This is a genomic window from Blautia hansenii, from assembly GCF_013304445.1.
Classification (GTDB): domain Bacteria; phylum Bacillota; class Clostridia; order Lachnospirales; family Lachnospiraceae; genus Blautia.
The window spans coordinates 229,668-279,072 of sequence record NZ_JAAITA010000002.1; the positions used below are offsets into that span (position 1 = coordinate 229,668).

Sequence of the window (49,405 nt, forward strand, 5' to 3'; positions counted from 1 at the left end):
CTCTGGCCTTAGCATCGGCGGTAGCAGCAAACAAATCACGAATCTGGTCAAAAACTCCGGTATAAGTGGCTGGATTAGACCTCGGAGTCCTTCCAATCGGAGACTGGTCTATATCAATGACCTTATCTAACTGTTCTACGCCCTCAATACACTTATGTTTGCCCGGAATAATTCTGGCTCTATTCAGTTTTCTTGCCAGACTTTTATATAAAATTTCATTTACCAGGGAACTTTTACCGGAACCGGAAACTCCGGTCACACAGGTCATAATCCCCAGAGGTATCTTCACATCAATATTTTTCAGATTATTTTCCGCTGCTTTCCGAATCGTTAAAAACCCTGCGGGTTTTCTCCGCACAGAAGGCACCGGTATCTGCAGTTTCCCGCTTAAATACTGTCCGGTAATGGATTTAGGATTTTGCATGATTTCCTCAGCCGTTCCCATGGCTACCAGTTGTCCGCCGTGTTCGCCTGCTCCCGGTCCGATATCCACCACGCAGTCAGCCGCCCGCATGGTATCCTCATCATGCTCTACCACAATCAGTGTATTTCCCAAATCTCTTAAATGCTTTAATGTAGCCAGCAGTTTATCATTGTCCCTCTGGTGCAGACCAATACTGGGCTCATCAAGAATATACGCCACTCCCACAAGGCCGGAACCTATCTGGGTAGCCAGACGGATTCTCTGAGCTTCTCCGCCGGAAAGAGTTCCTGTGGCTCTTGCCAGTGTCAGATAATCCAGTCCTACATTCACCAGAAATCCGACTCTGGCCCGGATTTCTTTCAGCACCTGCTCTCCGATTATCTGTTGGGTAGGGGTCAGTTCCAGATGATTGAGGAATTCCTGCAGGCATTCGATGGACATAGAAGTAACCTCATGAATATTTTTATCTCCCACAGTCACAGCCAGGGCTTCCGGTTTCAGACGCTGTCCCTTACAGGAAGGACACGGCGTAATCCGCATAAAACTTTCATATTCCTGCTTCATCGTATCGGAACCGGTCTCACGGTAACGCCGCCCCACATTCTTTACAATTCCCTCGAAAGCCACATCATAAACGCCTTCTCCTCTCTGGCCTTTATAATATACTTTCACCTCTTTTCCATTGGTTCCGTGAATCAGCACATCCTGGATGTGCTGAGGATAGTCTTCAAAAGGCGTATCCAAATCAAAACCATATTCTTTTGCCAGCGCGTCTAAAATGGCCCTTGTAAAACTGCCTTTGTCCGTGCAGGACTGCCACCCCATAACCGCAATTGCCCCCTGGGAAATGCTGAGGCTCCTGTCCGGTATCATTAAATCCACATCAAATTCCATACGGTACCCCAAGCCAAAACAGGAGGGACACGCACCAAAGGGATTATTAAAAGAAAAGCTTCTGGGCTCTATTTCATCAATACTGATACCACAGTCCGGACATGCGAAACTCTGGCTGAAATTTATCTGTTTTCCATCCATGGTATCCACTACAAGCCTTCCCTCTGCCAGATTCAAAACGGTTTCTATGGAATCCGTCAGCCTTTTTTCAATGCCTTCCTTTACAATCAGACGGTCCACTACAATCTCTATATTATGCTTGATATTTTTATCCAGCTTGATTTCTTCGCTGAGTTCGTACAGATTTCCGTCAATCTGTACACGCACATAACCACTTTTTCCAGCCTGCTCCAAAAGTTTGGCATGGGTTCCTTTTCGCCCTCTTACCACAGGTGCCAGAAGCTGAATTTTCGTTCTTTCCGGCAGCCCCATAATATGATCTACCATCTGGTCTACAGTCTGTTTCCGAATTTCCCGCCCGCACTTGGGACAATGGGGAATCCCCACACGGGCGTAGAGAAGTCGAAAATAATCGTAGATTTCCGTAACCGTTCCCACGGTAGAACGAGGATTTCGGTTGGTAGATTTCTGGTCAATGGAAATGGCAGGAGAAAGTCCCTCAATACTCTCCACATCCGGCTTCTCCATCTGCCCCAGGAACTGTCGGGCATAAGAAGAAAGTGATTCCATATAACGTCTCTGTCCCTCTGCATAAATAGTATCAAAGGCCAGAGAACTTTTACCGGAACCACTGAGGCCGGTAAGCACTACCAACTCATTTCTGGGAATATCCACGTCCAGATTCTTCAGATTGTTTTCATTCGCGCCTCTTATTTTAATAAATTGTCTTGCCTGCATTTTAACTGCCATAGTCTTTTCTCTCCAATAATATTTATCTTTATCTGCTTCCATCCGTTTTATTCGTAAAATAACTATATCATATTTCGAGGTCTTTTACAAACATTTGTTCTGTTTTTTAATTCACAAAAATCCGGACAGAAAACAGCGAAAAACTGTGTACTTTTTAATCCCGCATATGAAAAGAAACTGCCGCATTAAGGGCAGGTCGGGAACGGAAATACCTCTTCCTGACTGCTGTTAATACGACAGCTTTCTATTTTATACTTTTTGCTGCTCTTTCGTTCCTGAAGAACAGATATACTGCATAATATCTCTTCTCGTCACAATTCCAATAAAATTTTTCTGGTCATCGATTACCGGTACAAAATTCTGACGCATGGCCTTATCCAGCAAATCCTCCATGTCCGAATCCACCCGCACCGGCGTATAGTCTGCCCTTCTCTTAAAAGAAGTAATCGGCACTTCCTCTGCACCTTTCAAATTCAAATCTCCGCGTTTTTTTAATCCCCACAATAAATCGCCTTCTGTAATCGTCCCCACATATTTGCCTTTTTCGTTAATAACGGGTATGCAGGAATATTTATGGTATTCCATTTTTTCAAGCACCTGTCTCAAGCTGAAAGTATCATAAATATAAGCTACATCTACTTTGGGGGTAAGAAAAAATAAAATATTCATGGTGTTCCTCCCCTGTTTTCTCCCTTTATTCTGCCACACTGCCACAGAGAAATCCAGAACAAAAGCATTAAACTTTATTAAAATTCTATAAAGTTGTATTACATGTTAATTTGTCAGTCAAAGAGAAATTCTAACAGGACTGCATTGCTTAAAAGAACACCTTCTTCTGAAAGATACACCCTGTCCTTATGTTCCTTCAACATCCCGTTTTCCAGACATTTGTGCAGAGCCTTTTCATAAACCATATCCATTTCCTGACCGAAAATGCGGCGAAATTCTTTTCTGGATACGCCTCTTGTCTTTCTGAGCCCCAGAAACATAAATTCTTCCATCTGCCGGGCTTCCTCCAGAAACTGCACGTCCTCCCGCATGGTTTTGGGTTGTCCACAGCGTTCCAGGTACGTTTTCATATCTTTTGTATTACTCACGCGAATATTTCGCACCATAGATGCTGCTCCAAGTCCCAGCCCCAGATAGTCGCCCCGTTCCCAGTATTTCAGATTGTGGCGGGATTCTTTCCCCGGTTTTGCGTAATTGGAAATTTCGTATTGCTCATAGCCCTGTTCCTTTAAGAAGCTTCCGGTCCACAGATAAATTTCCCGGCTTTCCTCTTCATCGGGAAGAAGTTCCTCATGTTCTGCATATTTTTCATAGAAAGGAGTTTCCGCTTCTATAATAAGCTGGTATACGGAAATATGCTCCGGAGACAAAGCAGACAACGCAGCCAGTTCTTCTTTCCACTCCTCCAGTTTCTGCCCCGGTATAGAAGAAATCAGGTCCACACTAATGTTGGTAAATCCTGCCTTTCGAGCCAGTTCATAGCTTTCCAGAAATTCTTCGTAGGAATGGATTCGCCCAAGGACCTCCAGTTTTTCATTCTTCACAGACTGCAACCCTATACTGAGACGGTTTACACCATTTTCTTTGTAACACTGCAGCTTTTCTTCCGTTACTGTTCCCGGATTCATCTCCAGTGTAATTTCCGGTTTCTTTTCCAATTCAAAAACTTCCTGAATGTTTCCAAGAACTCCTTCCATCTGTCCGGCTTCCAGCACAGAAGGGGTTCCGCCTCCCACAAAGACGGTAGATACCCGATAGCCTCTGGCAAATTCCCGGTAGCTTTCGATTTCCTTTAACAAGGCCTGCACATAGGTTTCCTTTTCCTCTGATGTTCCGCACCAGGATAAAAAGTCACAGTAACCGCATTTTTTTACACAAAAAGGAATATGCACATACAACCCTAACTCTTTCTTCATAAATACCTTCCCCGATTTCTTATTTATCGTCCAGCTTCAGCACACTCATAAAGGCCTTCTGCGGAATTTCTACGTTTCCAATCTGGCGCATACGTTTCTTTCCTTCCTTCTGTTTTTCCAGAAGTTTTCTCTTACGGGAAATATCGCCGCCGTAACATTTTGCCAGTACATCTTTTCGCATGGCTTTTACCGTTTCTCTGGCAATAATTTTACTTCCCACAGCCGCCTGAATGGGGATTTCAAAGAGCTGTCTCGGGATTTCCTCTTTCAGCTTTTCACACATTTTTCTGCCTCTTTCATAAGCAGAATCTGCAAATACAATAAAGGACAATGCGTCTACTTCTTCTTTGTTTACCAGAATATCCAGTTTTACCAGATTGCTCTGCTCATATCCCAGCATTTCATAATCAAAGGATGCATAACCTCTGGAACGAGATTTCAAAGCGTCAAAAAAATCATAAATAATTTCATTTAAAGGCAGGTGATAATGCAGCAGCGCTCTGGTGGTTTCCATGTATTCCATGCCCTGATACTGCCCTCTTCTCTCCTGACACAAATCCATAATCGGTCCAATGAACTCTGTAGTTACCATAATTTCCGCCTTTACCATAGGCTCTTCCATGTATTCGATTTCTGACGGGTCGGGAAGATTGGACGGGTTGGTCAAGTCAATAACTTCTCCGTTGGTCTTATGCACTTTATACACAACGCCAGGAGCCGTTGTCACCAAGTCCAGATTATATTCTCTTTCCAGTCTCTCCTGAATAATTTCCAAATGTAACAGTCCCAAAAAGCCGCAGCGGAATCCAAATCCCAGGGCGATAGAGGTCTCAGGTTCAAAAAACAGCGACGCATCGTTTAGCTGCAATTTTTCCAGGGCGTCACGCAAATCCTGATATTTCGCTCCGTCTGCCGGATAAACACCACAGAATACCATGGGATTCACTTTTTTGTATCCCGGCAGAGGTTCTGCACAGGGACGGTCAAAATCTGTGATGGTATCGCCTACCCGTGTATCCGTTACGTTTTTAATGCTGGCTGTAATGTATCCTACCATACCTGCGGAAAGTTCTTCGCATGGAATAAACTGTCCAGCTCCGAAATACCCTACTTCCACAACCTCTTCCACAGCTCCGGTTGCCATCATACGGATTTTAGTACCTTTTTTCACAGTTCCTTCTTTGATACGGCAGAACACAATAACACCTTTGTAGGAATCATAAATAGAATCAAAAATCAATGCCTGCAGCGGATTTTCAGGACTTCCTGACGGCGCTGGAATTTTCGTTACAATCTGTTCTAAAACCTCTTCCACATTCAAGCCTGTCTTGGCTGAAATCAAAGGTGCGTCCTGTGCTTCAATGCCGATAACGTCTTCAATTTCATTCATAACACGTTCTGGTTCCGCACTGGGCAAGTCAATTTTGTTAATAACGGGAAATACATCCAAGTCATGGTCCAGGGCCAGATAAACATTGGCAAGGGTCTGAGCCTCAATCCCCTGGGCTGCGTCCACTACCAGAATGGCTCCGTCACAGGCTGCCAGGCTCCTGGATACCTCATAGTTAAAATCCACGTGTCCCGGTGTATCAATCAGATTGAAAATGTATTCTTCTCCGTCCTTGGCTTTGTATACAATACGCACAGCCTGGGACTTAATGGTAATTCCTCTTTCTCTCTCCAAATCCATATTGTCCAGAACCTGGGCCTGCATTTCCCGGTTTGTCAGAAGCCCTGTCTTTTCAATAATCCTGTCTGCCAGGGTAGATTTTCCATGGTCAATATGGGCAATAATACAAAAATTACGAATTTTGCTCTGGTCTATTGATGGCATATAAATTCCTCCTATGCTCTTTTCTCCTATATCTCAAACATACAGTCTGAGTATATCATGATACTCAGTGGTTATCAAACAAATTTCTGTACTGGATTTTCTCATATTCCTGAATTTCTTCAAATTGCAGGGCTTCGTCCCAGGTGAACCATTCTCCCTGACTGTTTTTCACACCGTAAACATTGACAACCGGGTAGCTTTCGTAAAGGTTTTCCAGGTATTTCTGATAATCTGTCAGCGGAATGCCTGCCGCTTCACATAGCAAAGAGGACAAATAGTTCAGACTGATATTTTCATATTCTTTCTCTGTAATATCATAATTTGCGTAAATCATAAAAGGAACCTGATATTCCAGAGCTGTTTTTTCCGCCGGATTTCCTGTGGCAGTCTCTGACAAAGCCTCATACAGCTCTTCCTCTATCTTAGGATAATGGTCGCCGAACATACAGACTACCACAGGTTCTTCCTCCTGTTCAAAATACTGTAGCAATTCTTCCAATGCCCTGTCAGATTCTTCTATAAGAGTTAAATATTCCTCTGCCCATACAAAATTTTCTCCGGGACTTGTAATCTGTATAGGATTCGGCATACCTGCGCCTGTGTATCCACCGTGATTCTGCATGGTCACATTGAAAAGAAAGACCGGTCCTTCCTCCTTACGTTTCTCAAATTCTTCTATCAGTATGCTGTAATCTCCTCTGTCAGAAACCAGATTCCGCAGTGTTTCCGGATTTTTCATATTCTCTAGATAGAGGGACGCATCAAAATCCAAAAACTGATATACATTTTTCCGATTCCATCCACTACTGTCCATAGGATGTATAAACACCGAGGTGTAACCCTCATCCTTTAACTGACTATTGAGGCTGGGAGTTCCCTGTTTGACATAATTCTGATAAGGAATGGTTCCGCTTGGAAAAAACGCATTGGAAAAGCCTGTTAAAAACTCAAATTCCGAGTTCGCTGTCCAACCCCCGAAAACAGGTACGCTGGCAAATCCCTTTATGACATTTTCCTGCCTTGCATCCCAGTTTGGCATAATCTCTCTACTGGTTTGTATCGCTCCCAGCTTTCTGAAATCGGAAAAGGATTCATTCATAATAGCAATGATATGGGGATTCTCAACATTTTCGGTTTTTTCCACTTTTAGACTCGTCCCTCCCAAAGACCCTTTTTCCAATTCCAAATCCGCAGCCGCTTTCTGCTGATATCCGTCAGGCTTCTGCACTTTCAGAAAAGGAAGTCCTGCTGCAAAATCCAACAAGGCCCCATGGTCTTTCTCGCTAGCCTCCAGTTCCCACAAATAAGGTTTTACAGAATAAGTTTCCAAAAAAGTTTCATTGGATATCAAAAAAGATAAAACCAGAACAAAGCAAAGGCTAACTGCTCCAGTTGCTATGCGGTCTCTTCTGTGATTTTCATAAGAAAGATAAAAGGCTGCAATAATGAGCAGGATTGCCCAAAGAATAACCGCTACTCTCTTTTCCGTAAAATCCAGTGTATATCCTCCTGCCACATTTGCGGCAGTCTGAATTGCATAAACATCTGCAGCCCGAAGTCCGTTTCCCCGGAACTCTTTTACAAAACTGTATAAAAGTCCGTAAAATGTAAAAATTCCGGTTCCCACAGCTATTGTCCATGCAAAGCGATTAATGAAAAAATATAAAATCACAAAAACTGTCAAGATTAAAAAATAATTCAGAAATACAAATAAAAATTTCATCTGTGCCACGGAATTATCGTGCAGTGTCTCTATGGCACCCAAAGCAAATGCCGGAGCTGCTAAAAATAAGACAACAGACAGACATTCTCTCACCTTATCTGATACTCTTATTTTTCCCAAAAGTCCCAAAAGCAGAACTCCATCCAGGCAAAACAAACCGCGCAGTTTTTCCGTCTCGGCATTCAGTCCCTTCTCCAGGAACACCCAGAAACATATGTACATCAAAAAGGCTGCTGCTGTACCTGTACTCCTCAGCCTGCTACTTTCCTTAAACATGTATTCATACAGCCTTTTCCCACTTTCCAGTATTTTTCCATTTCTTACTTTTGTGTTTGCATTTATCTTTTTCATGCTTGTAAATTCCTCATAATTTCAAAATTTCCGTATCTATACACAAGGAGGCTTTTGCAGGAAAAACATTTGGAATCATGCCCTTCCTGCGAAAGCCTCATTCTCGCGTTATCACATCATAAATTCTGTAATTCCCCACCTGATTTTTCAGTTTAAACTTCACATTGTCTGATTCAAATTCGCTTAAATCACGATTCGTTAAAATATGCTTCACATTCAAAGTTTTCAGTTCTTTTGCAGGCAATGTAATATTTAAATGGTCCGGAGCAGTCTGGGGATTCTCAAAAACAGTTTCTCCGTCTTCTTTCAGCTGCATGAAAATATGTACATACCTGTTGTAAGTATCCTCATAGATTCCTGTCGAATCCAGCTTTTTCCAGCGTTCCAGTACCGGATAGGTATTGGTGCAGTTTATGGTTGGCGCCCCTGTCATAATCGGAATGTTAATACAGGGGAATCCTATATTCTCCACTATCCAAAGCCCTTGTTTATCATCACTGTCTGCCTCGGCAGCAACTGCCTGTACTAATGGATTGGTATAAATAACATCTACGCCTTTGTGAATAGGATTGACAAACGCTCCGTTTAAAACCGCCAGAACGATACAGCCCCAGGCAAAAACTGTGCTTTTCCATTTGTACCACAGTATTCCCACAAGAATTAGGGAAACTGTAAGAATTACACAGACTGCTGCTACCTGCCTCTTTGCCACATACAGTTCCGGCAGACTTTTATATAGAAATACCATCGTTCCTCCGGCAAAGAAAACTCCAACAATTCCCACAGCTGCTTTTCCCGGCGCCTTTTCTGAAATTACAGACGCATACAAAAGCAATATCAGACTGATAAAGCCCACTGCCAAAACAACTCTGTCTGGCTGACAATTACTAAGCAGAGTTGCTTTTGCCAGAATCTCCGGCCATGGCAAAACACAATAAGCAGTCAAAAAGACTGTTCCTGTCAAAAGAGAAATCAGCATGGCATCCCTTTTCTTTTCCTTTATAAGAACCCATAATCCCACAAGGATTCCCAATGGAAAAAAGGAAATCACACTGGCCTCTTCACACACATTTGTTCCGCCAAAAGCAGGCTCCATAAAAGGATACAAAATCCCCTGTGCCCAGTTAAAAAGTTTTCTGAGTGCTCCTCCTCCCGCAAAACTCCTTGTTCCGGGATAAGCAGTATTCATCACGGTCTGTATGGTATTCCATGATTTGCAGACAATGGCTCCCATTGCAATTCCCAGAATCAGCAGAGCGCCTAAAATAACAGGAATATCTTTCTTCCAACACCACAAGTCTTTTTTATATTCTTTTGCTGTGATTCCTATAAGTAAAAACAGGAATACATATCCCAGCGGAATCTGCCATGGCGGATAAAATACCAGAATATAGCAACCTCCGCACCAAGCCAGTCCCAAAGCCAGAAGTATCTTTTTCCAATACTGCCTCTGGTTAAAATAAGCAGACACAATCAGCAAAACTGCCTGCCCAAACACCAACATCTCTACAAGTCCGTTAATGGCAAACCACCACTGCACAACAGGCGACAGACTGAGAAGTGCAGAATATGCCACAGCATAAGATTTTCTTCTGTTAAAAAGATACATACCAAGTTCAAAAGAAATCATAAGTAACGCAAGAAACCGCCCGCACCAGAAAAAGGAAAGGCCTCTGGCTGGTGCAAACAGCAGATATCCCCACTGAAAGGGCCGAAAAATCACTTCCCAGCTCAGAACCGGTTGTCCATACACAATAAACGCGTCTGTTTTCGCGCCTCTTAGAGTCTCTGAAAAGTAGGGAAAGCTCCCGTCCTTTGCAAAATACTGTGAAAATGCCATAGGTGTGTTCACAGCCCATTCATCGCTCCGAATCATTCTTGCTTGTCCAAACAAGTCTCCGTCTCCGCTTTGAGATTGTATTCCTATAAAATCCTCCCACATAGATATGGAAGAACCGCTTAATTCCAAAAATCCACTGACTGCAAAAACAACTACAATAATCAGATATCGAAAGCGATACAGAATTTCTCCTATTCCTGTACTTCTCTTTTTGCTATTTTCCATAAATTTCTCCTTAGCTGAATCGTCTCACTTACTGACAATATTTCAGAAAATACGGCGTATAAAAAGCTCCGTGAGCGATAAATAGTATGATCCAGAATACAGCCGTTGTATAAGATGTATCTTTCCATTTCCCTTCCATTTTATCTGTATAAAACAGCAGATACAGTGGAAAGAGCAGCGGAATATAGTACCTTGCCTGCACGCCGGCAATCTCTGTGCTTCCTACCGGTGTAAAAGATACATAGAGCGCAGACCAGAGCAGACCTATAATCATAGCCAGCACAAAAGCCAGAATTACTCTGTATGCAACAGCGGTTTTTTTAGAAAAAACAAAGCGCTTTTTCTTCTCTGTAAACGCCACGGCAAAACAGAATACTGCTGCCATAGCATGGAGCTGATGCTTGCCTGCATAGGCCAGATTGGCCACCGCATCACCTCCGAATATATAGGAATTCAGACTTCCATAAAAGTTTTTCCAGAACACGGCCAGATAACCGAGTGGGTGCTGCATAACCAGAGCCAGCTGTTTTCCCACATCGGTTGCCCCACCTCTGGAATCTCCTTCCACACTTCCACTTGCCGCAGGCAGCAACAGTGTCATAATCATAGCCACGCAAATAATCACTGCAATGCCTTTACACAAGACCATTTCCCATTTTGTCCGAAACTTTTCTTCAGGCAATGCCAACAACAACGCTAGAATCGGAATATAGACTGGTTTCGGACAGCTTCCTAAAATAAAGACGAAAGCAATCAGAATTTGCTTTTGCCAGGTCAGCTTTCTGTCTATATAGAAAAATTCCTCTATTATCAGCACAAACCCCAGTGTTACAAACGCAATCACAGAGACATCATAAGTATAGGAAACCGCCTGCAAAAGCGCTGTAGGCATCAGAGCTATTGCCGTCAGAAACATTTTTCCTACAGGTACAATTTTAATAGCCAAAAACATTACCAGCACATATAGAAGCAGATTTGCGGCCTTACCCAGCAAAAACTGCACATAAAAAGGCAGGCCAAGAGCCTCTGCTGCTTTTACAGCAAGCGCCATATGAAGTTCACCTATGGCATTTAAAGGATTTGCGGCTTTTTCGTAGTCCTGTGCCTGTATATCCGTATTCTCATTGAGATACTCTATCTGCAGCTGCTTTTCCTCTTCTGATAAAAAAGCAGAGCCGTCTATGGTTTCCGGATACTGGGTGATATAGGCTTCTGCTACGCTTTGCGGCACTTGTCCCTCTTCAAACCAATGAAACGTCTTGTTAAAATGTATATGTTCATCCCAGCTTACACACTCCGGCGGCTGCAGGGCTATCAGCAAAAGCCCAAGGCCGATACCATATACAAGAAAACCGTATTCCGGCTTCTTTCCAATCTGTTTTCTCCAACAAAAGGCTGACAGAACCAGTAAAACAAAAACAAACGCATACGCAGTTCTATACCAGTTCCAATTCCAGCTGTTTTCTATGGTAAAATTATACAGACGTACTCCCTGAGGTACTTTTATTTCTATCTCTGTAACATAATCTTTCAGATTCACCACGGATTCTTCCAGATTCTTTCTGCATACATCCCGGATTTCCCTTACTTCCGAATTTTTATAAATATCCTTTGTATGAATTTTTATAATAGGGACAAAGTCCTCTCTTGCGGTATAAGAATACTGAAATTTATTTATATAACGTTCAGGAAAAATAATCTTTATTCTGTAGAAGCCTTCTTCCGCTCCATTTTCGTTTACTCCTGCCTCAGGTTCGGATAATTTGATATACTGTTTTTCAATCTGTTCCTTCTCGGCCTGGTGTCCGCCTTTCAGAGAGCGCCTGTAAGTATTCATCTCATACAGCCCTTCAAAAAGCACTCCTGCCAGCAGGCTGATTCCTAAGAGCAAGAATAATTGGAGAATCCACTTTCTCCCCGCTGTCTGTTTTTTCTTTTTCTTCATTTCTGCAGTTCCTCACTCTCTTCTTCTGCTTTTCTTTTCTGCTCCTCCAGCAGCGCCATCTCCTGTGTCAGTCTCTTCACCTTGTTTGACAGCCTGGACACAGATACTGACAGCGAAAAAATAATAGGCAGCATAAAGCAAAATCCTGCAAAGAACAGCATATTCATCGGCTGGCTGATTCCCAGTACATGGGCCAGCCATGTAGTAAGTTTCGGAAAGCAGGTAAAAATAATAATCCCTGTCCCCAAAGCCAGCCATACCAGACTGTATTTCAGTTCAATTCCCTTATTTCTGATTTTATTTATCACATAAAACATAGCCAGAAGGGTAATTACAACAATTAAAATCTGAATGCGAATATTCATCCTTTCCCTCCTCTGATTTTCTCAATGGCAATGGCCAGGGAAACCTTTATCATATAATACACAGATTTCTTCATGGAAATAGACGATACTCCACCCATGCGCTTCCGCATAACCACAGGGATTTCCTTCACCTTACAGTTTCTCTCCAGAATCGCAACAACACTTTCCGGCTCCGGATAATCCTTGGGATAATTGTGCGCAAATTCTTTCATAACCTTCCGATTCACCAGCCGCAGTCCTGAAGTAGGGTCCGTAATCCGCACCCCTGTTAAAATTTTAATCAAGGCGCTGAAGTAGCGAATCCCTACTCTTCTCATACTCGAGGATTGAAAGCCTTTTTTCTCAATAAACCGGGAGCCAATCACCATATCCAGTTTTTCCTTCTCCAGGGTTTCTGCCATTTCATTTAAGAAAGCAGGGTTATGTTGTCCATCTCCATCCACCTGCACAGCCATATCATAACCATTTCTGTATCCATACAGATATCCGGTCTGCACAGCACCCCCAATTCCCAGATTCACAGGCAGATTTATCAGGTGAAATCCATGCTGTTCACAAATTTCCCTTGTATTATCTGTAGAACAGTCATTAATTACAATATAATCAAATTCCGGTGCATACTTCTGAATGTCCTTTACCGTTTTTTCTATACAGGCACTTTCGTTATAAGCAGGAATAATTATCAGTTTCCGTTTTTTCATTCCAGTACTCCTTCTTCTGCCAGCTGATGAACCTTATGTGCAGTCTTCTCCCAGGTAAAAAGCTGATGTACTCTTTTCTGTGCTTTTGCCGCTGCACGCTTGCGTTCCTCCTCATTTGCCAGTACACGCTCCAACTCTTCTTTTAAGCCTTCTACGGTAACCTGTTCCAGAATGGTTCCATAGCTTCTGTCCACCAGCAGTTCCCCAGAACCGCCCCGGTTGGTAGTTATCACATAGCAGCCCGCCGCTGCTGCCTCCAACACGGAAGTAGGAAAACCCTCGGGATATTCCGTGGGAAGGCAGTAAATCTCTGCCTGACCTAAAAGAGAGGCTATATTTTTAAAATCCAACCTTCCAAGCGGCTTGATTCTATGGCTTTCACAGGCTTTTACCCCTTCCATTTCTTCCCCGTCCCCCGCAATAAAAAGACAGACCTCCCTGGAAGTTTCCATTTGCTCCACAGCTTTTATCAATTTAAAAATCCCTTTTTCCTTCAGCAGCCGTCCCGTGTAAACAATCAAAGCCGTATCTGCCTCCAGACCGTATTTTTTCCTGAAATCTTCTGTAGGATTTTGGGCAATTCTTGTAATATTTTCTGCATTTACCGCATTATACAGCACACCTTCTGCCTGAATATGAAAATGCCGAAGCCATTTGCAACAGGCTTTTGAAACGCCGAAATACTCCCTGCAAAGCCGCCTGTCTCCCCAGGTTATCACATGCTCTACAGCCGCAAAAACCAAATCAGGAAATTTTTTTCCTACTGTCATGTGGCTGGTTCCATGGTCTAAAATTAAACAGCGGATACCTCTCCTTTTAGCAAACCAGGCTCCTAAAAGTGTGTGTGGATAAAACCGGGCATTTATCAGAACCAAATCAAATTCTTTTCCCCACAGTTTTTTCCATGCTTCCCAAAACTCTTTATTCGGCTTTGTCACCGGATATCTGCCGCTCATAAGATTATAGCAGGGCAGACGCAGAACACCGATACCGTCCATAACTTCAAAACTCTTTTCCTTTACATCATTGTTTGTAACAATCAAAACCTCATCTCCCATAGCCATCAGAGCCTTTGAAAGGTTATAGGTATATCTCTCAATTCCTCCCAGATAGGGAAAATAGTGAGAGGCAAAAATACATATTCGTCTCATAATGTTCCTCTTATCCTCTGTCCTCTATTTTCTTTTTGTCTCTCTGTAAATGATAGACAAAAAATCCCAGAAACATAGCCGACATAAATCCTATAGAAATTGTATAACTGGCCGATGCCCCCATGACTGCATACCGCTTTGTCAAAATCGGTGTAAGCACATAGGTCAGCACCACGGTAAGCCCACAGCACACAAAAGTACTGTACTGATGCCGCATAATGATAATTCCATACTGCAAAAGCTGATAAAGCGCCGTAAAGCCGCCGCTGATTAATACCACACAAAGTGCCCCTTTATAATGCGTCAAATCCACGCCAAACAAAAATCCCAATACCGGCACTCCCAGGAGCCAGGCGCCTCCGATACATACCAGCGTCACTGTCAGAATCACTGCAACCTGTCTGAGTACCAGCTTTACAAAACCGGAGATATCTCTTTTCACATATTTTTCTGCCAGCACAGAAATAATAGGCTTCAACACAAAAGAGGCAAACATATTCACTACAAACGCCATCATATACAGTACATTGAAAATCCCAAGAGTTTCCGAATCATAATATTTATCCAGAGCATACTTAGACGCGTTGATAATATAGGCATTTAAAAAGGCATTGACAAACAACGGAAGTCCCTCTAAAAGCAGTCCCTTCTGTCTCATCCAGGTGGTCTGAAAAGAAATCCCTCCAAATCTGCCAATCAGCCGGCTGTCAATGACGCACAACATAATCAGATAAGTCACGGCAAGTGCTCCCAGGGCAGCCGCAATATTTTTTGTAAGAAACAGCGTAACTAGAAATGCTGCCAGATAAGACAAAACTTTTACAAATACGCCCTTACAGGCTACATCATATCTTCCTTTCTGCTGATATCTTCCCTCCAGCAAATCCGATACTGCCTCAATGGCTCTGAATAAAATGGCAAATCCAATGGCTGCCAACTTCACGCCCTGATGAGAATCCTTCAAAACCCAAATCACCCCCACCAGGAGCATGGCGGAAACCGTCAGCACTCTTAACACACAATAATCGCTGAAGGTGTATTTTTCTGTCACATCCGATACCTGAAAGGTTCGGATATTATAAAGTCCGATTGTCACCAGCTGATTTCCGATTGTCAGAGCCAAAGCCAGTATACCAGCCTGTGCCACTCCGATATACTTGGAAGTAAACATGGACATCAGAAAAGAACTTCCGGCATATACCGAACCTGCCAAAACCGTCCAGATATACGTCTTCTTCATATTGTGATTGGAAGGCATAAAAAATTTTTCAATCATAAGTCAGCAAACTCCCTGCCAAAGTCCAGTTCTTCCGGCGCATGGTTATGGCGCTTATCTTCCGGCGGCAGTTCCATATAATTGCTACCGTAGCGTCTCTCCAGATATTTTTCCACATGACATGGAAAATTCAGTTCAATAGTTTCAAATTTACGTCTTGCTGTGGGATAAATGTCCCTTTTATCGATGACGCTGGTATACGGAGTGGGGTCAAAGAGATATGCTACCCTTTTCGTATGTACATCTTTATACTGTGTTGCTGCTTTCATTGCTCTTCCATAGAGAAACTTCGGAGAAAAATGCAGCGCTTTTAATCCCCAGTGTGCCAGTTTTGCCACCAGCAGGGTAAGTTTTGCCTTCCAGCCCTCTACATAAATATTAGGTTCTCCTACCTGCCGCAGCACCATCAGTTTTCCCCATGTCCATGCCCGCATAGCCTGACGCCGGAACTTCGGCAGTTCATCCGCTACATTATCAAAGCAGAAAATATCAATGGCAATGCCGATATGCAATCCCAAATCAATCATTTCTTCATTTCTGAAAACGGTACCGGTCCTGTACCATTTCGTCAGTGTCACGGGAAAATCCGGATTGGTATCTGCATTCATAATTTTATAACGTTCTCCGTATTCCTGTTCTGCTACTTCCAGAAAATGTTCATAATGTTCTCTTGTCATTCCCAGGTCAATGTCATCATCCCAGGGAATAAACCCCTGATGGCGGACACCGCCGATAGCCGTTCCCCCACAAACAAAATAATCAATGTTGTGTTTTTGGCACAGCGCGTCAAAATCTTTCAGTATTTCCACCTCTGCCCGCTGCAGTTTTTTCAGTACCTCAGGCTCGTATTCTTTATATAACATATTTTCCCCATTCTAAAAAATCTAATCTACGTGTATTACAAATTCCCTTTTCTTTTGCTGCGTACAGTCCAGGATAACACAGAAGTTTCTGTTTTTCCAGAACTCGTGCACTGTTTCACTCACATTTCTTTCATTATCTGCAGTGTGTGGGCAATTCCGGTTTCAATATCAAAAGCCGGCGTAAAGCCCAAACCTTCCAGTTTCGTACTGTCCAGCACCTGTCTGGTTATGGGCGTACGCTGTGCCATCTGTACATCATCGGGATTTTTGAAAATGACCTGACGGCCTGTCTGTCTGGCTGTTTTCCGGGCAAATTCCGCAATGGTCAGTCTGGACTGCCTGTTGGCAATATTGTAGGCCGCTCCGCATATTCCAGACAACAGGACAGATAAAACAGCGGCTCCGCAGTCCGCCACATAAGTATACGAACGCATTTGACTGCCAGCGCTGTTTAAAACAATGTCCTTTCCTTCCATGGCATTTTCCATAAACTGTACGGTTGCACGATTGTCCCTTTCTGTAATATTAGGTCCATATACATGACTTGGCCGCACAATAACCGTCTCCAATCCATACTGGGCAGTATAGGCACAGCACAAAGTCTCTGCCGCCCGCTTACCTGCCGGATAACAGGAACGCCAGGACAGATTGTCCACATAACCGCTGTATTCTTCTTTATAAGCTTCCAGACTGCTGTCCCCTTGGCCGTACACTTCTCCGGAAGACACAAACAGAAGGCGCTCTGCCCCCTGTTCCTTCCCGTAGTCCAGAAGATTCTTCGTCCCTGCAATATTTCCCATAACCGTTCCCACCGGATCCTTCAAAAAAGCAGCCGGATAGGCATTGCTGGCTGCATGAATCAAATAATCCACAGGAAACTTTTGCTTCATGGGCTTCTCCACATCCTGCTCTACATAAACCAGAGCTTCTGTTTTCACATCTGCAAAACGGGCTTCCAGTCTTTCGCGGCTTCGCCCAACTGCATATATGGTGACATGCAAATCCTGCATACGATTAGCCGTAAGCAGCATATCCACCAGATAGGAACCGATAAGTCCGCCGGCTCCTGTAATCAATAGAGATTTTCCTCGCAGTTTTTCTATTTCTCTGACACCGGAAACTGCTTTTTCCAAATCCTCCGTATACACCCTGCTGCTATACAATTTCATCCGCTTCTCCTCTCAATCCTTAAGCCAGTCTGCTCTCTTTGCCAGAAGAAGTGCTTTGAAAATATCCAAATCCTCCACGGTAGTCAGTTTAATGTTCTTTTCAGAGCCCAGAGAAAAATACACCTGTTCTCCCATCTCTATCATCAGGGTACAAGATGCTACCGAATTGGTAATCCCCCTTTCCAGGGCTCTTCTGTGTAAATCACAAATTTTTCCAAGCGGAAATCCCTGGGGTGTCTGTGTCCGTTTCAGATTATCCCTGGGATAGCTTCCGGTAGAACACATGCCGTCTTCGGTCTGCAGCATAGCCTCCGCACAGGGAATCGTGGCAATGGCACAGCCATATTGTTTTGTCTTTACGATACAATCTGAAATCACATCCGCAGAAACCATAGGACGTATAGAATCGTGAATGAGTACAATATCATCTTTTTGGAACTGTTTTTCCAGTTCAAAAACGCCGTTTCGGATAGAACTCTGACCGTTCTCCCCTCCCGGTATCACATATTTTAACTTTGTAATATTAAACTGCTTTGCATAAGCCCACAAAACCTGCTCCCAGCCATTGATACACACTACCGCAATTGCATCAATATCCGCATGTTTCTGAAATGCTTCCAGTGTATAAAGAATCACCGGACGTTCATTTACAGACAAAAACTGCTTTGGTATACTCTGGTGCATACGAGCCCCGGAGCCGCCTGCAATAATCAATGCCACATTTGCCATTTCGCTTTCCTTCCTTTGTACCTCTCCATGTAGGATCCATTTAAACTTTCTTTAACATTTATATAACATTGTACGAAAAAAATTAAAGAATTTCAAGCTATCCTTTAACTTCCTGTCAAAACTTTATTTAAAATGTCAGCAAGAGGCTCCATGGCATTCATTTCCTCCTGCACTGTATTGGTCTGCGCTCCACATTCCACCAAAAGAGTTTTCGGTCTTAAATGCAGATTGTAGCGGTATCCTCTCAGATAAATCGTTCTGGCCAAATCCGGATAGTATTTCTTAGATTCCAACATCATCTGCAGAGAAAAAGCCAGATTTTCTTTGATGTAGGGGTTTGGAAGATAAGAAATCTCCCCGTTTTGATTCGTTCTGCTCAATCCGTTAAAAAACATAATTTTTGCCGTTTCTTTTCCATTAATATTCGTAACCAGCCGTTTATCATCCGGAACTCCATCCCTGTGCAGGTCAATGACCACTTCCACACTGGGATTTTCCTCCAGAATAGCTTCCACTCTCTCCTGCGCATAAGTATATGCCTGATTACGGTCCAGCTTTCCGTTTACAATATCAAAGGTATCTGTCACATGAATAACCTGATAGCCATAGGTATCCCGCAGAAGAGAAGCCAGATACTCCCCCACTCCTACAATGGTGGTAGAGGCCTCTCCCGGAATGGAATCAATAAATTCTTCCTGGGAATGGCTATGATAAATCAATATCTGCGGCTGACTGTTGTCTGTCTTCATCCGCATATCCATCTGTACCAGTGCGGGAGCGTCTAACTGCTCACTGCTCATACTGGTTGTTTTATCCACTGTATAGAAATTACTCATAACAAACTCAAAATCCTGAAATTTTTCCAGTGGGATATCTGTGACCGGCTGTTTTATCTGATTTTCCGCAACTCCTCCTGTTGTACTTGCCTGCTCTGCCTGGGTGCTCTGGGCATCCACACCTCCTGTATTTTCATATCCCGATTCCGGAGGCCCTGCTTCCTGATTTTCTTCTAACAGCTTTGCCTCCAGAAATTCTGTGTTCTCCTCCATAATCTTAGAACTTGTTGCCTGGTCTGTCTCTTCCTGCCCTTCCCGCTGTATATCTGCCGAGGCTGGCAGCAGCCGGGATTCTATCTTCTCCCAAAGCCAACCTGTCATGGTTTCCCCATATTCCCGTGTCACGCCTGGAAGATACATTTCTATTGCCTGCTGCTGTACCTGATACAGCATATGCTCTAAAGTACTCTTTTCCAAAGCCAGCCCTTTTATAACAATATAAACGGCCAGCGCAGCCATTCCCACCCATATCCCGGCGGTCACCACCGTTTCTGCTTTTCTTTTCTTCACCCTATCACCTCATATCTATATATGAGACAATCCTTTTTAATTATTCCTCGGGTTTGGCAAAAGCCAGATTTAATCCTTCAGAAATTGTAAAGGCCAGACGCTTAATGGTTTCGTCCACATCTTTCGGGGTCATAAACATACTGTGCAGGGACGGCGCAATCATTTCCTCCAAAAATTCCTTCTTCTCCGCTTCTTCCAGGGTATCCAGCAAATGCGCCATAGAATCCCTAACAATGGTTGCTCCATCCACTACCGTAGGAACCCCGATTCCAATTACGCGTATTCCCAAAGTCTCCTGATTCAATCCGGTTCTGTGATTTCCCACGCCGGAACCGGGACTGATTCCTGTATCCGTTATCTGAATGGTTCGGTTCAGCCGTTTAACACTTCTGGCCGCCAAAGCGTCGATAGCAATAATAACGTCCGGTCTTGTCTCCTCCGCTACACCTCGCACAATTTCCAGGGTTTCCATACCCGTCTGCCCCATGACTCCCGGAACCAGACCGCTGATACTGTGGAGTTTCTCCTCCCCTGTGCCCTGCACGCCATATTCCCTGATAATATGTCTGGTAATATGCAGATTGGATACCACATCCGGCCCCAGCGCGTCCGGCGTAATATCTCTGTTTCCCAGCCCCACCACCAGAATATTCAGTTCCTGTTTTTCAGGGAGCAGTCCCTTCATATGTTCTGCCAGTTCTTTTGAAATTTCCCTGTGGTAATCCTCATCCGGCACAGACATATTGGGGGCTTCTAATGTAATATAGACACCCTGGGGTCTTCCCATGGTTTTCGCCCCGTTCTCCGTCTCAATGATGACCGTTGTAGTCCTTATGTCTTTTTCTTCATTGTAATCTTCTTTTACCACTACTCCTCTGACTTCTGCATGTTCTTCCTCAAATTTTTCTTTTGCCTCCAGTGCCAAATCTGTACGGATTCTTCCCAATGCCATGCTCTTTTTCCTTTCTGCCCTTCTTCAGACTTTCTGCCGTCCTTTTCTGTTTTCCCGAAAAAACTCAGGATACCTATATTTTTTGCATTTTAAAGGATTTTATGTATTGACATTTTTCTCTAAATCAACTAGAATGAAAAAGCATGTTATATCGGAGAGTTCCGTGTCTTTCTCTGATAAAAAGATAAATTATAAACCAGTAAATCATATTTGGAGGTGTACGCTTTGGCTAACATTAAATCTGCAAAGAAAAGAGTATTAGTAAACAGAAAAAAAGCTGAGAGAAACAAATCTATCAAATCAGCTGTTAAAACTTCTATTAAGAAAGTAGAAGTAGCGATTGAAGCAAAAGATAAAGAAGCAGCAGTTGCAGCATTACAGAACGCAATTTCTACTATTGATAAAGCAGCTACTAAAGGTGTTTATCACAAAAATACAGCTGCAAGAAAAGTTTCCCGCTTATCTAAAGCTGTAAACACACTTGCATAATTATTGCTGATAGATTTTGAATAGAAATTTTACCGCCTGGCTGGCCGTCATCAGCCAGGCGGTTTTTGTTTCCTCTGCTTCTACTTACTGCTGAACTTCACCAGCAAAAGTTCCACGCTCATACTGTCCGTCATATACCCTGTCTTAACCTTTGTTTCCGTACTGACACATTCCTCCACTGCACTTCGCAAATCTTCTTCACTGTATTTTCGCGCATAAGTCATATAATTGCGTACTACGAAAGGCTGCAATCCGGCTTTTTTCCCTATCTGCCCCTGGTCATATCCTTCTTTCACCAGTTCTTTCACCTGCAGAATCAGATTAAATTGCCGGGCCAGAAGAAAGAGAATTCTCATAGGCGGCTCTTTTAAAGCCAGCAAATCATAATATAAATCCAAAGCTTTCTTTTGATTTTTGTCCGTAACCGCCCGGAGCATATCAAAAATATGGTTGGTAATCTGTGTGGTACAAACCGCCTCAATGTCGGCTTTTGTAATCACATCTCGTCCCATGGTATAACAGAGCAACTTTTCTAACTCTCTTTCTATATTCCCCATATCCGTGCCTGTCTTCTGCAGAAACAACTCCATATCTCTCTGGGTAATCTGTTTTCCCTCTTTTTTCATCATTCCCAGTACCCAGCGCATGAGAGTATTGCTGTCCTGAGTGGTAAATTCCACCACTCTTCCCTGCTTTTTCACCGCTTTATACATGCGGCTTCTCTTATCCACTTCGCTCTCCACGAAAATCATACAGAGATAGTCCGGCAATTCTCCCAGATACTCTGGCAAGCCCTGGCACTGATTTTTAAAAAACCCCGTATCTTCCAGAAGAAGCACCCTCCTGTCCGAAAAAAAAGGCATCGTGTCCGCCAGACTTATGACTTCTCCCGGTTCCGTCTTTCTTCCCTCAAAATAGGCAAAATTCATAGTATCTCCATCCGGCAGGAGTGCTTGCTGCATCTTTTTCTTATACTGCTGTTTCAGATAATCCTCTTCTCCACAAAATAAATACACATGCTTAAAATCCTGATTTTTGATATCTTCCTGTAAACTTTTCATTACATTCTCCTCTATTTTCGCCAAACGGACACTCCCATTGTTCCCGCTCGCTAACGCTCATTATATCATGAATCCCCGGTTCTGTAACAGGAAATCTTGATTTTCTCCTTTTTCACCTGCAAACGCACAGCGCCGCACTCTGCCGTATTATAAATTTTTCCGGTATATCTTTTCAGTCTTTCCACCAATTCCTTATGAGGATGTCCATAGCGGTTTCCCGCCCCGCAGGAAATAATAGCAATTTCCGGCTGAACTTCCTGCAAAAACACTTCCGGAGTGGAATTTTTCGAGCCATGATGAGCCACTTTTAACACCTGGCAGTTTCCGGTTTCCTTGAAAAGACTTTCTTCTCCCCTCTCCTGCGTATCTCCGGTAAACAGGAGTACAAACTTCTCTTTTTGAAATTTCCACACCTGTGAGGCCTCGTTGCTTTCCCATTCTTCCCAATTTTCTCCTGAAGGGGACAGACAATCCATCTCCATTTTGTCCTCCTGCAGTTTTGTCCCTTTTTCCGCATAAATAATTTCGCACCCGGCTGCCTTCCCCAATTTTTCCAGTTCCAGCCTCTGCTCTTCAGTTTCCCTGCATGCAGACAGAAAGAGCCGTTCTACCCTTACCATGGTTTCGCCTTTTGCTATAGTTTCCAATAATTCCTGAATACCATTTATATGATCCGCATCCATATGGGAAACAAAAACACCCTTTATCCGAGAAATTCCGGAGGCTTTCAGAAACGGAAGAATCCGGTATTTCCCCACTCCGGACACACTGCTGCTGCCCCCGTCCACCAGATATCCGCTTCTTATGCCCGTCTGAATACAGGCACAGTCTCCCTGTCCCACATCCAAAAAAGTCACCTCTACTGCATTTTGAGGGAGCCGCACAAGTAACACGGTCATGGCTCCTGCCAAAAGTAAGCTGAAATGAAGTCCCCTTTTTCTCAGCCAGAGTACCAGAACCAGTAAAACATAATACAGGGCACATTTCCACAGCTTTGGCTGGCCGGTTATCCACAAAGCCCCCGGAAGTCCGGCTGTAATCTTCCCTGTCTGCAGATACAGTTCCAAAATTCCTGCTGCGGGAAAGGCTGCAATTTTTCCCAAAACCGGAAACCAGACTCCCAAAACACAGCCTAAAATCCCCGAAGCCAGTAAAATGCCCGCTGTAGGTAAAATCAGCAGATTCATAAAAATTCCCCATAATGGAATTTCATAGAAAAAATACATGGTGACAGGCAGCAGGACCAGCCACACGGATATCCCTGACTGTATTCCCGCTAAAATTCCATGATACAGCTTTTCTGCCCTGCTTTCTCTTCTTCTCCCCGCTTTTTTTCCGGGAAATAAGACCGGATATACCGCCCCCAGTCCCAAAATTGCTCCAAAGGACAGGAGAAAACTGCTGTCATAGAGATACAGCGGACTTTCTGCCAGAAGCAGCATAGAGGCCAGCGCCATAGCAGAAAGGAAATCGTAAGTACGCCTGACCCAAAACGCCCCCATGGAAACTGCAAACATCACGACAGCCCGCAGTACAGCCGCCCCGTTCCCCGTAAGACTGCCGTAAAAAAACATGGCAGCCACAGTAATCCCTCCTGCGGCCTTGTAGGGAATTCTGAGTTTTCTCAGCAGCCAGAAGAACACACCGCCTATAACGGAAAGATGGGTTCCTGAAACCGACAGAATATGAGAACACCCCATAAGCTGAAATAAAAACTGCTGTTCTGTATCTATCTGCGCCTTCTCTCCTAAAAGCATGGCCTCCATAATACCCGCCTGTTCTTTTGTCATTACATGGTAAATTCCATTCTGCAGTTTCTGTTTGATTTTCTCCTGCAAACATAAAAACCTGTTTTTCTCCGGCTGTATCACCTGTATATAAGAAACTTTCTGATACCATTTTATCTTTCTGGGATAATAATAGGCCCGCTCATGAAACTGCCCTGGATTTGAAGGCAGGGGAATTTCCTGTAGTTCTCCCTGCAGCAAAACTTCACTTCCCGGTTTCGCTGTTTCTTTCATATGTTCCGTTGTAACGGTTGCTTTAATTCCATCTATGGGATATTTTTTAGAATTTAAAATCAGATTTGCTTTTCTCAAATATAGACTTGTACTGCGGGTATGGACATCCGCTCTGTATACCTCTCCTGTAACGGCTGCCTTCCCGGCAAAAGCCCCGGAAGGCAGCTCAGGCGGGGCATAGGTAAAATATTTTATCCCTGCCCCTCCCAAAAGGTACAACAGAACTGCCCAGAAAACCGCAGCCGCACATAAAGGTCGTTTACTCATGATTTTCTTCTGCCTCTTCACTGTCTATCAGGCTGTAATCCGCATGATATATCTCATCCAGCTTCATACTTTCCCGGAAAGTCACCTTCGTTTCTCCTTCCACAGATATCTGCACGCCCCGCAGGTTACATGCATCTGTAAGGGAATTGACAATAGAATATATAGGCAGCTTTTCCTGTACATTCATAGTATCACTGAGAAAACTCTTATCCAGATTTACATAACAGATTCCCTCTGCAATGGATACACCCAGAATCTTCGTATTCGGTGACAGTGTAGGCTGCAGTTCAGAACTGTTCGGTCCCTTCAAAAGCCTCTCCACCACTTCCCTTTCAATGGGAACATTGCTGCTATAATACACAGAAACTCTTTCCTTTACCAGATTTTCTCCGTCTTTGCTGGCAAAATAAAGATTTAAATCATTTTGTACATAAGAATTGATATTTTCCCCTTCATTTTCCACAAAAGTGGAGGCGTCCATTTTGCCGATATTCTGTCCATCTGCGTCTGTCATAGCCTCTTGCCCCTGATAAAATTCCACATAACTGACTCCGGGAATCTGGGTCAGCGCCTTGACAATTCCTGCTCTCGCCAGAATTTCTCTGGTGTTTTTCATCTTTTTATACTCTTCATTAAAGGTCAGCGTTACGGTCTGTCCCTCATAAGTACAGGTTTCTATCGTTACTCCTTTGGGCAGCAGAGAAAGATATTCTTCATTCTCTGGCTCTTTTCCCAGCATCCCTACAATTTCATTTACCATAGCCTCCGAAGTCCGCTGGGAAGGCACATAGTCCGTTTCTTCCAAAGCAGTTTCCGTAAGGGAAAGATAATACATATGGTATTCTGTCTTACTTTCCTGCTTTTCCTCTTCTTTGCATCCGGACAAATTCAGCAAAATTCCTGCTGTCAGAAGAAGCAAAACAGTCTTCATCATTTTTTTCACTTCATGCCCTCCTTATGCAATATAGTTCAGAGGAATCCTTACAGAAAAAGTAGTCCCCTTATGTTCTTCACTCTTGACCTTAATGGCGCCCCGGTGCATGACAATGGCATTTCTTGTAATGGCCAGACCCAGTCCCGTTCCCCCTATTTCTCTGGAATGAGACTTATCCACCCGGTAGAAACGCTCAAAAATACGGTCAAGGGATTCCTGGGGAATTCCGATTCCCGAATCTGCTACAGATACATAAAAGTATTTGTGATCTGCATTCAAAGTCACATGTACCCAGCCGTCCTGTATGTTGTATTTAATTCCGTTTTCCACCAGATTAGTAAGTGCCAGGCTCATCTTCACCTCGTCGATTTCTGCCACAATAGGACGATAGCTTTCCAGCACCAGTTCCACATTTTTCTTGTCTGCAATGGGCTTCAGCCTCTTGAGAATGTTTTCCATCATTTCATTGATATTCACCTTCTCAACATTCAGCTCTGAAGCCTTTTTATCCATTTTCACCAGAGACAGCAGGTCTGTAATAATCTGATTTTCTCTGTCAATTTCCACAGCAATATCCTGCATAAATTCCTGATACAGTTCCACTGGCACATTTTCCTGCCCTGCAAGCGAATCAGCCAGCACCTTAATGGACGTCATAGGTGTTTTCAGTTCATGGGATACGTTGGCTACAAACTCCTGCCTGGAATCATCCAATACCTTCATGCGCTTCAGCATTTTATTAAACACACTGCTTATCATCTGTGTTTCCGTGTAATCCGGCACAGAAATCTCTTCATCCAGATAACCGTCTGTCAGTTCTTCAATAGCCTTTCCCACTCTGGCAAAGGGCTTCACCAGAACCTTTGACAACACAAAGCCCAGTACCACCACAAGCAGACAAATAGCCAGCATCAGCAGACTTCCCCTGTGCTCCAAAAACGCAATACTGTCCACAATCTCTCCGGTAGAGGTGCTTACCAGCATTACACCTTCAATGTGCTTGCTCTTTGGGTCCGTCAATGGAATGGTCTGTTCAATATACGAATTTTTCTTATCATAGCTGCTGGTGTCTTCTCCTTCAAAGCACTTAATAACTTCTTCGGACAGCACATATTTTCCTTCATCAATACCGTAGGTATCCTTCACAATCCTTCCGCTCTCATTGATAATCAGAATCCTGCCGTTATAGATAGTAGAAACCAGGGACAGCTCCTTATTGATTGTTTCTGACTGCTGATGTTCCAGATATCCTTCCTCCATCAACTGATTTCCCAGAATATCGCACTGGTTCTTTACATTGATTTTCCGCAGTTCCACAGCCCGGCTTTCATAACTGCGTACAATCACCCTCTCCGTGAGCAGGCAGGGCACAATACCAATAATCACCAACAAAACCATAATGCGGAATCTGAGACTTTTAAAAAATGTCAGTTTCACCTTTACTTTCATCTGTTTTCCCTATCCCTGAAAATAATATCCGATTCCCCATTTTGTATGCACATATTTCGGGTCACTGGGAACCGCTTCAATCTTCTCTCTAAGGCGCCGGATATGTACATCCACGGTGCGCACATCTCCCGGATACTCATAGCCCCATACCAGATTCAGCAGATTTTCGCGGCTGTATACCTTATTGGGGTTTTTTGCCAAAAGCTCCAGAACATCAAATTCCTTTGCAGTCAGATTGATTTCCCTACCTGCAATAAAGACTCTTCTGCCTTCACAATCCAGTTTTAAGTCCCCGCTAACCAGCGTTTTGCCGAAACTTTCTTTCTTTTCTTCCTTTCTGGTTCTCCTCATAATGGCTTTAATGCGGGCTTTTACCTCCAGGATATTAAAAGGCTTTGTAATATAATCATCTGCACCGTACTCCAGCCCCAGAATCTTATCCATATCTTCTCCCTTTGCAGTAAGCATAATAATCGGCACGGAAGAAAATTCACGAATCTGCTGGCAGACCTCAAGCCCGGTCAGCTTCGGAAGCATAATATCCAGAAGAATCATATCGTAATCTCCGGTCTTTGCCTTTTCCAGGGCCTCTTCTCCATCATAGGCACAGTCCACCTCCATGCCTTCCTGCTCCAGGCTGAATCTTATTCCTTTTACAATCAGTTTTTCATCATCTACTACCAATACTCGCTTACTCATTTCGCTCTCCTTATTCTATTGTGATATAGTTCTGTATCTTTTCAAAAGTCTTTCCCTTAATACCGGGAACCTCCTGAATTTCCTCAATGCTTTGGAACTTTCCGTTTTCTTCTCTGTAGTCCGCAATGGCCTGGGCTCTCACCTGACCAATACCCGGAATTTCCTGAAGCCCGGTCACATCAGCCGTGTTAATATTCACCCTGCCGTTTCCCCCGGTACTCTGCACCGGAGAATCTGCCGTCTCTTTTTGCTGCTTTTCCTGTACAATCCCCTGTTCCTTCATCTGACTGGTTTCTTCCAAAGTATATACTTGAATTTTCTCCCCGTCAACCAGCAAAGCCGCCTGATTCAGCCATCCGGTATCGGCCTCTTTGGAAAAACCGCCTGCTGCCTTTACTGCCTCAAACACCCTGGCTTCTTTCTGCAGTTCGTAAACACCGGGACGGTTCACTGCCCCGCTTACGTCTACCCAGATAGTTTCTGCCTCCGGTTCACTCTCCTGTGAAGATTTCTCTTCCTTCCCGTCTGCCTTATCCGTCTCTTCTTTTTCTGATTTTTCCAGAGAAGGCTGCTCTATCACAACCTCTTCCTGCTTGCAGGAAGATATCCACAGGCAGCATATCAACAAAAACATTCCAAAAAGCACGCTCTTTTTCTTCATTCTATACACCTCTGCTTTCTGCATTTCTGACGCAATCCGTCTGCAAAATGCAAACATGTGTACAGATAGTTCTATTGTAACGAATTTGAAAACTCTTTACAATATAAAAATCGGAACTTCTTTGTAAAATAACACACTTTTGCCTTTTACAGTCTTTTATAAATATCTGGAAATCTTTGGCTGAAACGCCGAACATGATTTTGATATGTATCTGTAGTATAGCACTTCCCGTCTGTTCCTGCAATCCAAAAAACAGCCGCAAAACCACGGCTGTTTTTGTCTATTTTTCCCATTTAAAAATTATGATTCCCACAATAGCCACAGCCATGCCGATAAGCCTGCGCCACTCAAAATCCACCTTTTCCACTCCGAAAAGACCCAGAAGCTCAATCACATAAGCGACCGCAAGCTGAGCCACCACAATGAGCATAGCCGCCCGGGCAGGTCCAAGAGATGACATACTCTGAATCACCGTCACAGTAATAAAAGCGCCGATAACCCCTCCCAGCAGAAGGTATTTGTGGTCTACCCGCAAAAGTGCACCCGCTTCCTCCCGTCCGGTAAAAAGCCAGGCACACACACAGATTAAAAAGGCTGAAATCTGTACCCAGCCTGTGGATACCCAAAGGCTGGTCTGTTTGGTCAGTTCCGTATTAAAAACTCCCTGCACGCTCATCAGCGCACCGGAAAGCAAAGCAACTAAAATGCCCCACATGCTTGTGTTCCTCCGTTTCTTCTGTCCTGTTACATAGAATTTCCAGAGAAACCACTTTTATACCTATATCTTTAAAAACTCTTTTCCAGCTTTTCTATCATCTCATCAATATGTTCCCGGGTAACAATAAGCGGCGGCACAAACCGCAGCACATGATTTCCCGCTGAAATTACAATCAGACCGTTTTCCAGCGCTTTTGAAACAATCTCTCCCACAGGCCTTCCGGCAACCTCCAGTCCCTGCATCAGACCTTTTCCACGCCGTTCACTCAAAAATTCATACTTATCCACAAGGCCATCCAGTTTTTTCTCCAAATAACCGGAAATTTCCTGTACATGGTGCAGAATATCCTGTTTTTCAAATAAATCAAACACCTTGCTTACCGCCGCACAGGCCAGAGGATTTCCACCGTAAGTGGTTCCGTGGTCTCCCGGCTCCAAAGATTTTTCCGCGGCTTTTTCACCCAGCACAAAAGCCCCTACCGGCACACCGCAGCCCAGGGCTTTGGCGCAGGTCATAATATCCGGCTCTGTGCCGTACGCCTGCCAGGCAAACATGCTGCCCGTCCGTCCCATGCCGCACTGAATTTCATCTAAAATCAGCAGAATATCCTTTTCCTCACAGAGTTTTTTCACACCCTTTAAAAAGCCTTCCTCTGCGGGATAAATGCCGCCTTCTCCCTGGACGGTTTCCAGGATAATTGCACAGGTTTTCTCTGTCACTGCTGCTTTTACGCTGTCCAAATCATTAAAATCCGCAAATTTCACCCCTCCGATTAAAGGCTTAAAGGGTTCCTGATAATGACTGTTTCCGGTAACAGACAAAGCCCCCAGACTTCTGCCGTGGAAGGAATGACGCATGGCGATAATTTCATGGTCCGTGCTGTTATCCTTTAACCAGGCATACTTTCTGGCTGCCTTAATAGCCCCTTCTATGGCTTCTGTACCACTGTTGGTAAAAAACACCCGGCTCATACCCGACGCTTTCAAAAGTTTGTGAGCCGCCTCCGCCATAGGCGTATTGTAATAGAGATTTGAGGTATGTATCAGCTTGTCAATCTGGATTTTTAAAGCTTCGTTGTACTCCTCATTTCCATACCCCAGGGCAAAAACCGCAATTCCCGCGCCAAAGTCCAGATACTTCTTTCCGTCCAGGTCATAAAGATACACGCCTTCTCCCTTTTCCAGCACCACGGGAAAACGATTATAAGTATGAAGGATACTGTTCTCTGCCAGTTCCATATATTCCTTACTGCACATCATAATGCTGTATGCCCTCCTTTCTCAGAATAGCGGTTCCGATTCCCTTATCCGTAAAGATTTCCAGAAGCAGACAATGTTTTATCCTGCCGTCCAGAATATGCACTCTGGAAACGCCTTCCTCAATGGCATCCATACAGTTTTGCAGCTTGGGAATCATACCGCCGCCCACATTTCCGTTGAAAATCAGTTCCTTTGCCTCTTTTACAAACAACTTGGAAATCAGGCTTTCCGGGTCTTCCGGGTCTTTGTAAACCCCTTCGATATCCGTCAGAAATGCCAGTTTTTCCGCATGCATGGCCTTTGCAATGGCACAGGCTGCATCGTCGGCATTGATGTTGTAAGCCGCATAATTATCATCCATACCAATGGGACACACAATGGGCAGAAAGTCTTTTTCCAGAAGGTCCAGAAGAATCTGGGGATTTACATCCGTAACATTTCCCACAAATCCGATATCCTGCCCCTGGGAGAACTTCTTCTCTACCCGCAGAAGTCCTCCGTCCTTTCCGCTGAGTCCCACAGCCCGAACCCCCAGGGATTCCACCAGGCTTACCAGTTCCTTATTTACTTTTCCCAGCACCATTTCTGCCAGTTCCATGGTTTCCTCGTCCGTTACCCGCAGCCCGTTGACAAATCTGGGCTCTTTTCCCACTTTGCTTACCCACTTGCTGATTTCCTTTCCGCCGCCGTGGACAATAATGGGTTTAAATCCCACCAGCTTTAACAGTACCACATCCTGAATGACGCTTTTCTTTAATTCCTCGTCCACCATGGCACTTCCGCCATATTTCACCACAATAATTTTCCGGTTAAACCGCTGAATATAGGGAAGCGCCTCAATCAGCACCTCTGCTTTGTCAAGATATTTCTGCTTTACCATGCTTCTCCCTGCCCTTCTTTTTCTTCTATTCCATAAACCATTAAGACCTGTAATCCGCGTTAATTTTCACATAATCATAAGTCAAATCACAGCCCCAGGCCACAGCCGATTCCTTTCCCAGCTTGATGTCCGCTGCTGCAGTCACCTGTTTTTCCGAAAGAATTCTGGTAGCTTCCTCCTCACTGTAATCCACGGCCACTCCGTCCTTTAAAATCTGAATTTTCCCTGCTGCGCTTTCAAAGAACAAATCCACTTTATCGGGGTCAAACTGTGCCCCGGAATAACCCATGGCACACAGGATTCTGCCCCAGTTGGCATCATGGCCGAAAACAGCCGCTTTTGTCAGATTCGAGGTTATGACAGATTTTGCCAATGTCACTGCCTGCTCCTTTGTCTCTGCCCCCGTAATCTTCACTTCAAACAGTGCCGTAGCCCCTTCCCCGTCTGCTGCAATCTGCTTAGCCAGACTTGTATTTACATACAAAAGAGCCTCTTTAAAAGTTTCATAATCCTGATTTTTCTCGCTAATCAAAGGATTTTCCGCCATGCCGTTTGCCAGCACCAACACGGTATCATTGGTTGAAGTATCCCCGTCCACAGAAATCATATTGTAGGTATCCTGAACAATTTCACTCAAGGCTTCCTGCAGAAGTTCTTTGGTAATCTGCACGTCTGTGGTGACAAAGCCCAGCATGGTGCACATATTGGGGTGAATCATGCCGGAACCCTTGCACATGCCGCCTATGGTCACCTTTGCGCCCGAAAGTTCCATTTCTACAGCACATTCCTTCCTCACAGTGTCCGTAGTCATAATAGACTGGGCTGCCAGAATTCCCGCCTCTCTGGAATCAGAAAGCACCGGAACCAGCTTTTTTACCCCTTCTTTTAAGATATCTATGGGAAGCTGCTGTCCGATAACACCTGTAGATGCCACCAAAACTGCCTCTTCCGGTATCTGCAGCGCTTCTGCCGCCGTTTTTGCTGTTTCCTGACAGTAACTGTACCCTTCTGTTCCAGTACAGGCATTGGCAATACCGCTGTTGCACACAATGGCTTGTGTATATGCTGCGTTATCCACCAAATGTTTGTCCCATTTCACAGGCGCCGCTTTCACCACATTGGTGGTAAAAGTTCCGGCGGTCTGACATGGTTTCTGACTATACACCATGGCCATATCCTTTTTGTTTCCCTTTTTAATTCCCGCCGCAAGGCCTGCTGCCAAAAACCCCTTTGGGGCTGTAATGCCGTTCTCTATTACCTTCATCTTACTGCCTCCTCATCCTATCTCTTTCTGAAATGCTTTATGGAAACATGGGAACCAGTTCCAGTCCCCTGTTTTCTTTTTCTCCAAACAGCAGATTCATATTCTGCACAGCCTGTCCGGCCGCCCCTTTTACCAGATTATCAATAGCGCCCATAAGAATAATCCGGTTAGTTCTCGGGTCAATTTTGAAATTTATATCCGTGTAATTGCTTCCCTCTACCCAACGGGTCTGGGGTGTCACATCTTTTTCCAGCACACGGACAAATTGCTCTTTTTCATAATATTTGTCATATACGGCCTTTACCTCTTCATAAGATACCTGTTTTGTCAGAGAAGCGTAGGCTGTCACCAGAATTCCCCGGTTCATGGGAACCAGATGAGGGGTAAAGTTCAGTGTAATTTCTTTTCCTGCGGCATAGCCCAACTGTTCTTCGATTTCCGGTGTGTGACGGTGACTGGCTACTGCATAAGCCTTCATATTTTCATTGACTTCACAGAACAGATTGTCCAGCTTTGCTCCTCTTCCAGCCCCGGAAGTACCGGATTTGGCGTCGATAATCAAGGTATTTCCATCAATCAGCCCTTCCTTTACCAGCGGATAACAGGTAAGGATACTGCAGGTGGTATAACAGCCCGGATTTGCCACCAGCCTCGCCTTTTTTATCTTGTCCCGGTTCATCTCACACAGCCCGTACACAGCCTCCGGCAGAAACTGAGGCGATTTGTGGTCTAAACCGTACCATTTTTCATAAACAGACACATCTTTTATACGGAAATCTGCGCTCAGGTCAATTATTTTCACCTTGGAAAGGATTTCTTCCTTGACCATGGAAGCACACAACCCCTGGGGTGTTGCTGTAAAAATCACATCTACCTGCTCTGCCAATTCCTCCATGTTGTCGTCCAGACAGGTTTCCTCTACAATCTGAAACATATTCTGGTAAACCTGGGCATACTTCTTATCAATGTAGCTTCTGGACCCATACCATTTGATTTCCGCATTTCCATGCCCCTTTAAAAGCCGGACCAATTCCTGTCCCGCATATCCGGTTGCACCGATAATTCCCACCTTAATCATAGCCTTATCCCTCATTTCCTGTTTTTTTCATCATACTCCTGATTCTTTTGCTCTGCAAGAAAAGACTGCACTGCTTTCTCTCCCTGCATATTTTTATAAATTTTTGAATAATTATACATCCATATTTTTGTATATGCAAGTGTTTTTTCTGAAATTTTCTGTTTTTTCCAGATTACCCTTCTCTTTAAAACCCCTTATATAAATAGGATATTCCAGAATAATATCTGTTATAACCGCCATGCATATCTTTTCATCCCAGTAAATTTTTTTATTTTTTTGCATTTTCCTATTGCATAATTATAATTTTTGTTGTATATTAATACCAACGAAGGCGAAACAAAAAAATTTCACATAGCAAACCTGTGATAAAGGAGGATATTTATTATGAAAGAAAAAGTAATTCTGGCATATTCCGGCGGACTGGACACTACCGCGTTAATTCCATGGTTAAAGGAAAATTTTGATTACGAGGTTATCTGCTGCTGTATCGACTGTGGTCAGGGCGCAGAATTAGACGGACTGGAAGAACGCGCTGCACTTTCCGGCGCTTCCAAATTATATATTGAAGATATTGTTGATGAATTCTGTGATGACTACATTGTTCCCTGCGTACAGGCCGGCGCTGTGTATGAGCACAAATACCTTCTTGGTACTTCCATGGCTCGTCCCGGCATCGCAAAACGTCTGGTAGAAATTGCAAGAAAAGAAGGAGCTTCCGCTATCTGTCACGGTGCAACCGGCAAAGGAAATGACCAGATTCGTTTCGAGCTGGGAATTAAGGCTCTGGCACCTGATTTAAAAATTATTGCCCCATGGCGTATGACTGATGTGTGGACCATGCAGTCCCGTGAAGACGAAATTGCTTACTGCAAAGCTCACGGAATTGACCTCCCCTTTGACGCAAGCCACAGCTACAGCCGTGACAGAAACTTATGGCATATCAGTCATGAAGGCCTGGAACTGGAAGACCCTGCTGCTGAACCAAACTACGATGATTTGCTGGTTTTAGGTGTGACTCCGCAGAAAGCACCGGACAAAGAAACAGAAGTGACCATGACATTTGAAGCAGGTGTTCCGAAAACTTTAAACGGCAAAGCCATGAAGGTATCTGAAATCATCACGGAACTGAACAAATTAGGCGGAGAAAACGGTATCGGTATTATTGATATTGTGGAGAACCGTGTGGTAGGCATGAAATCCCGCGGCGTATATGAGACACCGGGCGGAACTATTCTCATGGAAGCCCATGACCAGTTGGAAGAACTGATTCTGGACCGTGATACCATGGAAATGAAGAAAAAGCTGGGCAGCCAGTTTGCACAGATTGTATATGAAGGAAAATGGTTCACACCTCTTCGTGAAGCCATTCAGGCCTTTGTGGAATCCACACAGAAATACGTTACAGGAGAAGTAAAGTTCAAACTGTATAAAGGCAACATCATCAAAGCCGGCACAACTTCTCCTTACAGCTTATACGACGAATCTCTGGCCTCCTTTACTACCGGTGATTTATATGACCACCACGATGCCGACGGCTTCATCACCTTATTCGGACTTCCGTTAAAGGTTCGGGCTATGAAAATGGCAGAAGCTGAAAAAAACCAGAAATAAGACTCACTTTCGATAAAGGAAATTTATTTTCCGCATAAAAATCTCCCCACCAGAACACGCACCCTCTGGTGGGGAGATTTTTTATTCTTCTTTATTTTCCGCCGATTCTTCCATAAATATCCCGGGGCACTCTGGCCTTCACCGCAATGCCCTCATCGGTGTACTCCTCTGAAATCAGTTGTCCGTACTTGCGTATAAGCTGCAGTTGTCCCGCTTCCCGGTAATCCAGCACGCGCTCAATATAAATCTGGTCTTCGGTAAGCAATTTCTCCAGCACAGCCTTCAATTCCTCCAGCCCCTGTCCAGTCTTCACCGCGGTCTTAATCACATAGTCTGCCCTAAAGTCCCGAAAAATTCCTGCGTCCGACAATCTGTCCTGTTTGTTAAAAAGGGTGACAATCTTCTTATCCTGTACCCCCAGTTCCTGAAGAGTTTCATACACCACATACATCTGCTCCTCCATCTGGGGATTGGAGGCATCTACCACATGAATAATAAAATCCGCATATTTTGCCTCTTCCAGGGTACTCTTAAAAGCCTCGATTAAATGATGGGGCAGTTTCCGTATAAAGCCTACGGTATCTGTCAGATAAATTTTCTGTTTTCCCGGCAGTTCCAGCACTCTGGTTGTAGGGTCCAGAGTGGCAAACAGCTTATCCTCCTCCAATACACAGGCGTCCGTAAGCGTATTTAAAAGTGTAGACTTTCCTGCGTTGGTATACCCTACAATAGCGGCTGTTCGGATATTTTCCCGCTTTCGCCCCTCTCGCAGCAGTTCCCGGTGCCGTTTTACCTGCTCCAAATCCTTTCTTAGCTGAGAAATGCGAGACTTAATCAAACGTCTGTCCACTTCCAGCTTTTTCTCTCCCGGACCTCTGGTACCGATTCCTCCGCCCAGCCTGGACATGGCAGTTCCCATCCCGGTAAGTCTGGCCGCCCGGTAACGAAGCTGGGCCAGTTCCACCTGTATTTTTCCCTCGCTGGTATTGGCTCTGGCAGCAAAAATATCCAGAATCACTACCGTCCTGTCCATGATTTTCAGTCCCAGTTCTCTCTCCAGGTTGTTCATCTGAGAAGGGGAAAGTTCATCATCGCATACAATGCCTGTAGCGTCATAAGCGTCTGCCGCCATACGAATTTCTTCCAGTTTTCCCGTGCCTACATAATATCCCGGATGAATGGCTTCCCGGCTCTGTATCACTGTCCCCACCGTCACGGCTCCTGCGGTTTTTACCAGTTCTTCCAGCTCTTTTAAAGATTCTTCCGTGTCATCCCCGTCCTGGGTCTGCACACCTACTAAAATCACTCGTTCCTGTTCTTCCTTTAATTCATATAAATCCATACAACTCTCCTGTCCTGTTTTCTTGCCTTTATGATACTTCCTTCTTTTCTTTCCCGCAAGCCCCCACCCTCTTTTCTGTGATTATTATATAATTCGTACAGAAAATCTATGATCTTTCCACTGTTTTTTCTATACTTTTTCTAGTATATTGTCTCTTAGAAAATGTAGTAAAACCAACCCGTGGTTCTGATACCTATATCTTTGACAAAAGGGCTGTCGCCAGTGCGACAGCCCTCTATCTTGTCTGCAAAAAATAATTTTCTCTCACTGCTTCTTCATCTGCAGGATACTGTTTCAGATATTCCTGCATTTTTGTTTTGGCAGTGGCAAAATCTTTCTGCTTTTCATAAATCACAATCTCATTAAACAAAAGTGCCTGCTGCACTTCTTTATCCTTTTCTTTCAGGCCCTTCTCTACGTAGGAAAGCGCACCGGTATAATCCTCCTGCTTGACAGAACAGTAAGCAAGCCCATTATATCCTTCTGCCTCAAGTCCCTTCTGCTGCAGACATTTCTGATATATGTCAGAAGCTTTTTGGGGCTCGCCTGCGTCCAGATACACCTTCCCCAAATACACCAATGCAGGCGCATATTCTTCCTTCCACGCTTTTTTCAGCATTTTCTCGGCTTTCTCATATTCTTCCAGATAATAGTACACTCTGCCTTCATTATAAGAATCCTCTGCCGATTTTGCCTTAATTTCCAGAGCGCTTTCCAGATAAGCGCTGCCGTCTGCATTCAAGTCACAGGACTTGTAAACCTTATAGACATCCAGATAGTCCTCATAGTCATCTGAACCCGACACCACTCTGGAAAAATCACTGTGCGCCTTCTTATATTCATCCATGTGCAGGTAAGCGCTTCCTCTTAAAAAGTAAGCGTCTTTTTTCTTCTGAAGTTTTAAGAGTTCCTCACAGGTTTCCACACATTTCTGATATTCGCCCTGATGATACAGGGCATCTGCCAGGTAAAAATATAAATCTGTCTTTAAGGCTTTTTCCGAACGTTCCGTCAATCCCAAAGCAGTCGTAAAAGCTTCCTGCGCCTTATCAAAAATCCCCTGCTCCGTCCAGGCAATGCCGATTCCTCTCCAGGACTGCACTCCATGGCCGCCTTCAGAGATGGCATTTTGAAAATTTTCGATAGCCTGAGTATACTCCTGTTTTTTCAGATTTTCCAGCCCGGTCTCATATTCCGTCGGTTCACTGCCTTTACATCCGGCCAGCAGACACAGCACAACTGCCGCCAAAACAATTTTCTTTTTCACCCGTTTAACCCCGTTTCCTTATTCGGCAATGAGATTTTCAGCCCGCATAGCTTCCACAACCTTATCTGCATATTCTTTGCAGACTGCGTCGGTAGCGGCTTCCACCATAACGCGAATCAATGGTTCTGTGCCGCTTTCCCTTACCAGAATTCTGCCTTCATCTCCAAGGGCTTTCTCCACCTCAGCCACAGCTTCTGTCACCTTCTGATTTTCCCTTGCCGTTTTTTTATCATAAACTCTTACATTCTTCAGCACCTGAGGATAAATGACAACCTCTCTTGTCAGTGTGCTCAATGGCACTTTTTTCTCGATAATGACTTCCATAAGCTTCAGAGAAGTCAGGATTCCGTCTCCTGTTGTGGCATGTTTGGAAAAGATAATGTGCCCGGACTGTTCTCCGCCAATGGAATGTCCGTTTGCCATCATATTTTCGCACACATACTTGTCGCCTACCGCAGTTTTCTCATAGCGGATGCCTTCTCTGTCACAAGCCTTGTACAGACCCAGATTGGACATAACTGTTGTCACAATGGTATTGTTGTTTAACTGTCCGCATTCCTTCATATACTTGCCGCAGACATAGAGAATCAAATCTCCGTTTACTTCTTCTCCCTTATCGTCCACTGCAATACAGCGGTCTGCATCTCCGTCATAGGCAAATCCCACGTCCAGGCCTTTTTCTATTACAAATTTTTTCAGTTCATTGATGTGTGTGGAACCGCAGTTTGTATTAATATTGGTTCCATTCGGATTGTTATGAATTACATAAGTTTTGGCGCCCAGCGCGTCAAACACACTTTTGGCAATAGCCGAAGCGCTTCCGTTTGAGCAGTCCAGACCAATACGCATATTTTTAAACGCTCTGGTTGGAATAGAAATCAGATAGCCAATATAACGGTTTCTTCCCGCTGAAAAGTCTACGGTGCGTCCGATGTTCTCCCTTTTTGCCAGAGGCAGTTCTTCCATTTCTCCATCAATATAGGCCTCAATCTGGGCTTCCACAGAGGCGTCCATCTTCTGTCCGTTTCCGTTGATAATCTTAATGCCATTGTCATAGAAAGGATTGTGACTGGCAGAAATCATAATACCGCAGTCAAAATTCTCCGTGCGCACCACATAGGACACGCTGGGGGTTGTGGTTACATGAAGAAGGTATACATCTGCCCCTGATGCCGTCAATCCGGCCACCAGAGAGTATTCAAACATATAGCTGCTTCTTCTGGTATCTTTTCCGATTACAATCTGCGCTTTATGTTCTTTGCCGAAATACCAGCCCAGAAATCTTCCCACTTTAAAAGCATGTTCCACGGTCAAATTCACATTTGCCTCGCCACGAAAGCCGTCCGTTCCAAAATATTTACCCATAACTCGCTCCTTTTTACACAATCATTCATTTTTTTTATCTTTTTGTCATTTACTAAGATAACACAAAATTCCGATTATGAAAAGAGTTCTTCTTTATATACCCCTTTTTTCACCAGTTCTTTAAAGGATTCCATTACTTTTTCTTTGTCTTCCTGATACGTTACGCCAAACCAGGTGTCATGTGTCTTCAGAACCGCTACCTCTGCTTTATTTTCCTGAATCAACTGATCAACCACTGCCGGAAGCAAGTATTCTTTCTTGATTTCGCCTGGTTTCACTTCTGCTAAAAAGTCCACAAAACCTTTTTCCAGAACTTCTAAAAATTCCGGTGTCAGTCCCCACATATTCATGGAAACCAGAGTCTGGGAATCCAGTGGTGTCTTTGCTCCTGTTTCTTCGTCTACAGCCGCAGGACCTGCCGGTGTTTTCTGAATATTGTAGGTTTCTGTAATACCTACCAGTTTTTTGTTTTCATCTAAAGTGCAGACCCCTCTTGTCACACCGCCGTTATCACTTAAGGTATTTTCCAGAATAAAGCCTGCCATACAGATATCCATCTTTTCTGCTGCCGTTTTTTCTTCTACCAGATAGTCGTGAATTTTCACAAACGCTTCTTTTCCGTAATAGTCATCCGCATTAATAACAATAAACGGCTCAGTAATGACCTTTTTGGCTGCCAGTACTGCGTGTCCGGTTCCCCATGGCTTGGTACGGTCCGCAGGGCAGGTATAGCCTTCCGGCAAATCGTTGATATCCTGGTACACATATTCTACCTCTGTGATTTTCTCGATTCTGTTCCCGATAATACTGCGGAACTCTTCTTCAATATCCTTGCGGATAATAAAAACCACCTTGTTGAATCCGGCTTCCAGGGCATCATGAATGGAGTAATCCATAATAATTTCTCCGCTTGGTCCTACCTGTGCAAGCTGTTTAATTCCCTTTCCGAAGCGGCTTCCGATTCCTGCAGCCATAATTACTAATGCTGTTTTCTTCATAATTGTACTTCTCCTTACTTTGAAAAATTCTCTCTATCTGTTACTGCTCCAGCCCACTTAAGCGAGCCGTTTGATCTGCAGCAATCAGCGAATCAATAATTTCCTCCAAATCCCCGTTCAAAATACTGTCCAGTCTGTGCAGGGTCAGCTTAATTCTGTGGTCTGTCACACGTCCCTGGGGGAAATTGTAGGTTCTGATTTTTTCGGAACGGTCTCCCGTACCCACCTGGCTTCTTCTGGCCTCTGCCTCTGCGTCATGACGTTTCTGCAGTTCCATATCATACAGCCTGGAACGCAATACCTTTAAAGCCTTATCCTTGTTCTTAAGCTGAGATTTCTCGTCCTGACAGGAAATCACGATTCCCGTAGGAATATGTGTCAGACGTACCGCAGAGTCCGTAGTATTGACGCACTGTCCACCGTTTCCGGATGCACGGAACACGTCAAATTTACAGTCATTTAAGTCCAGTTCAAAGTCAATTTCCTCTGCTTCCGGCATAATGGCTACCGTAATAGTGGATGTATGAATCCGTCCGCCGCTTTCTGTTTCCGGAACACGCTGTACACGATGTACACCACTTTCGTATTTCAGTCTGGAATACGCACCTTTTCCGTTAATCATAAAAGTAACTTCTTTAAATCCGCCGATTCCATTTTCATTGAGACTCATCATCTCCGTCTTCCAATTCTGGGATTCCGCGTATTTCACATACATTCTGTAAATTTCTGCTGCAAACAGAGCCGCTTCATCTCCGCCTGCACCTGCACGAATTTCCACAATAACGTTCTTCTCATCATTAGGGTCTTTTGGCAGAAGAAGAATTTTCAATTCCTTTTCCAGTTCCTCAATCCTCTTCTTGGCATCTGACAGTTCTTCTTTCAGCATTTCCCGCATGTCTTCGTCAGATTCCTCATCCAGAAGCATCAGACTGTCTTCCACAGTCTCCTTGCAGCGTTTATATTCATTATATGCGTCTGCAATAGGCTGCAGTTCACTCTGCTCCTTCATCAGCTTCTGAAATCTGGCTGCGTCATTGGCCACAGTGGGCTCGTTCAGTTCATTTAATATTTCCTCAAGGCGGACTAAGATGTCCTCTAATTTATCAAACATGATTTTCCTCCTGATTTTTCTTTCCAATTACAACCCGGTCAAGTCCTGCCAGGTCCTGTATCACTTTCACTTCCGTATATCCCTGTTCCTTCATCAGCTGCGCCACAGCTTCCCCCTGGTCATAACCGATTTCAAAGGCCAGAATCCCCTGGGGATTCAAATAATTTCCTGCCTGCCGGGTAATTCTGCGGTAAAAATACAGACCGTCCTCCCGGCCGTCCAGTGCCATTCTGGGTTCATGAAATTTCACTTCTTCCATCAGCCCTTCAATGACTTCTGTCTGGATATAAGGGGGATTCGACACCAGAATATCATATTTCCCCGAAACCAGCTCAAACAGATCGCTGTTTATCCATTGCGCTGATATTCCCAGGTCTTTGCCGTTTCTTTCAGCCACTTTCAGGGCTTCCTTTGACAAATCTGCCCCTGTTCCCTCTGCCTCTTTCAGATGAGCCAGCAGACTCAGCAGGATACAGCCGCTTCCCGTACACATATCCAGAATGCACAGTCCCTTCTTCCCGCCGGCTTCTTTTAACACTTCCTCTATCAGAATCTCCGTATCCTGTCTGGGAATCAGCACATGCTCATTCACATAAAACTTCATGCCGTAAAAATATGCCTCGTGAGTCAACTGCTGCAAAGGAATTCTCTCTCCCCGCTTTACAAGCAGCTTTTGATACTGCTCTGCCTGTTCTTTCGGCACTTCCTCGTCTTCGTGGACAAAGTACCAGCTTCTGGAAATACCGCACACATGCTCCAGTAAGAGCCATGCGTCCAGATTTCCATCTTCTATCTGTCTTTCTTTCAAATACTGTTTTCCATCTTCCAGTAATGCCTTATATCCTGCCATATCAATCTTCCCCGCCTGTCTGTACGTCCGGAAAGTTCTCCTTCAGATACGCTCTCCAGTCAAACACAGCCTCTACAGCCTGAATGGCCACCTCTGCCATATCCGGTGTCGGTTCTTTTGTCGTCAGCTTCTGCAAGGCCATACCCGGTTTGGAAAGAAATGCCACCGCCGGATGGTCGCTGTTTCCCGCCAGCTTAATAAATTCATAAGAAACCCCTGCAATCACCGGCACCAGCAAAATACGCACGGTAATCCGCAGCCACATGGTCTTTATGGGAACCACGGCAAAAAATCCTAAAAAGAAAATAACACTGATAATAATGACAAAGAACAGAAAACTGGTTCCGCACCTCTTATGGAAACGGGAACTTGCCATAACATTTTCCACAGTCAGCGGTTTTCCATGCTCCACACAGTTGATACACTTATGCTCTGCCCCGTGATACATAAACACCCGCTGAATATCCTGCATCCTGGAAATCAGCAGCATATACCCCAGAAACAGTACAATACGCACAATGGCTTCCGCTACGGTCACCATATGTTCACTGACTCCTACCTTGTGTAAAAGGCTGGCCAGCAGGTAAGGAAGCACCATAAAAAGCCCTACGGACAATACCACTGAAAAAATAACCGTTGCCGTCATCAGCACCTTGTCTTCCTTTTCCTTTTTGGCTTCCTGCTTTTCCCGCTCCTCCCCTGTCAGCGCTTTTCTTTTCTCCAATTCTTCCTCTTCTTCAAAAAAAGTGGCAGAATACATAAGACATTTCGTTCCTACCACCAGAGAATCTATAAAGTTAAACACACCGCGTATGATGGGAAGCTTCAGGATTTTCCGGCTTTTTATTATACTCTTATAGTCTTCAATCTTGACTTCTATCTCTTTATCCGGCTTCCGCACCGCAACAGAATACACGTCTCCGTGCCGCATCATAATGCCTTCCATGACAGCCTGTCCGCCAATGTTTGATGATTTCATGTTTCCTCCAAACGCAATAAGAGGCCGAAGTCCTCAAACCTCAGCCTCTTCTACCTCTTATTTATTCATGCCGTATTTCTTGTTGAACTTATCAATACGTCCACGAGCCTGTGCAGCTTTCTGCTGTCCTGTATAGAAAGGATGACATTTAGAGCAAACTTCTACACGGAGTTCAGATTTAGTAGAACCTGTCTTAAATGTATTTCCACAGTTGCAAGTTACTGTACATTCCTGATAATTTGGATGGATTCCTTCTCTCATTTTTTTCACCTCTTATATATTTTGATTATTTATATTGTTTTATTGCGTTTTCAAATTCAAACAGCTTTTGCATTATAGCATATTCTGACACCAAATGCAAGGCTTATTAGGGTTTTCTTTAAAGAATCCTCTGCTTTTTCACCATCTGTACAAATTCTGCATTGTCCCTTGTTCTGGCAAACATATTCAGAATATTTTCCGTAGCTTCGTCTGACTTCATGCCGTTTAAGGCTTTCCGCATAATGTCCACGGCTTCCTGTTCTTCCCTGTTCAAAAGCAGGTCTTCCCTTCTTGTTCCGGATTTTGCAATGTCGATAGCCGGGAAAACCCTCTTTTCCTGGAGTTTTCTGTCCAGCACCAGTTCCATATTACCGGTCCCCTTAAATTCTTCGTACACAACGTCATCCATCTTGCTTCCTGTATCCACCAGTGCAGTTGCCAGAATGGTCAGACTTCCGCCCTCTCTCATGTTTCTGGCCGCACCGAAGAAACGCTTGGGCATATGCAGGGCAGCCGGGTCAAGACCACCGGAAAGGGTACGTCCGCTTGGGGGAACTGTCAGGTTATATGCCCTTGCCAGTCTTGTAATACTGTCGATGAAAATCGTAACGTCTTTTTTGTGTTCTACCAGACGTTTTGCACGCTCAATGGTCATTTCAGACACACGCTTGTGATGCTCCGGCAGTTCATCAAAAGTAGAATAAATAATTTCCACGTTTTTGCCTTTGATGGCCTCCTTTATATCTGTAACCTCTTCCGGACGCTCATCAATCAGCAGAATAATCAGGTGCATTTCCGGATTGTTCCGAAGAATGGATTTTGCCGCGTCCTTTAAAAGGGTTGTCTTACCTGCTTTGGGCGGAGATACAATCATTCCCCTCTGTCCCTTTCCGATAGGACTTACAAGGTCTGTAATGCGCATAGCCATACTTCCGCCCGGACGTTCCAGATGCAGCCTCTCATTTGGGAAAATCGGGGTCATATCCTCAAAATTCATACGCTGCATTTCATTTGCCTTAATTCCGTTGATGTGGGTCACATACAAAAGAGCAGAAAACTTCTCGTTCTGACTTTTCACCCTTGTGTTTCCTCTTAAAATATCGCCTGTTTTCAGATTGAATCTGCGAATCTGGGACGGGGAAACATACACGTCATTATCCCCCGGAAGATAATTGTCGCTCCGGATAAATCCGTATCCGTCCGGCAGTACCTCCAGAATTCCCTTTACCGTAATACCGCTGTCCAGTTCAGACTGCTCCATGGGCGCTCTGTTATTTCGATTATCCTGTCCATCTTCTCTTACTGCAGGTTTCCTTTCCTCTCTTACCTCTGTTCTGGACTCCGCCTTTCTCTCTACTGTGGTTTCTGCTCCGGTTTCCTCCTGTTTTTTCTGTTCTGCTGCTTTCCTGTCCTTTTCGTCTTCCTGAACCATCCGCTCTACCAGTTCACTTTTTTTCAGCGTGGAAATGCCTTTTAAACCTCTTGCCTTTGCAATTTCTTTTAATGCTCCCAGAGACAGGGAATCATACTTTTCTCTCATTTTATATTCCTTTCTGAAATTCAATTTATTATTCTGGAACAAAATCAATCGTTTACTGATTGTACTATAAATGAAACCTTATTTTACCTTTTACACTAAACAGGAAAATCCGTCTGAATTGACATGAATTTGTGTTTGCTTTTGACTTTGTAACTGCATATCTTTGATATATAGCTTATCATAACACACTTTTCCTTTTTTGCAAAGTATTTGTTGGCTTTCTTTCCCCATCTACTTATTTTTGTACATTTTCCCTATGACTGCCCCGACTGTGCTGTCATATATTCCTGAAAATCTTTCATGCTTCTTGTTAAAAATTTACTTTTGTGATGAACAAAATAATACTCTCTTGCCGGCTGTGTCCCCTGAATTTTTATTTCTTTCAACCTGTGGTTCTCCATAAAAGGTTCTACAATAGACCTGGAAATCATCAGAATTCCCATTTTACTGCTGCAGGCTTCTATCAGACTCTGTACACTAATACTCTCCATAACAATGTTCTGCTTTCTTTTATACTTTTCCATAAATCCCTCTGCCATATTTCTGGACCCGCTGCCCTTTTCCCTCAGCAGCAACGGATGTTCACACAGCTCTTCCATTGTTATACTCTCTTTTACAGGATAATCCTGTGCACATACTGCCGTCATACTGTCCTTTCCTATGGGACTGCAAACAAAGAAGCGGGGATTGAGCGGATAATCCATAATTCCGAAATCCAGTTCATTCCTCATGAGATGTTCTTCTATCTGCCGGGAATTCTCTACCTTGGTATAAAGAGGAATCTGAGGATATCTCCGGGAAAATTCTGAAAATATCTTTGGAAATGCACTGATACCAAAAGATACATTCGTCCCAATTCGGACCCGCGTGACTGCGTGTACATCCCGCAGCACATCCCTGGCCTCATCAAACTGGGAAAGAATGGAATCTGCGTACAAAAGCAGCTGTTCCCCTGACTCCGTGATATACAGCCTTCTATTCATACGTTCAAACAATTTTGTTCCATAATAGCTTTCCAATTCCCGAATGGCATAACTCACCGCCGGCTGTGCCATATTCATGCTCTCGGCAGCAAGCGTAATGCTCTCCTGCCGACATACTTCTGAAAAAATACGCAAATGTCTAAGTGTCATTGTTATCTCCCGCACAATACATAAGTTTTTTATTATATATATTATAATAACATAAGAATTGTTATATATCCACTAAAAGGCTAGAATAGATATGACTATATAAAAGTGAGGTATTGTAATGGTACTATTATTAATTTTTCTAATCTGCTTCTCAGCCTCAGTTATCGGGGCTATTTGCGGTATTGGCGGCGGTGTAATTATAAAACCCGTGTTAGATGCCTTTGGCATTATGGATGTGGCTACCATCAGTTTTCTGTCCGGCTGTACTGTACTTTCCATGACTACATATTCCGTTATCAAGAACAAATGCAGCGGAGAATCTCATGTAGAACAGAAAACCGGTCTGCCCCTTGCATTGGGAGCAGCTGCAGGAGGACTTCTGGGAAAATCCATGTTTTCCCTTATTTCCTCTCTCAGTCCTGACAAAAACAAAGTAGGCGCTGTACAAGCCGCCTGTCTGTTGGCTGTTACCCTGGGAACTCTGATTTACACCATTTACAAGGCGCGTATCAAAACCTGCCATATAAGCAATCCTGTTGCCTGTATCGGTATCGGTGTTTTCCTGGGTATACTTTCCTCCTTCTTAGGAATCGGCGGAGGTCCTATCAATCTGGTAGTCCTGTTCTTCTTCTTCTCCATGACCACCAAGGTTGCAGCAGAAAACTCCCTGTATATTATTTTCTTTTCCCAGATAGCCAGCCTGCTGTCTTCGCTGGTAACCAAAAGCGTCCCCGATTTCCAGCTTATCACACTGGTATTCATGGTAGTCGGCGGTATTGCCGGAGGCGCCTGCGGGAGGAAAGTCAATAAAAAAATCGACGACAAAACCGTGGACAAATTGTTTATCGGATTAATGGTTTTAATTATCTTTATCAATATCTACAATATTATTAAATTTGTGGGATAAAAAATTTTAGGAACTATCACTTTAAACAAAACTCAGAAATGTTTCTATATTTAAAGTGATAGTTCCTATTTCTATTTTTTGAAAACTTCCAGAACTGCTTTTTTTATACAATTTATATAGGCCTGTGCCCCTTCAGAAGTTAAATGCGTCTCGTCCTCAACAAAATATTCTGAATGACCTTCGCTTTCCTTATACCAGTCAATAAGATAGGTATAATCCGTAGATTTAACAAACTCATATATTTCCGCATTATTAGACTGTTCCCAGCTCGTATAAGGTGCTCTCGCTGTAATAACAAAAAAGGGCCTTTCGGGACCAATTTTTTCTCTTAATGTATCAAGAGAATTGTAAAGCAGTCCATTCGTTCCAAGTGCAAAAATAACACCATCTCCATTCCAGCCTTTTTCATTTACATAGGAATCATACAAATCAAAACTTTCTGTTGTATATCGACTAACGGCCGTATCACTGATACTATTGGGGAATACTTCATAAAATTCATCTGTTGCCCCCATTGCAATTGAATCCCCCATCAGTAACAAATTCAAATTTTTCAGAATTTCCTCATCTGATATAACAGTTTCCTCTTTCTGCTCTTTTGTTTCTTTCTGTACCGAAGCATGTTCTTCCTTGGATTTTTCAGCTTTCTCTGCTTGGGATTCCAAACTGTCAATATGACTTAGCACCTTTTCTTTTGGTACAAATGCAATACACAGTATCATTCCGGTTTCTATGACACACACCCAGACCAATAAGAAGACAGCGTTTCAAAACTCTGACTTGGTTTTTACGTTCCCCTTTTGTTCTGACTCTCCTTCTTATAATTGCAATGTTCTTTCTGATTGTTCCATATCGTATAGGGGTTTCAATATAATGATAAGATAATGCTGCAAAAAGAAAGGTGAATAAAACCTCAATCAGCATTAACCACCAACTGCTTTTTTTACCATTGCTAAGTAATAAAATCACCGGAAAATGCCATAAGAACGCTCACCAATCCATCTTAAGATTGGAAATCCCAACACCTTATTTAAAATACTGCAGGGATTTAAAAGAGAGTAAATTACCAGGACAGCCAGCAGGGAAACCATTCCCTGTCCTCCTCTGTATAAAAAGCTGCTGTATCCATCAACAGCACTCATCATATAAATAAGAACCAGCACAGAAAGAATACCTGCAAAATCTCTCATTCCTTTAGATTTTTCTTCTGATATTTGACTTTTTTCTACCAGTAAGGCCAACACGGCACCAAAACGGAGAGAAAAAGCTCGAGTATCTGTTCCGTAGTAACATCTGCTCGGATCTTTAGATGGGTTAAATAAAAAGCCTAATAACAACAAGGAAACAATTGCACCTGCTATGGTAATGCCAGTCAGCACTTTTTTTCTATTTTTATGCTTACTAATGCATTTAAATAAAACAGGATATACAAGATAAAATTGCGCTTCAATGGCTAAAGACCAAAAATGTGTAAGCGGTGACGGTGCACCTGCATTTTCAAAATATGAAACATGATTATAAATCTGCCACCAATTATTATATCCCAAAAGTGCAGACGGCAAGTCAGAACATGCCTTTGTAAATAAAGCCCTGTCAAACAGTGCACTTGCAAATATTAAACACGTCACCATTGTTAGAATCGCAGGAAATAATCTTCTGATTCTTCGAATCCAAAAATTCTTAAGATTAACTGTATCTGTATTCTCTAATTCCGTCAATAAAATATGGGTAATCAGAAAACCTGATATCACGAAAAAAATAGTTACTCCGATAATGCCCCCCTTTGCTATGGGAAGTTTTAAATGATATGCAAATACCATTAAAACTGCAATTGCTCTGAGTCCATCTATTCCTGCAATATACCTGTTTTGTGACTTATCATTCACTTTTTCCTTTTTCATTTGTATTTACTCCTTTTTTCGCAAAAAAAGTTGTAAGACATTGCATATACAATATCTTACAACTTTTAATTAATGCCGCAGACCGGAATCGAACCGGTACGGGAGTATAAGTCCCGCAGGATTTTAAGTCCTGTGCGTCTGCCTGTTCCGCCACTGCGGCATTCCTCAAAATGCTTTCACATTTTGAACGACCCAGAAGAGACTCGAACTCTCGACCTCCGCCGTGACAGGGCGGCGCTCTAACCAACTGAGCCACTGGGCCATATATGTAATTATTTATCTGATACCTTTAACTGAATGGACCTTCGGGGACTCGAACCCAGGACCGACCGGTTATGAGCCGGTTGCTCTAACCAACTGAGCTAAAGGTCCAAAAAGCCGATGATCGGACTCGAACCGATAACCTGCTGATTACAAATCAGCTGCTCTGCCAATTGAGCCACATCGGCATCTCATTGTGAAGCTAAACAGCTAAATGACTCCTACGGGAATCGAACCCGTGTTACCGCCGTGAAAGGGCGATGTCTTAACCGCTTGACCAAGGAGCCAGATATTAAAAAACTCCCCCTGTTGGACTCGAACCAACGACACTGCGGTTAACAGCCGCATGCTCTACCGACTGAGCTAAGGAGGAATATTCATTTCACACTATACCTTCAAAACCGCATACACAAAACCAAACCAATTCCAACTTACCGTTTCGCTTAGCTTTCTAAGCTATTAGGTCAAGCCCTCGACCGATTAGTAGCAGTCAGCTCCATACATTGCTGCACTTCC

Annotated in this window: 42 protein-coding genes and 6 tRNA genes (1 of these 48 running past the window's edge); 3 read left to right on the forward strand and 45 right to left on the reverse strand. The window is 43.8% G+C overall.

Going from position 1 to position 49,405, the window contains the following annotated elements; all coding sequences use genetic code 11:
* The 16 genes from uvrA to gpr form a co-directional block, all read right to left on the reverse strand.
* Positions 1–2,188: the 5' portion of an excinuclease ABC subunit UvrA gene (gene uvrA / locus G5A70_RS03110; RefSeq protein WP_173747916.1), read on the reverse strand. It extends 653 nt beyond the left edge of the window; 2,188 of the gene's 2,841 nt are visible here — the first part of the coding sequence; its start codon is at positions 2,186–2,188; its stop codon lies off the left edge, out of view.
* Between the two features lie 249 nt (positions 2,189–2,437).
* Entirely contained in the window at positions 2,438–2,857 is a 420-nt protein-coding gene (locus G5A70_RS03115) for a CBS domain-containing protein (RefSeq protein WP_173747917.1), read from the reverse strand.
* A 113-nt stretch (positions 2,858–2,970) separates the two neighbouring features.
* Positions 2,971–4,113, reverse strand: coding sequence for a radical SAM family heme chaperone HemW (gene hemW, locus G5A70_RS03120; protein WP_173747919.1), 1,143 nt, complete (start codon positions 4,111–4,113; stop codon positions 2,971–2,973).
* Positions 4,114–4,132: 19 nt separating this feature from the next.
* A complete protein-coding gene (gene lepA, locus G5A70_RS03125) occupies positions 4,133–5,947 on the reverse strand; it encodes a translation elongation factor 4 (protein WP_173747921.1) in 1,815 nt (604 codons plus the stop codon).
* 64 nt (positions 5,948–6,011) lie between these two features.
* Positions 6,012–8,021 carry an LTA synthase family protein gene (locus G5A70_RS03130; protein ID WP_173747923.1) on the reverse strand — a complete coding sequence of 670 codons (2,010 nt, stop codon included), beginning with the start codon at positions 8,019–8,021 and terminating at the stop codon, positions 6,012–6,014.
* 97 nt (positions 8,022–8,118) lie between these two features.
* Positions 8,119–10,086: a DUF7657 domain-containing protein gene (locus G5A70_RS03135; protein ID WP_173747925.1), complete on the reverse strand. Its 1,968-nt coding sequence runs from the start codon at positions 10,084–10,086 to the stop codon at positions 8,119–8,121.
* Positions 10,087–10,114: 28 nt separating this feature from the next.
* Positions 10,115–12,031 carry a DUF2142 domain-containing protein gene (locus G5A70_RS03140; protein WP_173747927.1) on the reverse strand — a complete coding sequence of 639 codons (1,917 nt, stop codon included), beginning with the start codon at positions 12,029–12,031 and terminating at the stop codon, positions 10,115–10,117.
* Positions 12,028–12,396: a DUF2304 domain-containing protein gene (locus G5A70_RS03145; protein ID WP_173747929.1), complete on the reverse strand. Its 369-nt coding sequence runs from the start codon at positions 12,394–12,396 to the stop codon at positions 12,028–12,030. Before G5A70_RS03145 ends, G5A70_RS03140 begins: the two co-directional genes overlap by 4 nt.
* Positions 12,393–13,097: a glycosyltransferase family 2 protein gene (locus G5A70_RS03150; protein ID WP_173747931.1), complete on the reverse strand. Its 705-nt coding sequence runs from the start codon at positions 13,095–13,097 to the stop codon at positions 12,393–12,395. Before G5A70_RS03150 ends, G5A70_RS03145 begins: the two co-directional genes overlap by 4 nt.
* On the reverse strand, positions 13,094–14,248 hold the full coding sequence (locus G5A70_RS03155) for a glycosyltransferase family 4 protein (RefSeq protein WP_173747933.1): 1,155 nt from the start codon (positions 14,246–14,248) through the stop codon (positions 13,094–13,096). Before G5A70_RS03155 ends, G5A70_RS03150 begins: the two co-directional genes overlap by 4 nt.
* A gap of 10 nt (positions 14,249–14,258) precedes the next feature.
* Positions 14,259–15,524: a lipopolysaccharide biosynthesis protein gene (locus G5A70_RS03160; RefSeq protein WP_173747935.1), complete on the reverse strand. Its 1,266-nt coding sequence runs from the start codon at positions 15,522–15,524 to the stop codon at positions 14,259–14,261.
* The gene (locus G5A70_RS03165; protein WP_173747937.1) at positions 15,521–16,387 is read right to left on the reverse strand and encodes a LicD family protein; all 867 of its coding nucleotides are present in this window, start codon (positions 16,385–16,387) and stop codon (positions 15,521–15,523) included. The genes G5A70_RS03160 and G5A70_RS03165 overlap by 4 nt, the downstream gene beginning before the upstream one ends.
* Before the next feature lie 119 nt (positions 16,388–16,506).
* Positions 16,507–17,556, reverse strand: coding sequence for an NAD-dependent epimerase/dehydratase family protein (locus G5A70_RS03170; protein ID WP_173747939.1), 1,050 nt, complete (start codon positions 17,554–17,556; stop codon positions 16,507–16,509).
* Positions 17,557–17,568: 12 nt separating this feature from the next.
* Positions 17,569–18,285, reverse strand: coding sequence for an IspD/TarI family cytidylyltransferase (locus G5A70_RS03175; protein ID WP_173747941.1), 717 nt, complete (start codon positions 18,283–18,285; stop codon positions 17,569–17,571).
* A gap of 104 nt (positions 18,286–18,389) precedes the next feature.
* On the reverse strand, positions 18,390–19,631 hold the full coding sequence (gene spoIIP / locus G5A70_RS03180) for a stage II sporulation protein P (RefSeq protein WP_173747943.1): 1,242 nt from the start codon (positions 19,629–19,631) through the stop codon (positions 18,390–18,392).
* Positions 19,632–19,671: 40 nt separating this feature from the next.
* Positions 19,672–20,583 (reverse strand): GPR endopeptidase, encoded by a 912-nt coding sequence (gene gpr / locus G5A70_RS03185; RefSeq protein ID WP_173747945.1) that lies wholly within the window; start codon positions 20,581–20,583, stop codon positions 19,672–19,674.
* Positions 20,584–20,808: 225 nt separating this feature from the next.
* On the opposite strand from gpr, the gene rpsT reads away from it, so the two are divergent.
* Positions 20,809–21,072: a 30S ribosomal protein S20 gene (gene rpsT, locus G5A70_RS03190; RefSeq protein ID WP_173747947.1), complete on the forward strand. Its 264-nt coding sequence runs from the start codon at positions 20,809–20,811 to the stop codon at positions 21,070–21,072.
* 80 nt (positions 21,073–21,152) lie between these two features.
* Here rpsT and holA read toward each other — a convergent pair whose 3' ends face one another.
* From holA to argC, 11 genes are all read right to left on the reverse strand, one after another.
* A complete protein-coding gene (gene holA / locus G5A70_RS03195) occupies positions 21,153–22,133 on the reverse strand; it encodes a DNA polymerase III subunit delta (protein ID WP_173747949.1) in 981 nt (326 codons plus the stop codon).
* 65 nt (positions 22,134–22,198) lie between these two features.
* Complete coding sequence (locus G5A70_RS03200) at positions 22,199–24,421, reverse strand: DNA internalization-related competence protein ComEC/Rec2 (RefSeq protein ID WP_173747951.1); 2,223 nt, start codon at positions 24,419–24,421, stop codon at positions 22,199–22,201.
* Positions 24,414–25,355: a GerMN domain-containing protein gene (locus G5A70_RS03205; RefSeq protein WP_226853487.1), complete on the reverse strand. Its 942-nt coding sequence runs from the start codon at positions 25,353–25,355 to the stop codon at positions 24,414–24,416. Before G5A70_RS03205 ends, G5A70_RS03200 begins: the two co-directional genes overlap by 8 nt.
* A gap of 21 nt (positions 25,356–25,376) precedes the next feature.
* Positions 25,377–26,804 carry a sensor histidine kinase gene (locus G5A70_RS03210; RefSeq protein WP_173747955.1) on the reverse strand — a complete coding sequence of 476 codons (1,428 nt, stop codon included), beginning with the start codon at positions 26,802–26,804 and terminating at the stop codon, positions 25,377–25,379.
* A gap of 9 nt (positions 26,805–26,813) precedes the next feature.
* Positions 26,814–27,503: a response regulator transcription factor gene (locus tag G5A70_RS03215; protein ID WP_173747957.1), complete on the reverse strand. Its 690-nt coding sequence runs from the start codon at positions 27,501–27,503 to the stop codon at positions 26,814–26,816.
* A 10-nt stretch (positions 27,504–27,513) separates the two neighbouring features.
* Entirely contained in the window at positions 27,514–28,164 is a 651-nt protein-coding gene (locus tag G5A70_RS03220) for a ComEA family DNA-binding protein (RefSeq protein ID WP_173747959.1), read from the reverse strand.
* A gap of 280 nt (positions 28,165–28,444) precedes the next feature.
* Positions 28,445–28,879, reverse strand: coding sequence for a DMT family transporter (locus G5A70_RS03225; RefSeq protein ID WP_173747961.1), 435 nt, complete (start codon positions 28,877–28,879; stop codon positions 28,445–28,447).
* A 71-nt stretch (positions 28,880–28,950) separates the two neighbouring features.
* Complete coding sequence (locus G5A70_RS03230) at positions 28,951–30,138, reverse strand: aspartate aminotransferase family protein (RefSeq protein WP_173748020.1); 1,188 nt, start codon at positions 30,136–30,138, stop codon at positions 28,951–28,953.
* Entirely contained in the window at positions 30,128–31,021 is an 894-nt protein-coding gene (argB, locus tag G5A70_RS03235) for an acetylglutamate kinase (RefSeq protein ID WP_173747963.1), read from the reverse strand. Before argB ends, G5A70_RS03230 begins: the two co-directional genes overlap by 11 nt.
* A gap of 40 nt (positions 31,022–31,061) precedes the next feature.
* Entirely contained in the window at positions 31,062–32,285 is a 1,224-nt protein-coding gene (argJ, locus tag G5A70_RS03240; RefSeq protein ID WP_173747965.1) for a bifunctional glutamate N-acetyltransferase/amino-acid acetyltransferase ArgJ, read from the reverse strand.
* A 37-nt stretch (positions 32,286–32,322) separates the two neighbouring features.
* A complete protein-coding gene (argC, locus tag G5A70_RS03245; RefSeq protein ID WP_173747967.1) occupies positions 32,323–33,363 on the reverse strand; it encodes an N-acetyl-gamma-glutamyl-phosphate reductase in 1,041 nt (346 codons plus the stop codon).
* Between the two features lie 384 nt (positions 33,364–33,747).
* Between argC and G5A70_RS03250 the strand changes: the two genes are divergently transcribed.
* Positions 33,748–34,974 (forward strand): argininosuccinate synthase, encoded by a 1,227-nt coding sequence (locus G5A70_RS03250; protein WP_173747969.1) that lies wholly within the window; start codon positions 33,748–33,750, stop codon positions 34,972–34,974.
* Positions 34,975–35,065: 91 nt separating this feature from the next.
* Here G5A70_RS03250 and hflX read toward each other — a convergent pair whose 3' ends face one another.
* From hflX to G5A70_RS03300, 10 genes are all read right to left on the reverse strand, one after another.
* Entirely contained in the window at positions 35,066–36,316 is a 1,251-nt protein-coding gene (gene hflX, locus G5A70_RS03255; RefSeq protein WP_173747971.1) for a GTPase HflX, read from the reverse strand.
* 235 nt (positions 36,317–36,551) lie between these two features.
* Entirely contained in the window at positions 36,552–37,583 is a 1,032-nt protein-coding gene (locus tag G5A70_RS03260; protein WP_226853478.1) for a tetratricopeptide repeat protein, read from the reverse strand.
* 18 nt (positions 37,584–37,601) lie between these two features.
* The gene (glmM, locus tag G5A70_RS03265) at positions 37,602–38,948 is read right to left on the reverse strand and encodes a phosphoglucosamine mutase (RefSeq protein WP_173747973.1); all 1,347 of its coding nucleotides are present in this window, start codon (positions 38,946–38,948) and stop codon (positions 37,602–37,604) included.
* A 74-nt stretch (positions 38,949–39,022) separates the two neighbouring features.
* Positions 39,023–39,946, reverse strand: coding sequence for a nucleotidyltransferase family protein (locus G5A70_RS03270; RefSeq protein WP_173747975.1), 924 nt, complete (start codon positions 39,944–39,946; stop codon positions 39,023–39,025).
* Positions 39,947–39,986: 40 nt separating this feature from the next.
* Entirely contained in the window at positions 39,987–41,057 is a 1,071-nt protein-coding gene (prfA, locus tag G5A70_RS03275) for a peptide chain release factor 1 (RefSeq protein WP_173747977.1), read from the reverse strand.
* Positions 41,050–41,907, reverse strand: coding sequence for a peptide chain release factor N(5)-glutamine methyltransferase (gene prmC, locus G5A70_RS03280; RefSeq protein WP_173747979.1), 858 nt, complete (start codon positions 41,905–41,907; stop codon positions 41,050–41,052). The genes prfA and prmC overlap by 8 nt, the downstream gene beginning before the upstream one ends.
* A 1-nt stretch (position 41,908) precedes the next feature.
* On the reverse strand, positions 41,909–42,886 hold the full coding sequence (locus G5A70_RS03285) for a DUF1385 domain-containing protein (protein ID WP_173747981.1): 978 nt from the start codon (positions 42,884–42,886) through the stop codon (positions 41,909–41,911).
* Between the two features lie 57 nt (positions 42,887–42,943).
* Positions 42,944–43,147: a 50S ribosomal protein L31 gene (gene rpmE, locus G5A70_RS03290; protein ID WP_003022634.1), complete on the reverse strand. Its 204-nt coding sequence runs from the start codon at positions 43,145–43,147 to the stop codon at positions 42,944–42,946.
* A 118-nt stretch (positions 43,148–43,265) separates the two neighbouring features.
* Complete coding sequence (gene rho / locus G5A70_RS03295; protein ID WP_173747983.1) at positions 43,266–44,687, reverse strand: transcription termination factor Rho; 1,422 nt, start codon at positions 44,685–44,687, stop codon at positions 43,266–43,268.
* A gap of 254 nt (positions 44,688–44,941) precedes the next feature.
* Positions 44,942–45,820, reverse strand: coding sequence for a LysR family transcriptional regulator (locus G5A70_RS03300; RefSeq protein WP_173747985.1), 879 nt, complete (start codon positions 45,818–45,820; stop codon positions 44,942–44,944).
* Positions 45,821–45,938: 118 nt separating this feature from the next.
* On the opposite strand from G5A70_RS03300, the gene G5A70_RS03305 reads away from it, so the two are divergent.
* The gene (locus tag G5A70_RS03305; RefSeq protein WP_173747988.1) at positions 45,939–46,727 is read left to right on the forward strand and encodes a sulfite exporter TauE/SafE family protein; all 789 of its coding nucleotides are present in this window, start codon (positions 45,939–45,941) and stop codon (positions 46,725–46,727) included.
* A gap of 71 nt (positions 46,728–46,798) precedes the next feature.
* Here G5A70_RS03305 and G5A70_RS03310 read toward each other — a convergent pair whose 3' ends face one another.
* The 8 genes from G5A70_RS03310 to G5A70_RS03345 form a co-directional block, all read right to left on the reverse strand.
* Complete coding sequence (locus G5A70_RS03310) at positions 46,799–47,275, reverse strand: hypothetical protein (RefSeq protein ID WP_173747990.1); 477 nt, start codon at positions 47,273–47,275, stop codon at positions 46,799–46,801.
* A gap of 417 nt (positions 47,276–47,692) precedes the next feature.
* Positions 47,693–48,628: an acyltransferase family protein gene (locus tag G5A70_RS03315; protein WP_173747993.1), complete on the reverse strand. Its 936-nt coding sequence runs from the start codon at positions 48,626–48,628 to the stop codon at positions 47,693–47,695.
* A 73-nt stretch (positions 48,629–48,701) separates the two neighbouring features.
* A tRNA-Leu gene (locus G5A70_RS03320) sits at positions 48,702–48,788 on the reverse strand.
* A 28-nt stretch (positions 48,789–48,816) separates the two neighbouring features.
* Positions 48,817–48,890, reverse strand: a tRNA-Asp gene (locus G5A70_RS03325).
* A 36-nt stretch (positions 48,891–48,926) separates the two neighbouring features.
* Positions 48,927–49,000: transfer RNA gene (locus tag G5A70_RS03330), tRNA-Ile, on the reverse strand.
* Between the two features lie 4 nt (positions 49,001–49,004).
* Positions 49,005–49,077 (reverse strand) — tRNA-Thr (locus tag G5A70_RS03335).
* Between the two features lie 27 nt (positions 49,078–49,104).
* A tRNA-Glu gene (locus tag G5A70_RS03340) sits at positions 49,105–49,176 on the reverse strand.
* Positions 49,177–49,189: 13 nt separating this feature from the next.
* A tRNA-Asn gene (locus tag G5A70_RS03345) sits at positions 49,190–49,262 on the reverse strand.
* Positions 49,263–49,405: the final 143 nt, after the last annotated feature.

Excerpts from the sequence above, each read along its gene's own strand:
- G5A70_RS03115 (WP_173747917.1), bottom strand. The coding sequence starts at position 2,857 with ATGAATATTTTATTTTTTCTTACCCCCAAAGTAGATGTAGCTTATATT.
- hemW (WP_173747919.1), bottom strand. The coding sequence starts at position 4,113 with ATGAAGAAAGAGTTAGGGTTGTATGTGCATATTCCTTTTTGTGTAAAA.
- lepA (WP_173747921.1), bottom strand. The coding sequence starts at position 5,947 with ATGCCATCAATAGACCAGAGCAAAATTCGTAATTTTTGTATTATTGCC.
- G5A70_RS03130 (WP_173747923.1), bottom strand. The coding sequence starts at position 8,021 with ATGAAAAAGATAAATGCAAACACAAAAGTAAGAAATGGAAAAATACTG.
- G5A70_RS03135 (WP_173747925.1), bottom strand. The coding sequence starts at position 10,086 with ATGGAAAATAGCAAAAAGAGAAGTACAGGAATAGGAGAAATTCTGTAT.
- G5A70_RS03140 (WP_173747927.1), bottom strand. The coding sequence starts at position 12,031 with ATGAAGAAAAAGAAAAAACAGACAGCGGGGAGAAAGTGGATTCTCCAA.
- G5A70_RS03145 (WP_173747929.1), bottom strand. The coding sequence starts at position 12,396 with ATGAATATTCGCATTCAGATTTTAATTGTTGTAATTACCCTTCTGGCT.
- G5A70_RS03150 (WP_173747931.1), bottom strand. The coding sequence starts at position 13,097 with ATGAAAAAACGGAAACTGATAATTATTCCTGCTTATAACGAAAGTGCC.
- G5A70_RS03155 (WP_173747933.1), bottom strand. The coding sequence starts at position 14,248 with ATGAGACGAATATGTATTTTTGCCTCTCACTATTTTCCCTATCTGGGA.
- G5A70_RS03160 (WP_173747935.1), bottom strand. The coding sequence starts at position 15,524 with ATGATTGAAAAATTTTTTATGCCTTCCAATCACAATATGAAGAAGACG.
- G5A70_RS03165 (WP_173747937.1), bottom strand. The coding sequence starts at position 16,387 with ATGTTATATAAAGAATACGAGCCTGAGGTACTGAAAAAACTGCAGCGG.
- G5A70_RS03170 (WP_173747939.1), bottom strand. The coding sequence starts at position 17,556 with ATGAAATTGTATAGCAGCAGGGTGTATACGGAGGATTTGGAAAAAGCA.
- G5A70_RS03175 (WP_173747941.1), bottom strand. The coding sequence starts at position 18,285 with ATGGCAAATGTGGCATTGATTATTGCAGGCGGCTCCGGGGCTCGTATG.
- gpr (WP_173747945.1), bottom strand. The coding sequence starts at position 20,583 with ATGGCATTGGGAAGAATCCGTACAGATTTGGCACTGGAGGCAAAAGAA.
- holA (WP_173747949.1), bottom strand. The coding sequence starts at position 22,133 with ATGAAAAGTTTACAGGAAGATATCAAAAATCAGGATTTTAAGCATGTG.
- G5A70_RS03200 (WP_173747951.1), bottom strand. The coding sequence starts at position 24,421 with ATGAGTAAACGACCTTTATGTGCGGCTGCGGTTTTCTGGGCAGTTCTG.
- G5A70_RS03205 (WP_226853487.1), bottom strand. The coding sequence starts at position 25,355 with ATGATGAAGACTGTTTTGCTTCTTCTGACAGCAGGAATTTTGCTGAAT.
- G5A70_RS03210 (WP_173747955.1), bottom strand. The coding sequence starts at position 26,804 with ATGAAAGTAAAGGTGAAACTGACATTTTTTAAAAGTCTCAGATTCCGC.
- G5A70_RS03215 (WP_173747957.1), bottom strand. The coding sequence starts at position 27,503 with ATGAGTAAGCGAGTATTGGTAGTAGATGATGAAAAACTGATTGTAAAA.
- G5A70_RS03220 (WP_173747959.1), bottom strand. The coding sequence starts at position 28,164 with ATGAAGAAAAAGAGCGTGCTTTTTGGAATGTTTTTGTTGATATGCTGC.
- G5A70_RS03225 (WP_173747961.1), bottom strand. The coding sequence starts at position 28,879 with ATGTGGGGCATTTTAGTTGCTTTGCTTTCCGGTGCGCTGATGAGCGTG.
- G5A70_RS03230 (WP_173748020.1), bottom strand. The coding sequence starts at position 30,138 with ATGTGCAGTAAGGAATATATGGAACTGGCAGAGAACAGTATCCTTCAT.
- argB (WP_173747963.1), bottom strand. The coding sequence starts at position 31,021 with ATGGTAAAGCAGAAATATCTTGACAAAGCAGAGGTGCTGATTGAGGCG.
- argJ (WP_173747965.1), bottom strand. The coding sequence starts at position 32,285 with ATGAAGGTAATAGAGAACGGCATTACAGCCCCAAAGGGGTTTTTGGCA.
- argC (WP_173747967.1), bottom strand. The coding sequence starts at position 33,363 with ATGATTAAGGTGGGAATTATCGGTGCAACCGGATATGCGGGACAGGAA.
- G5A70_RS03250 (WP_173747969.1), top strand. The coding sequence starts at position 33,748 with ATGAAAGAAAAAGTAATTCTGGCATATTCCGGCGGACTGGACACTACC.
- hflX (WP_173747971.1), bottom strand. The coding sequence starts at position 36,316 with ATGGATTTATATGAATTAAAGGAAGAACAGGAACGAGTGATTTTAGTA.
- glmM (WP_173747973.1), bottom strand. The coding sequence starts at position 38,948 with ATGGGTAAATATTTTGGAACGGACGGCTTTCGTGGCGAGGCAAATGTG.
- G5A70_RS03270 (WP_173747975.1), bottom strand. The coding sequence starts at position 39,946 with ATGAAGAAAACAGCATTAGTAATTATGGCTGCAGGAATCGGAAGCCGC.
- prfA (WP_173747977.1), bottom strand. The coding sequence starts at position 41,057 with ATGTTTGATAAATTAGAGGACATCTTAGTCCGCCTTGAGGAAATATTA.
- prmC (WP_173747979.1), bottom strand. The coding sequence starts at position 41,907 with ATGGCAGGATATAAGGCATTACTGGAAGATGGAAAACAGTATTTGAAA.
- G5A70_RS03285 (WP_173747981.1), bottom strand. The coding sequence starts at position 42,886 with ATGAAATCATCAAACATTGGCGGACAGGCTGTCATGGAAGGCATTATG.
- rpmE (WP_003022634.1), bottom strand. The coding sequence starts at position 43,147 with ATGAGAGAAGGAATCCATCCAAATTATCAGGAATGTACAGTAACTTGC.
- rho (WP_173747983.1), bottom strand. The coding sequence starts at position 44,687 with ATGAGAGAAAAGTATGATTCCCTGTCTCTGGGAGCATTAAAAGAAATT.
- G5A70_RS03300 (WP_173747985.1), bottom strand. The coding sequence starts at position 45,820 with ATGACACTTAGACATTTGCGTATTTTTTCAGAAGTATGTCGGCAGGAG.
- G5A70_RS03305 (WP_173747988.1), top strand. The coding sequence starts at position 45,939 with ATGGTACTATTATTAATTTTTCTAATCTGCTTCTCAGCCTCAGTTATC.
- G5A70_RS03315 (WP_173747993.1), bottom strand. The coding sequence starts at position 48,628 with ATGAAAAAGGAAAAAGTGAATGATAAGTCACAAAACAGGTATATTGCA.